The sequence below is a fragment of the Burkholderia sp. S171 genome, from assembly GCF_009766085.1.
Taxonomy (GTDB): domain Bacteria; phylum Pseudomonadota; class Gammaproteobacteria; order Burkholderiales; family Burkholderiaceae; genus Caballeronia.
The window spans coordinates 56,695-113,770 of record NZ_LMUF01000011.1 but is presented as its reverse complement, the minus strand read 5'-3'; the positions used below and the strand labels follow the sequence as shown (position 1 = coordinate 113,770).

Below are 57,076 nucleotides of genomic sequence, written 5' to 3'. Positions count from 1 at the left end.
GGCGCTTTCTTTGATTCTCTTTTACGTGGAGCGCGCAAGCCAGCTTTGGCAGCCGGCCGGCCGAAGCCTTATGCGCGGCTGCGATACTCGTTGGTACGCGTATCGATTTCGATCTTGTCGCCGATGCTGCAGAACAGCGGCACTTGCAGTTCGAAACCCGTGGCGAGCTTGGCGGTCTTCAAAACCTTGCCTGACGACGTGTCGCCCTTCACGGCCGGTTCTGTATAGATGATCTCGCGGACCAGCGAGGTCGGCAGTTCTACCGAGATGGCTTTCTCGTTGTAGAACACCACTTCGCACGGCATGCCGTCTGCGAGGTAGTGCAGGGCGTCGCCCATCATGTCGGCTTCGACTTCGAACTGGTTGTAGTCGGCGTCCATGAATACGTACATGGGGTCGGCGAAGTACGAGTACGTCACTTCCTTGCGGTCGAGCTGGACGACGTCGAACTTGTCGTCGGCCTTGTACACCGATTCCATGTTGCCGGTGGACAGCAGGTTGCGGAACTTCATCTTCACGACCGCGGAATTGCGGCCGGATTTGTTGTATTCGGCCTTCAGCACGACCATGGCATCGCTGCCGATCATCACGACGTTGCCGACGCGGAGTTCTTGTGCGGTCTTCATATTAAAAAACTGTCCTGTACGAAAATGGGAGCCTGATCGCTGCAGTGTCGACGGCCGGCTCATGGCGGAAATTCGATTGATCTCCAACCCGGGCGATGGCCCGCTTATGGCCGCTTCACTGGCTAGTCCACGTGCTTATTCCACTGTGGAATTCGTTCGGAACTGATGGCGTTCCGGACTGCAAGCCGTTGGATAACCGCTTATTTTAACTGAGTTTTCGCGAATTCCGCCAGATTTCCAGCCAGATCGCCAACGCTTGCCAGTTCCGTTGCCCAATCCGCGGCGCGCCGTTCCAGCAGCGCGCGGTTTTGCCAGAAATCGTCCCAGTCCGGCGTGCCCGCGCCGTTCCACGCATGCCAGAAGCGTTCGAGCGAGGTTCGCGCCTGGTCCGGCAAGCCCTTCGCGTAGTGTGCGAGGGCGGCGTCGAGTTTCGGCAGATGGGCGTCGTCGCCTTGCGGGTAGATGTGCCAGACAAACGGCGTTTGCGCCCATTGCGCCCGCACGAACGAATCCTCGCCGCGCACGAAATTCAGGTCGGCGGCCCAGAGCAGGGCATCGAAAAGCGGCTGTTCGACAAAACCCAGCGCGTAAGCCGAAAGCGATCCGCTTGTCGCCTTCGCCCCCGCCTGAAAGTCCGGCAGTCCGAAAAATCGGGCCACCGCCCCGGAAATGCGTCCTTCCGGCACGAGCAACGCAACTGGCGTCGCGGAATCGCGCCATTGTTCAAGCAGCGTATCGATGGCGGGATTTTCGTACGCGAACAGGGAAATGACGGTCGTCCCGGACGGCGGCGGCGCGATGCCGACGCGCGCGCGCCACCAGGCATCGCGATCAAACGCCTCGCGCTCGGCATCCAGTGCGCGCTCTTTCAGGACGCCACCGGTGCCGGGGCCCAGGCCGGGAAAAAAGAACGTCTTGTCGAGCGCGTAGCGCGGATGCGGTGACGGTCTCAGATGAAAATCCGCGACCCAGTCCTCCCCGCTCAGGTATTCGAGATTCACCCACACGGGCTTGTTCTCGCGGCGTGCCATTGCGCCTACGTACACCGCCGGCAATTCGCAGCCGAACGCCTCGATCACGACATCGGCGATCCGCAGCGTGTCGCCGGCATGCGACGGCGCGTGCCAGTGCTCGATCATCACGCCCGCCGCGCTTTGGCGCTCAAGTGCGGGATCGACGGCGGGGCAGAGCGCATGAAAGGCCTTGAGGTCATCGACGAAAAGCCGCACTTGCCAGTCGTGTTCGCTGGCCAGTTGGCGCGCGAGCCGCCAGCAGACGCCGATGTCGCCGAAATTGTCGATGACCGCGCAGAAAATATCGCACGCGATGTTGGTGGCCGGAGCGCCGGTGTCGACGCTGGCGTGGCCGGAGGCAGCCGGCAATGGTTCGGATGAAGACGGCATGGGCAATAGAGCGGCGATGAACCGCTAATGAATGGCGAAGAATGGTGGGCGGCGGTTTGAACTAAACTGGCGCTTTTAAGGATAGCGATTCGCGCGTCGCGCTGGGTTACGGTTGCGTTACGGTTGAGTCAGGAGCTTGCCTGGCTCAGAGTCCTTGCCGGCGTATTGCTCGGGTAACTCGGGCACCTTGCTTCATCCATGCTCCGCTCGAATCCAATAAAATCAATTTGCTGATCCCAAGAGACGCGCTCCCCGCCATCATCCCTGCATGACAGACTCCGACGTTTTCGACCCCAAAAAAAGCCTGGCTCAGTTGCCGCACCTGCCGGGCGTGTACCGCTACTACGACGAACAGGGCAACGTGCTGTACGTCGGTAAGGCGCGCGACCTGAGAAAACGCGTGTCGAGCTATTTTACGAAGACATTGCTTTCTCCGCGCATCGCGATGATGGTCACGCGCATCCGCAAAATTGAAACCACCGTCACGCGGTCCGAAGCTGAAGCGCTGTTGCTTGAGAATAATCTGATCAAGGCGCTCGCGCCGCGCTACAACATCCTGTTTCGCGACGACAAGTCGTATCCGTATCTGAAGCTTACCGGCCATAAGTTTCCGCGCATGGCGTATTACCGTGGCGGTGTTGACAAGAAGAATCAGTACTTCGGGCCGTTCCCGAGCGCGTGGGCGGTGCGCGAAAGTATCCAGATCCTGCAGCGCGTATTCCAGTTGCGCACCTGCGAAGATTCCGTCTTCACCAATCGTACGCGACCTTGTTTGCTGCATCAGATCGGGCGTTGTACCGGGCCGTGCGTCGGGCTGATCAACGACGAAGATTACGCCCGCGATGTGTCGAACGCATCGCGCTTCCTGCTCGGACGCCAGGGCGAAGTGATGAAGGAACTCGAGCAGAAGATGCACGCGTTCGCCGCCGATCTCAAGTTCGAACAGGCCGCGGCCGTGCGTAACCAGATGAGCTCGCTGTCCACGGTGCTGCATCAGCAGGCCATTGAGGTAGGCGGAGATAACGACGTCGATATCCTCGCGGTCGCAGCGCTGGGCGGCAAGGTCTGCGTGAATCTCGCGATGGTGCGCGGCGGCCGGCATCTCGGCGATAAGGCCTATTTCCCGACGCACGTAGAAGCGGCGTTGGCCATAGAAGATGCGATGCCGGAAGAGCTTGCCGGCGATGACTTCGTGGAGGGCGTGGCGAATATCGTCATCGAACAAGTCGATGCGCAAGCTGATGCAATCACGTTGCCGGCCGGCACGCTCGCGGCGCGCGAGCAGGCGTTCGAGGCCCACGCCACGACAGATGAAATGCAGGAGGAGATTGCCGAAACCGGCGACGCGCCGCTGCATGACGCGACGGAATCGGAACGTCAGGGAGCGCTCGAAGCTGAAGTGCTGGAGGCGTTTATCGCCCAGCATTACATCGGCAATCGCGTGCCGCCGGTGCTGGTGGTGAGCCACGCTCCGACGAACCGCGAACTCGTCGATCTGCTGATCGAACAGGCGGGGCACAAGGTCGTGGTGCTGCGTCAGCCGCAGGGACAGAAGCGCGCGTGGCTGTCGATGGCTGAATCGAATGCAAAGCTTGCGCTTGCACGCTTGCTGTCTGAACAGGGTTCGCAGCAGGCTCGCACGCGATCTCTCGCCGACACGCTGAGCTTTGAAATGGCCGATCTCGCGCAGTTGCGGATCGAATGTTTCGACATCAGCCACACGATGGGCGAAGCGACGCAGGCATCGTGCGTGGTGTATCACCATCACAAGATGCAGTCGGCCGAATATCGGCGCTACAACATCACCGGCATCACGCCCGGTGACGATTACGCCGCCATGCGCCAGGTTCTCACGCGCCGCTACGAGAAGATGCTGGCGCAGGCCGCGGCGCGAGCTGTTGATGAACCGCAGCAGGAAGCGGTGGAAGAGGTGGCGTCGGACGCCGAAACGCAAGTGGAAGCAGAGTTAGAACCGGCCAGTCCCGCCGAAGCCGATGTCGCTGAACCGGTGCCATCGGGCGGCCGCTTGCCGAATATCGTGTTGATCGATGGTGGCAAGGGCCAGGTCGAGATCGCGCGGCAAGTGTTCGCCGAACTGGGCCTCGATGACAGCATGCTGGTCGGCGTGGCGAAGGGGGAAGGGCGCAAGGTGGGCCTCGAAACCCTGATTTTCGCCGATGGCCGCGCCCCGCTCGAACTGGGCAAGGAGAGCGCGGCGCTGATGCTGGTCGCGCAGATTCGCGACGAAGCGCACCGCTTTGCGATTACCGGCATGCGCGCGAAACGGGCGAAGACGCGGCAGACATCACGGCTTGAGGAACTGGAGGGAATCGGCGCGAAACGGCGTCAGAAGCTACTGTCGCGTTTCGGCGGTTTGCGCGGGGTGCAGGCGGCGAGCGTGGAGGATCTGGCGAGCGTCGAAGGCATTTCGCAGGCGCTCGCCGAGCAGATCTACCGGCAGTTGCATTGAGCGCAACGTCCGGCCGTCCGGCCCGTCGTCTTGTGACATGTAGGGCGACGCGGCACAATGGCACCTCTCTATAAGAGTCACGCCCATGCCGTTTAATTTTCCGATTTTCCTGACGTGGCTGCGAATTGTGCTGATTCCGCTCGTCGTGGGCGTCTTCTATTTGCCGGACGTGATGATGAGCCCGGACCATCGCAACCTGCTTGCCATGGTCATCTTCGTGCTGGCCGCGCTGACCGACTGGTTCGACGGCTACCTCGCGCGCAAGCTCAATCAGACATCGGCATTCGGCGCGTTTCTCGATCCCGTTGCAGACAAGCTCATGGTCACCGCCGCGCTGCTCGTGCTCGTGCAGTTGATGCGGCTGAACGCGGTGATTGCGCTGGTTATCGTGGGTCGTGAGATCACGATTTCGGCGTTGCGGGAATGGATGGCGCAGATCGGGGCATCGAAGAGCGTGGCGGTGAATTCGCTCGGCAAATTCAAGACGGTCTGCCAGATGGTCGCGATCCCCATGCTGCTGTTCTACGGGCCGCTCAAGATTGCAGGCACGCCGCTCGTTATCGATACGCGTGTGTGGGGACTCTGGCTGATCTATGTTGCTGCATTCCTCACGGTCTGGTCCATGCTCTATTACATGAAGCTCGCATGGCCACAGATTCGCGAGCGCGGGGGCATGCTGTGATTCAGCGTGTTGTGATTCGACATGCTGTGATTCAGGTTGGAGAGCGTTTAAAAGTGATGGGGTACATACAAAGCGCTTGACACTAAAGTTGGCCTTCTCCATAATCTCGTTTCTGTCGGGTGAACGCAAAAAACCGCGAAGCCAGATGAAGGTAAAAAGCAGTAAATTGGCAGAAGAAGTCAGCAAGATGCGGGAGTAGCTCAGTTGGTAGAGCGCAACCTTGCCAAGGTTGAGGTCGCGAGTTCGAGCCTCGTCTCCCGCTCCAAATCAAGAAGGTCGTTGGCAATGGTAAGCCGGCGGCTGGCAGTAACTGCAGGACCATGCGGGAGTAGCTCAGTTGGTAGAGCGCAACCTTGCCAAGGTTGAGGTCGCGAGTTCGAGCCTCGTCTCCCGCTCCAAAAAAAGGGGAAGCCAAGCTTCCCTTTTTGTTTGGTGGACCCTTTCAATGGGTCGGTTTTGCCAGATACGGAATGCTTCACGTAGTCCCCGCTTCTGGCGCGATAGCAAAGCGGTTATGCAGCGGCCTGCAAAGCCGTTTAGGCCGGTTCGACTCCGGCTCGCGCCTCCAGAGATTGAAAGACAAAGCCCTGATTATTCAGGGCTTTTTCTTTGTCTGCCGCGAGCGCGCGGACACCTGGCGGATCGATCTACACGCCAGATAAACGATGTCGCGCCAACCTTGCCGCAGCCAGATCCCATGCAGCGCACCCAACGCTCTTGAAGACGATCGGTTGATCCGGCAAACCAACCCACGAGCCTTCGATAACAGCAGCCAACGAGCCGACCGTGTTCCAATCGACGTTGGCCTGAATGAGATCGCCGGCTTCGTGTTTCGCGCCCAGCGGATCGTCCACGAAGATCGCGCTTTGGTGCACGATCGACGCGGCGATTTCAGCTGCATCCGGCGTGAACGCGCCAACGCCCACGACCAGTCGCCCAAGGCGTGCCGCATCGCGATAGACCGGGGTCTTGCTCGTGGTAAGCGTGACAACGACGTCGATATCTTCGGGAATCACGTCGCCCTCGAGCGGCATCAACGGTGAGCCCAGTCCTGCATGCGCCGCCGCGAACCTGGCCGCCGATTGCATCGACGATCCTTTCACGTAAAGAACCGCGTCAGGGAAGAGCGCCGCAAAAGCTTCGGCATGGTTGCTCGCTTGCTTGCCCGTACCGATCAGCAGAATCGATTTCGCGCTTCGGGCAAGGCTGCGGATGCCCAGCGCTGATATCGCGGCGGTGCGCCTTCCCGTCACCGTCGGGCCATCGAGCGAGAAAAGCAGTTGTCCGTTGGTCGAGTCGTATGCCGTGACCTGCCCGTGAATTGTCGGCATGCCTTGCGCCCGATTGCCGGGGCAGACGTTCACAAGCTTGTGGATGGCGATATCCGCCGCAGTCGCCGGCATCGACAGCATCACGCCGCCCGCCTGCAGCGGCACGACCAGCCGCTCCGGACTTTCTATGTTGCCCGCCGCGTATTCCACGACGGCGGCGCTCAAGGTATCGACTAGTTCGGGATACGGAAGCAGCGCCGCAGTCTGTTGTTCGTCGTAGGAGTGGGTCATGTTCATCGCACCAGGAAACCGTAGGTCAGTGGATCGCGGTCGTCGATGATCCAGTTGGCGAAGCCGCAAATGTACGCGTTGCCCTCGACTTCCGGGATGACGGCATCGAATGCTCCGAGCTTGGTTTCGCTGAGCACGCGCCCCTTGAATACCGTGCCAATCACCGACTCGTTGATCAGCGTTTCATCTTTGCCCAGCAAACCGCGCAAGTACAGTTGCGCGACCCGGCCGGCCGTACCCGAACCGGTCGGAGACCGATCCACTTCACGGTCCGCGAAGACGCAGCAGTTCGCCTGCGTGGAGCCCGCGTGCCGCGCTTGATTGGCGATGATCGTGCCGTATATGTGATTCAGCTCCGGAATCTCGGGATGCTCCACCTTGACCGCTGCATTGGCGGCGGCCTTGACCTCGGCGCCGAACTGAATCAGTTTGTCGATGGCCGATTCGCGAATGGGCAGGTCGAAGGGCGCGCCATCGGTGTAGAAATAGAACGCGCCGCCGAACGCGATGTCGCCGGTGACGCTCCCGAACGACGGTGTCTCCACCGTAACGTCACGTTGCCAGATGAACGAGGGCACGTTCACAAAGCGCACGTTGCCCGCGTGATCCCCGTCCCATTGCACGAACGCTTCGATGAAACCACAAGGGGCGTCTATTCCCACGCGTGTTTCCGGCGAAGTCCGTTCGATCCAGCCCAGTTCCACCGCGGCTGTCGCGAGACCGATCACGCCATGGCCGCAATGATCGCTGTAGCCCTCGTTGTGCACGAAGATCACGCCAAAATCGGCGCCTTCGCTGACAGGCTCCGTGAGGTAACCGCCGTACATGTCGGCGTGCCCGCGCGGTTCGAACATGAGCGCGCGGCGAATGTGGTCAGCGTGCTCCTTCAGCCAGGCGCGACGCGCGACGATAGTCTTGCCCGGCATCTTCGGCAGGCCGCTCGTGACGATGCGAAACGCCTCGCCGCCGGTATGAACCTCGACCGTGCTGATTGATTTCGTGATTTTCATCTCAAATGCTCATGTTGTTTCCAAATGGATCACTGACCGTATGCGACTGGCAAGCCGTTCTTGATGGCATACACGGTCGTGGGCGCGCCCTTCAGATCGCCTTTCGCGTCGAAGGAATACGTTCCTGCGATGCCCTTGTAGTCCGTCTTCGCCAGTTGCGCGATCAGCTTTGCTTTGTCCGTGGTCGTGCCGGCCTTCACCATTGCATCGGCGAGCAGCATCATGCCGTCGTAGTAACTGACAGCGTAGACCTGCGTGTCCGTGTGATACGTGTCCTTATAGCGCTTGAGGAAGTCGCGGCCTGCAGCCGTTTTCTCGAGCGCCGTGCCGCCTTGCGCGCAATATACGATCGATGCATCTTCCCCTGCCACCTTGCCCATGTCGGCAGAGCAGATGCCGTCACCGCCGAGCAGCTTCGCTCGGAGACCACGCTGGCGCATCTGCTTGGCCATCGGCGCGCCCTGCGCGGCATAACCGCCGAAGAAGATCACGTCGGGATTCTTGGCCTTGATCGTGGTCAGGATGCCGAGGAAATCGGTTGCGCTGGAGTTGGTGTACTGGTTATCGACAATCTTGATGCCGTGCGCCTTCGCCACGCTCGCAAACTGTTCCGCGACGCCTTGGCCATAAGCCGTGCGGTCGTCGATGATCGCCGCGGTCTTCGCCTTCAGCGTCTTTGCAGCGAACTCGGCCATGGTGCCGCCGAGCTGCTCGTCGCTTGCGCCAATGCGAAAGATGTTATTGAAGCCTTGCGTAGTCAACGCGGGATTCGATGCGACCGGGAGCATCGGGATGCCGGCCGAATGGTAGATTTGCGACGCCGGAATGGCGACGCCCGAGTTGTACGGTCCCAGAACGGCAACCACGCCGCTATCAGCGAGCTTTTGGGCGATCTGAACACCAATCTTGGGGTCGGCCTGGTCATCTTCCGAGTCCAGTTTGAACGTCACCTTTTTCCCTGCGACTACGACGCCTTTCTTGTTCAGATCATCCACGGCCAGCCGCGCGCCGTTCTCGTTATCCTTCCCGTTCACCGCCTGTGGGCCGGTCAATGGCGCCGAATGACCAATCGTCACGACTTCTTGCGCGTGGACGCCGGCATGGGCAAAAACTGCCGTGGCGACCAGGAAACCTGCGACAGCTTTTTTCATCGGGTAATCTCCAGGGTGGACTATACTGGTCCTAAATGTAGACCAAAATTGGTGCAGATAGCAACCATTTCAAAATGCTGGACTGGTTTTGGTCTTTCCGGTGACCACGTTTTGGTGAGATTCAACGATGGCAGCAATTCACGCAGAGCTCGACGGCTCATTCCGCCCGCGGCAAATCTACGAACAAGTATCGGAAAGAATCCGCGATGAGATTGCTGCGGGCCGGTTCTTGCCGGACTCACGGCTGCCGTCGGAGCGGGATCTCGCGGCATTGTTCGGTGTCGGACGCCCGGCCGTTCGCGAGGCAATCGGCGCGCTGCAGAACGAAGGGCTGGTCGTCACGAAGCGCAATTCGGGGACATTCGTCTGCGGTGACGTTATCGATCGCTTGTCGCATCGGACGGCGGATACCGGAACGGCCGACTTCAGTCCCAGCTCGACGCTCGACGTACGAATGGTGCTTGAACCGGCTGTCGCCCGGCGTGCGGCTGCGCGTGCGCAACGCGACCATCTGGCCGAGCAATATCTCAATCAGATGGAAAACATCTACGACATCGACGACCCTGCACAGCGCGCGTTATGGAATAGCAGCGACCGCTTGTTTCATCGGCAACTGGCAGTGATGACGGGCGATGCGCTGATGGTCAAGATCGCTGACGAAGTAGCCAGTTCGATGGACCAGCCGTTGTGGAAGCGTCTGAAAGACGAGGGTATTTACGACGCGGGCCGGATTCGTCTCTACGTGGCGGAGCACCGGTTGATCTACGAGGCAGTGGTTCAGGGCGATGGAGATGCCGCGGCGTTCTACGTTGAACAGCATATCAAGCGTGTGGAACGCGATATCGCGCCAAAGTAGAAGGTGGCTCGAACCTAAAGACCCGAGGACCCAAAGATCATCAAGCTTGACGCTGCGGTCGAGCGCCGGGACAGCGGCTCAGCGCCGGCGAACCGTCTCAACGAGTGTTCTCCACCGGCTGTTGGCTCGCTTGCGCGCAGCCCACCGGTGATTTGGCAACGCCACAGCAAGCCAAGGTTCGCTATGCCCGACGAAGCGTCGAATATGAAAACGCTGCGGCGCCTCAAAAAGATCAAGATACGCGCGTCGATAATGCTCAACCATCGCCGCTTCCTGATAGTAGGTCTCCATCCACTGCCGCGAGGCCGCGCCCAGCTCCGTGCGTAGCGCCCGATCCCATAGCAGCTCCCGAAGCGGACCTTCGGCCTCCTCCAGCCGTACATCGATCCATGGCAGTTCAAGCGCGCCCGTCATTGCCCGAAGCTGCGACTGAACGCGATTGTCCAGGTGACCCAACGTGGGTTTCCCTTGCGACAACGCCTCCAGCCCGCTCAAGTGATAATTTCCGGTCACGCATTCGTCGATAGCAATCGCTGCTTGCTGCTTGGCCCGCAAACACGCGTCATGCGGTGTATCGACGATCAATTGAAGCTTGCACAAGCCTTTGCGCTCCAGTTTGCGCAGCAGCTTGAGGGTCTGCGGAACGCCTTTCGTCTCCCAGCGTGTTTTCCACGCCGACGACCGGCCGCTCGGCGAAAACGTGACGAGCGGTATGCCGTCCACATCGGCATTGCTTTCCGGACCGGGCAGGTAGCGAGGATCGTTCAGCGGAATCACATTGGGAACCACGCGGGCGAACGGGTAATAGCGCTCGGGACCTTGCGCAATAACGAGTTGCGGCACGTCCTCGTACACAATCCGCTGGAGTACTGCGGCGTCGCCCTTGGCCCAGAGATCCGGGGCTGAATGGTATTGCTTGATGATTTTTTTATCGCCGAATTGCTGATGAAAATTCGGGCCGAATGTGTCGTCGAACGAGAAGAACTGATGGACGTGAATGACGTCGGCATTAGCAATGACGTCGAGCGCCTGCTGCTGCTGAGTTTTCCAGTCGATATCGACAGCAAAGGTTCGGCTGCGATACGCGCTGCTATTGAAGACGATATGCCGCGCGTGGATATCAGTGAGCCGGTTAAGCGCCGACACTATGTTACCGGGGCTGCCCGCCACCGGTGTATTGGAAATATGAACGACCTTCATTGCGCGATACCGCGCGAGGCACGCTCATATGTCTTCAGCCACGGACTATTCCTGTTCAAGAGAGGCATGAGCCAGCGAGTGCCAGTCGTCCTTTTCGATAATCTCACTCCCAAGCGCGCTCTGCGCCGACAGGTTCACCACGCGTATGCCGCGACGGCTTAACAGCGGGGCAGCATGGCGAAACGACGGTTCTATGAACGAATTAAAATCTCCGTCCAGCGCGCTTGGCTGCATGTTCTCTTTGGTTTCGTAGAAGCGCGGTGTTTGTGCCGCGTTCCGCAAATCGAGTCCGTGCATAAAGATTGTCTTGAACCCGAGCGACGCGAGCACCTGCAAGCCCGTGTAGGCGACGGTACGGCCATCGAATATGCCGCGCCTGATATTGAAGCTAAAACCCAACGCGGGTGTTTCATCGAACAGGACGAGATCCGTGCTTGCATGCGCAGAAAGGAGTTCGTGTTTGAGTAATGCGCGTTTGCGAGCGGGGTACTGAATATCTTCAATCAGAAATACCCGGCAACGGAACTGGGATAACGGGAAATATTGCGCGATGTACCATAATACTAATGGAGTTGCGAATAATGTCAGCTTTTGCTGAACGACTCGCGCTACCAAGTCAGGGCGTTTTCGGACAAACCCGGCGTCCACGATGCAATAATATTCGAACCGAATGGGATGTTTATCTTGTAAAGCGATTGCGCCATTTACTCCCATGACGTTATGGAGATCAAGCGCACCATAATCAATGTCATTGACCGAGGGACCCGTGGCAATCAAATGGCAATCACCTGACTGCGATGCAAGCAGGTCATCGGGATTCTCCAGCGGCAATTCATGGCCTGCAATCGACATCCGTTTCAGAAAGCCGCACGAATCCCGCTCAATGGACACGCCATGCCACAAACGCTCGTTATGTCGAAACGCACTGGAGTGGGACCACCGATAAACAAGCTTGAAAAACGTACTGGACAGCCGCTGTGCCGGCTTCGGCCATGCATATTCGTGAACGACGGACATCTCATTTGCAACAGTTTGCGATGGCCTTATCTGGTCTACCGAAATCATAGAGCGCAACACTCCAGAAATGCGACGGGAAATGAAGCGCCCGACTGGGTGACGACCAGTCTAATTAAACGTCATCCTCCCTGCGTTACAGTCAGTCCCACAACAGTTACACCTTGTTACCAGTTGATTAAGGTTCGTTTAACTTAATTAGAGATTGGTTCTCACCATTTATTCATGGCGGCGGGCCAATAAGGGGCGTGAAGGGTCTGCAGGACCCGAGATTATCAATCTGGGTGTAAGCGAATCGTCGGTAAGAATTGGTGGTAGTTAGGCGCTGCTAAAATGCTTGCTTTGCCAGTATGGTGCCTATATGTGCGTCGTGAATCGGCGCGGAGACACTATGGCGAGTGCGAGTGGTACGGCCGGATACGGCACGCGAGCGGCAGATTTGGCTCGATTGAGTGAGCGGATTGAGTGAAGCGGATACCACCGGCTCTTCCAGCAGCCGACGCAATAGCGCCTGCCCAGCGCTCGCCTCGCGCGGCATAATTACAAGTTCAGACATGCCAGCATCCTCATTTCCCACGATGCGCGGCATAGAAAAATCCCACCGATAAAGATCCCATGACCGAGCCATTTTCCGAATTCGACTGGTGCTGGAAGCCATTCGACGACCTTAGCGCACTCGACGTCTACACCATGCTGGCCGCGCGCAGCGAAGTGTTCGTGGTGGAGCAGCAATGTGTGTACGGAGATGTCGATGGGCAGGATGCCGGTGCCTGGCATTTGCTCGTGTATCGGCGTTCAGCCGACGCACCGCCGGCGCTCGCCGGTTATCTGCGAGTCTTGCTGCCGAACTCAGCCGACGGGACGACGGAAACGGAAGAATCCGATATCCGCATCGGCCGCGTGCTGACCACAGCCGGCTTTCGCGGCATCGGCTTAGGCCAGGTGATGCTCGAACGCATGCTGGGTTTAATCGACGAACAATGGCCCGGCCAGCCGATACGCCTGCACGCACAAGCACGACTACAACGTTTTTATGCGAGCTTTGGCTTCGAGCCAATCTCCGATATTCATGTCGAAGACGACATCCCGCACATCTGGATGCGCCGCTTGTAAAAGCGGCCGCGCTGTTAAACCGTCAGCAGTTCGGCCCGCGCCCGCTGCTGCACCAGCCGTTGCCGTGTCGATAACCTGAGCCAGTGCCGCATCGCGATCAATGCGCCGATCACGCTCATCATCGAACCGGGAATCCACAGCAACAAACCGCCGATCTGCTGATCACGCATTGGGCTGATCCAGGTGAAGGCGCGTCCGCAAATGGAATAGATTGGATAAAGCTCGTGCGGCGTGAAGAAAATGTACGCGCCGAGCATGATCTGCGGCGGGATGGCGGCAATCACGATCAGGATGCGCCGCCCGGGCGCGAGTCGCGCGGGAGGAGCCGGGCGCGAATCGAGCACAAGCCACCAGAACAGCAGGCCGTCGATCACCATGCTCCAGTTCATGACGCGGTACAACCGCCAATCGAGCATCGCCTTGAAGTGGATCGGCGAAAGCAGCCAGAAATAGATCAGCCCGACAAACAGCGTCACCGCGACGACCGGATGAAAAATCACCTTGAACACAATGCGCGCGGGGGCCGTATTAAGCGCAGGCTTGAGCCAGCGTTGCCGCCAGGTGAACGGAATGCCGGCCCGCATCGCCGCGCCCGGATACGAGAGCGCAATGAAAAACGGCCCAAGGTGATGCAGCACCAGATGCTGCAGCCGATGCATGAAGAATTCATGCTCGAAGAAGTAGTCGAGCCGGGTATGCAGCGCGACGTAGAGCGCAGTCAGGCCGAACCAGAACGACAGGTGCCGCGCGAGCGACACGTGTGCTTTTTTCGCGCCGCGGGCGAACAACACGGCCGCGATCAGCACAGCGATCACGACGGTGGGCGAAGGCTCCCACGGATCGAGCCAGTAGAGAATCGAGGACATGTTGACGGTAATGCTAAGCCCGGTAGTGAATGAGTGACCTCAGGAATCGGTCGAGTCGATCACGCGGCGCAGGTCGTGCGTGATCGTATCGATGGAATCGCTCTCGGTGGCAAGCAGGCGCGCGTGGCCGTGGTTATCGAAGATATAGACGGCCGAACTATGCGTGACGTCGTACGCGCCGGAAGGATCGCGTTTCTCCATTTGATAAGCCACCCTGTACCGCTTGGCAATGCTTTCGATCGCGCCGTCCGTGCCGGTCAGTCCAACCGCGTGCTGCGCGTCGAACGCGCGCACGTAGTCGTGGAGTGCGGCCGCGGTATCGCGGGCGGGATCGACGGTAATAAAGACAATGCGCGTGTTTTTAGCATCGGGTCCAAGTTGCTGCATGACTTGCATCAGCCGTGCCATGGTCTCCGGACACACGTCCGGGCAGTGGGTGTAGCCAAAGTACACCAGCGTGGTCTGGCCCAGGAACGACTGACCGGTGACGGGCTTGCCGGTATCGTCGGTGAGCTTGAAATCCAGGTCGGGCAGATGGCCGCTGACATCGGTCAGTTTCCAGGGTGTTGTATCAGGGCGGGAGCACGCAGCGAGGCCGGCGCTCAGGATCAGGGCGGTGAGCAGTGCGGCGAACCCGCCCTTGGGTTGAAAACTGAACCAGGAAGACATTTTGCAACTCGGATGAGGGTAGGGTGCATCAAGGCAGCAACGCGGACGGATTAGCAAGGAACTGTCCGGGAAGCCATCCGGGTGCCGACTCTATCTCAGAATAGAACCTTACGCCGGGCGTACAGCCGCGCCGGAATGGGGCTGGGGCGTTATGCCGCAGGGCCACCAGGTAGGGTTGAAAGTTAGTCGAACCAGGTTTGAAAGCTGCTTGAGACGTGCCTGATATGTTCTTGATACGTGGACGTGGCATCGGGCGTTGGCTTGCCGCGCGAGCGTGCAACGAAGCGTCCAACGCCGCTTTCCCAGACGGGTTACAAAGCGGGGTTACAAAGCGCGGTAACATGCGCACACTTTTCCGGTCCTTCTCCGGCTGAAAGGCAGATATAGATGCAAAACCTCCCAGACAATTTTCCGCTCGCCACCACCGCTTTTTTCTTCGATTTCGACGGCACGCTTGTTGAGCTAGCGCCCACGCCGGACGGCGTGAGCGTGCAGCCAGTCGTCCCGGCCATCCTCAACGCATTGCGTCGCGCGACCAACGGTGCGGTCGCGATTGTGTCGGGGCGCGGGATTGACAGCATCGACGCGTTTCTTTCCATGCCCGATCTCCCCGTGGCAGGTTTGCACGGCGCTGAGCGGCGCGATTCGAACGCGGATGTCCATCGCGTTGGTTTCAACGACGAGCGCCTGCTGCGCATGGAACACGTGCTCGAAGGCGTGGTGAAGGCCAATCCCGGCACGCTGCTGGAGATCAAGGGCGCGGCGCTGGCGCTGCATTATCGGAATGCGCCTGAGCGCGGCGCGGCGGCGCGCGAAGCGACCGAGAAGCTGGTCGCCCAGTACGCCGATGCCTACGTGCTGCAACCCGGCAAGATGGTCTATGAAATCAAGCCGAAGGACGTCGATAAAGGCCGCGCGGTGGTCGCTTTCCTGAATGAGCCGCCGTTCGCGGGCCGCCGGCCGGTGTTTATCGGCGATGACCTGACGGACGAGAAAGGCTTCGCGGTGGTAAACGAGCGCAACGGGGTGTCGATCAAGGTCGGCGCGGGCGACACGCTCGCCCATTCGCGGGTGGAATCGGTGGGCGCGCTGCTCGACTGGCTGCAGCGGATTGCGGGAACTGAAAGTGTAGAGGGTTCTAAAGGAACGCGTTCGTGAGCAGGCTGATCATTGTTTCGAACCGGGTCGCGCCGATCTCCGAAGGCGGCCCGGCGGCGGGCGGTCTGGCGGTCGGTGTCTACGACGCGCTCAAGGAAACCGGCGGCATGTGGTTCGGCTGGAGCGGCGACGTGGTCGCGGAGCCACCCGAGGGCATCACGCTGGAGGAGCGCGGCCGGGTGACGTTCGCGACCATCGGTCTGGCGCAACGCGACTACGACCAGTACTACCGCGGCTTTTCGAACGCCACGTTGTGGCCGGCGTTTCACTATCGGCCGGATCTGATCCAGTTCGACCGCGATGAATTCGATGGTTATTGCCGCGTGAACCGCTGGCTCGCGAAGCAACTGGCGCCGCTGCTGAAAGCCGACGACGTCATCTGGGTTCACGACTATCACCTGATTCCGTTCGCCCAGGCATTGCGTGATGAGGGCGTGACGAACCGCATCGGCTTTTTCCTGCACATTCCGTTTCCGGCGACGCAGGTTCTGCTTAGCGTGCCGCGCCATCGCGTGCTGGTCGAGGCGCTGTGCTCCTTCGACCTGCTCGGTTTCCAGACGGCGCCTGACTTGCGCGCGTTTTGCGATTACATCGAGACGGAGGCGAATGGCTCGGTCGTACGCATCGCTGGCGAACCGAATGCGGTGAGCGCGTTTGGCAAGACGCTGCGGGCGGCGGCTTATCCGATCGGCGTTTATCCCGATGAAATTGCCTTGCTCGCCAAAGACGGTGAAAGCGGGCGCGAAGTGCAGACCGTCAAGACGACGCTGCGCGACCGCAAGCTGATCATGAGCGTCGACCGGCTCGATTATTCGAAGGGCCTGGTCGAGCGCTTTCGTGCGTTCGAAAAGCTGCTGGAACATCAGCCGGCGCAGCGCAACAACGTGTCGTTCGTGCAGATCGCGCCGCCTACACGCGCCGATATGGATACGTACAAGGACATCCGGCTGCAACTCGAAGCGGAATCCGGGCGTATCAACGGACGGTACGCGGAGCTCGACTGGACGCCGATCCGCTATATCCATCGGCAATATGAGCGGCCCGTGCTCGCCGCGTTGTTTCGCGCGTCGCATGTGGGGTTCGTCACGCCGTTGCGCGACGGCATGAACCTGGTCGCCAAGGAGTACGTGGCGGCGCAGGATCCTGACGATCCCGGCGTGCTGGTCCTGTCGCAATTCGCGGGCGCGGCGCAGGAATTGAACGGTGCGCTGATTGTGAATCCGCTCGATATCGCCGGCATGGCGGACGCGCTGGCCACGGCCCTCGCGATGCCATTGAAAGAGCGGCAGGTCCGGTACACGGACATGTTCGCCCAGCTTCGCGAGAACAACGTCTCCGTCTGGCGAGACAATTTCATGCGCGATCTGCAGGCGTAAAAAAGCCGCTTCGGTCTGATGGATCCGAAGCGGCTTTTTTTATCGCTTTGCGGTGAGTCGCGCGAGTCGGGCCTCAATCAGGCTCAGGTCGATTCAGCCTTCGCCGCCAGTTGTTGCGAGGGCATGGTCGCGGGCGGCAACTTGCCGTGCTGCTTGGACAGCAGTTCCCGATACAACCCCGGCCGGTTGCGCAACTGATCCGGCGAACCGTCGTCGATCACCTTGCCGGCGCTCATCACGATAATCCGGTCGAAGCCTTGCAGCGTCGACAACCGGTGCGCAATCGCAATCACCGTGCGGCCGACCATCAGCCGGTCGAGCGCCTGCTGGATCGCTTCTTCCGACGAACTATCGAGCGCCGACGTGGCTTCATCGAGCAGCAGGATGGGCGCGTTTTTCAGGATCGCGCGCGCGATGGCAATGCGCTGACGCTGTCCGCCCGACAACTTCACGCCGCGGTCGCCCACGATTGTGTCGAACCCTTCCGGCATGGCGTCGATAAAGTCCGAGCATCGCGCCTCGCGGGCGGCGGCGAGCACTTCTTCTCGCGACGCGTCCGGGCGGCCATACGCAATGTTCTCGTACACCGTCCGGTGGAACAGCGAAATATCCTGCGGGACGAGCGCAATCGACATCCGCAGGCTGTCCTGCGTGATCAGCGAGATATCCTGCCCGTCGACCTTGATGGAGCCGCCCTGCGGTTCGTAGAAGCGTTGCAACAGCGCAAGCACGGTGGATTTCCCGGCGCCCGACTTGCCGATCAGCCCGACGCGCTGACCCGGCTCGATGTGCAGGTTGAATTTATCGAGAATTGGCCGGCGGCGCGGATACGCGAACGTGACTTCCTCGAAGTCAACTCGCCCGCCTTGCGGCACGAGCTCCGTTGCGTCGGACCGATCGGGCATGCCGTGTGGTTCCAGCAGCGTCTGCACGGCTTCCGCCAGACGCGCGACGTGCTGCGTGACATCCACGAGCGCAACAGCCAGATCGCGGGTGCCGTGAAGAATCGTGAAACCGAGTGAGCTGACCAGCACGATATCGCCGGAGGTTGCTCTCCCTTTCGACCACAACCACAACGCCCAGCCAAGCAATCCGGCCGAGAGAATGGCGGTCACGACGGCATGGAACAGCCGCAGCTTCTCGAGATACAGCAAGCTTTGCTGACGCGCGACCATTTCGGCCTTGACCGTCGAGCCGAAGCGCTTTTGCTCGCGAAACGTCATACCGAATGCACGTACAAGCGCCATGTTGCCGATCACATCGACCAGTTCGCCGTCAACCGATGCCGCTTTTGTGGCAAACGTATGATGCCGCGCGGAGCCGCGTCCGGCGAGGCGGTACAGCACCAGCGCGAGAATGGCCGAGGCAAGCATCAGGCAGCCGGCCATCAGCGGATTCACCGCGACGATCATCACAATTGCGCCGACCACCGCGATGCACGGCGGCAACACGTTCCACGCCATGGTGTTCTCGGCGGTGTAAATCGCATTCGATGTCGCCGTGATCCGGCTTGCGAGCATGCCGGGCTGCTTCTCCGAGAAGTACGTGGGCGAATGGCCGCTGAGGTAGGAAAACAGGTCGCGCCGCAAGTCGCCCGTCACCACGACGAATGCGTGCGCGCCGACCCAGCCGCCGACTCGCCACAGCATGTTGTCGGCAGCAATCAGGCCGACGAGGATCATGAAGGCAGCCCAAAGCGGGCCAGGATGGCCGCGGCCTTGGCCGAGTACGTCGATCAGGTGTTTGATCGCGTACTGCGAGGCGAGCGCGCAGCCGACAGCAGACAGCACACTGACCAGCACGATGGTGTGCGCGACCGGATGCCGGCGGATGTAACGGAACAGGAAGGCCAACGGGCGATTTGCATAGCTCGCTAGCTTCGCGTTGTGCACGTTACGCTGAGAGACGGTGAGTTGGTCCAATGGTCGGTTTCGGTCGAGTAGAGCGGTTGAGCGCGATGCTTCGCCGTGGGTCGCCCAAGCGCGGCGCGTCTGGCCAGCAAGGCAATGGCTTACCAAATAGCGTGCAGCATCGATTGCTGAATTGTAGCGAGTGTAGCGAGCCAAATCGTCTCGCATAATGCTTTCCGTGGTGCATTTCCATCAGCCAGAACTGATTTTCAGCAAAAGTGCGTCGTCTGAACAGGGCAATCGATGCCCATTGGAGACGCGTCTTGCACCTTCCACGTTCCGCCCGATGCCGTTCACAGTGCCTCGATATGAACGAGCTTGAACTGTTAGCTACGCCTTTGACAAGGGAAAGCACGTCGCGGTCCCGCTACCGGGATAGCGCCGCTAATGGCAAATCCAGCGTCAATCGATAGCCATAGCGTGGCCGGATTTGGAAGATGTCGCAGCCCGTTGGCATCTGGAGCGTGGCTGCGACCGGTTCGAGTCCATGGGTTTGAGTCAACTCGATCAGCGTAGAACAGCCTTGATAAACAAGGGCTTGCAAAGTGTATCGACGGTGTAACAACCTAAATAAGTTGAAATGTAAGCTTGGAAACCTTGTAAAAACGGCGATACTTCACTCCGGGTTTCCCCTTAGGCGTTTTGACAGGTTAATGTAGGTTCCGGTCAACGGCTCCGCAGGTTGTGCGTTTATTGCTGGGTGCGTTGCATTTACGAGATGGAATTGATCTTGCTCAGCCTGATCACGCTCTGAATCAAACGCCCAACACCCATAGCAGCAGCAACACCCAAGCAAACAGCGAAGCATCGCGATTTTTTTCTCGTGCTATCGGCCATTCAGCTGGAGACACCAGCACCGTGCCGAATCCGGGTAGGGCGATTCGCTTGATTTAACGACCGATGCCAAGCGCATCAATTTTGCCTGACATTATTAGGAGTTTCAGACATGCGAATCGCTCAAATCGCGCCTCTTCACGAAGCCGTCCCCCCCAAGTTCTATGGCGGCACGGAGCGCGTGGTGTCCTATCTGACTGAAGCGCTGGTTGAGGCCGGTCATGACGTCACTTTGTTCGCGAGCGGTGATTCGCAAACGTCGGCGAAGCTCGAAGCCTTCTGGCCGCAGGCGCTGCGCCTCGACCCGACCATCCGCGACACGATGGCGCCCCACATGCTGTTGCTGGAAGAAGTGCGCCGCCGCGCTGACGAATTCGACGTGCTGCATTTTCACATCGACTACTACCCGTTCTCGCTGTTCTCGCGCCAGCCAGTGCCGTTCCTGACGACCATGCACGGCCGTCTTGACCTGCCGGAACTGCAGCCGATCTTCAGCACGTTCAACGAAGCGCCGGTCGTGTCGATCTCCGACAACCAGCGTCAGCCGTTGCCGCAAGCCAACTGGCTCTCAACCGTTTATCACGGCCTGCCGGAAAACCTGCTCAAGCCGATTCCGAATGTTCAACCGGGCTACCTCGCGTTCCTCGGCCGCATTTCGCCGGAAAAGCGTGTCGACCGGGCAATCCGTATTGCCGGCGCAGCGGGCATGAAGATCAAGATCGCGGCAAAAATCGATAACGCCGATCGCGCTTACTACGAAGAGCAGATCAAGCCGTTGTTCGCGCTGCCGCATGTTGAGTACATTGGCGAGATCAGTGAGTCGCAGAAGACCGAATTCCTCGGCAACGCGCACGCGTTGCTGTTCCCGATCGACTGGCCGGAGCCGTTTGGCTTGGTAATGATCGAAGCCATGGCTTGCGGCACGCCTGTGATCGCGTTCAACCGCGGTTCGGTGCCGGAAGTGATCGAAAACGGCGTGTCGGGTTTTGTCGTGGAAGACGAACTGAGCGCGATCGCTGCAGTGAAACGCCTCGACACGCTGCCGCGCGCCAAGGTGCGTCAGGCGTTCGAAACGCGTTTTTCGTCGAAGGTCATGGCCGCGCGTTATGTTCAAACGTACGAAGAACTGCTGCGCGCCAAGCGCCGTACCGTTCTGCGCGAAGTCAACGCGAGCTGATTTTTACGTTCGATAGTGATCTTGCGGACGCCGCCTGATTGCTAACTTGCCGCTGGCTTGCTGATTGAGCGAAAACAACGCCCCGTGCGCCGTCAGGCGCGCGGGGCGTTGTTGTTTTGACACACTGTGGGGGCAAGCTTCACGCGTTATCGTCGGGTGAGCATACCGGGCCGATGCCGTTTTCGACATTCTCCCTATAATGTGCGGGCCTCGTGAAATGCAATGCAGCATTGGCGCGAACGTGTGGATGGGCGCGGAAGTCTCTTTAAAATCGCATTGCGCGACGGGAGGAACTTACCGCGCTTACCGGGCTAAAAGGACAGTTGTGAACAGGAGCGAAGTTTTGGCGAGAACGAAGCTGAGTAGCGCGAGCCCGGCACCCGGTGCTGGCACTGTGTTCGCGCTGCGGGCGATCGGACTCGTGCTGGCCGCGCGCTGGTTGTTCTCGATGTCGCAGATGGGCTACCTCTCTTCCATGCGTGCGATGACTTCGTCGCCGTGGGCCTGCGTCACCATCGTGCTTTTGTTCCTTTTGTTGTTCCTTCCCGGCGCCCGGGCGCGCGCGGAACGGCCGCTGCATCCGCTGCCGCAATGGTTGCGGCAAGCCTTGCGGCTGCTCGCGCTGCTGAGTTTCCTGTTCGCGATGTGGTCGGTGGGGTTCTTTACGTGGACTGCCGGCTGGAAAAACGCCGTGCACGCACTGGCCGAAACCAACGGCTGGCTGCTCGTTGCGCCCGCGCTTTATGCCGTGGTGCTGTGGATTTGCCGGCCGCGGGCGCTGTGGCGCACGAATATCGCGGCACGCCGGTTTGCTATCGGCCGCTATGCCATTTCCATCGATACCACCACACGCACCGCCGTCGTCTGGGCCGAAAGCCGCAAACTTGGTCAGTACGATGCGCGGGAGTTATCGGTGAAATGGCCTGACGGGATGGGTGAAGTCGCGGTTTCCGATGGTTCTTCCGCTGCGGTGGAGGGCGTCGTTGGCGCTGTCGCCGTCGTGCCGAAGAAGCGTGGTCTGTTTGGCCGGGATGCGCGCGTGAAGATGGAATTGCTGTGGGATTCACCCGCAGCCGCCGGACATAATCGCAAAACTGTCTTTCGCGCCGCGCTGGCAAGTGAGAGCGACCGCAAGACGGCGCGCGCGCTCGACGCGTCGTTGCGTCAGAGTTCAAGCATCGGGGCTTGAATCCGGGCGAGCGCTAAGCTCGGGTCAGGGTTTTGGGTCAGCGTCGGGCGGTCATTAAGAGGTGTATGGCATGACACAACGCGTTCTTTTGATGAGCAGCTCGCGCAAGGACCAGCTCGGTTATCTGGAACATGCCAGCGAGCAGATTCACATGGTGTTGAAGCATGAGCCGCGGAAGGTGTTGTTTGTACCGTTCGCGGCAGTCACGTTCAGCTTCGATAACTACGAAGATCAGGTCAAGCCGGCGTTTGACCGCCTTGGTTATTCGCTCGAATCGATTCATCGCAGCGATAACCCGCTTGCGGCGATAGAACAGGCGGAGGCTATCGCGATCGGAGGCGGCAACACGTTCGCGCTGCTCAAGCGACTCTACGATGCCGGCATTATCGATGCGATTTGCGCGAAGGTGATGGCGGGTACGCCCTACATGGGATGGAGCGCTGGAAGCAATGTAGCGAGTCCGACTATCCGTACCACTAACGACATGCCCGTTGTCCAGCCGCCGACGCTGCGCGCGCTCGGACTTATACCGTTCCAGGTCAACCCCCACTTCATTGGCGGTAAGCCGGTTGGGTATAACGGCGAAAGCCGTGAGGAGCGCCTTGCGGAGTTTCTCGCGATTAATGCACCGGAGCAGGTGTTGGCGTTGCCTGAGGGGTCGGCTTTGTATTCCGATGGTACACATGGCACGGTGCTCGGCGAGCGTCATGCGGTGCACTTTCTCGGCGACGGGCAAGTGGAGACGCTGCGCGAAAACGAGACTTTTCCGCTTGCGCGCATCAAAGGTCCAACTGATATGAGCGATTGGCCTGCGTTTAGGGGTTGATCGCAGCGGTGCTTGCGCATGTGCGGTGGGAAGGTTTCTTCGCCGAGCCGCCGTTCACGGAGGCTTGTCGTTTGACGTCATGTCGAACGAAGCTGTTGGCGAAGTTGTGACACAAACCTTTAGGGTGTTCAAATAACCCGACAGGCAGTCCGTAGAACGCTTGGCGGCGCTGCCGTCAAGGCGGCTCCTGCCGATCTACGGAAAGAGGATCGCGCCGTAGTTGCGCGCGCCGTGCAGTATATGAATCACGTCGATCCGCTCGGCGGGCTGGCCCACGACGCGATAGAAAATCTGGTAGCTGCCGTGAACCCGGTGCCGCACGCCAAGATCCTCGTAGCGCGGCACGAGTGGGAAGGCGAGCGCCATGTCGACAAGGCTCAAGCACTTGTCTCGCAGTTCCCGCACGAAGCTCACGGCGCGGCGCGGATTGTCTCGGGCGACGTAATCGCCGATGGCCTCAACCTCGGCCTCCGCGGCGGGCAAAATGCGAACTTTCATGGCTTGTCGTTCACCATCGCCCGATACTTTGCTTCGAGCCGGTCGAACACTTCCTCGGCGGGCTTGCCCCGCTCCGCGTCGGAATCGGCGATGCCGCGTCCGATCACAGCATCCAGCGCGGCAAGCTGTGTCTCGCGGTCCTGAATGAGCCTCACGCCTTCGCGTAAGACTTCGCTTTTCGAGCCGTAGCGGCCCGTCTCGACCAGCTTGGCGATGTACCCCTCAAGTTGCTGCCCAAGGTCTGCGCTAATCATGGCTGTGCCCTCAAAATGTCGATTTCGATGGTATGCCACTTATCAACTATTATCAAATGGACCGCGCGAGGGCGGTTCTTCCACGGTTATCTGGTCGCAGTTCAAATCGGATTAACTTGGCGGCGCTCGTCGTTTCACCCGGTGCCGTGATGACGTATGAGCGTATGGCTATGACTCGCTTTCGCGGTGGGAAATTAGCAGATGGTAGTCACTGTGTCTGGGGTGATTTCCGCTCTCGCCTCTTCTTCGCCCTAGAGGCAAAAATTCGGAATCTCTGGCACAAAGAAAAAGGCCCTCAAGCATTTGCCTGAGGGCCTTTTTCAACGCGATGCAAACTCAACCGCGAAATCCTGGTGGGTGGTACAGGGATTGAACCTGTGACCCCTGCCGTGTGAAGGCAGTGCTCTACCGCTGAGCTAACCACCCGAAGAGCTTTGGATTATGTCAGAGCTTCTGGATTTCGTAAAGCGAATCTTTGAGCGCTTCAATAATCGTATTGCCTGGATCAGGATCCCGCCGCTACCTCGACCGCGATCACCGTCTCGATTCGCCACACGCTCGTCCCCTTGACCGCCTTGTCGAGATCATCGAGGACGGCGAGATGCGCGCTCAGTTCTTCCTCCGACGCCACCAGCACCGGCAACTGCAAATCGTCGAGAGAGATACGCGGCGCATGGCCTTCACCCATCGCCTGCGTCTCTCCGAGCATATCGATCACCAAGCTTTCCTGGCCGCGCGTCATCGCCAGGTAAACTTCTGCCAGCAATTCGGAGTCGAGCAGGGCGCCATGCAGCGTCCGATGCGCGTTGCTAATACCGAACCGGTCGCACAACGCATCGAGTGAATTGCGCTTGCCGGGGAACATCTGCTTCGCCTGCACCAGCGTGTCGATCACGCCGCCGCACACTTCCTTCACGCCAGACATGCCGATCAGACCGAACTCCACGTCCATGAAACCGACGTCGAACGGCGCGTTGTGAATGATCAACTCTGCGCCCGCGACGAAGTCGCGCAACTCGGCGGCGATATCGGCGAACTTGGGTTTATCGCTGAGGAATTCCGTCGTCAGGCCGTGCACCGCCAGCGCGCCCGGATCGCTGTCGCGTCCGGGATTCACGTAGAAGTGCAGGTTATTGCCGGTGAGCCGTCGATTCACAAGCTCGACGCAGCCGATTTCAATAATACGGTCGCCCGTGCGGGCGTTGAGGCCGGTGGTTTCGGTATCGAGTACGAGTTGGCGCATAGAGATAAGAATTAACCTTCGGCGAGTGAAGTGACGCCGCGATTCGCGAGCGCGTCGGCGCGTTCGTTTTCCGGATGGCCCGAATGACCTTTCACCCAGCGCCATTCAATCTGATGCTGGACCACCAGCGCATCGAGCCGCTTCCAGAGATCCGCGTTCTTGACGGGTGTTTTCGCCGCCGTCATCCAGTTCTTCTTTTTCCAGCCGTGGATCCATTCGCTAATGCCCTTCTGGACATATTGCGAGTCCGTATGAATAACCACGCGACACGGCCGCTTGAGCGCTTCGAGCGCTGAAATCACGCCCATGAGCTCCATGCGGTTATTGGTCGTCGGCGTTTCGCCGCCGAACAATTCCTTTTCCTGATCGCCGAAACGCAGAAGTGCACCCCAGCCGCCGGGGCCGGGATTGCCTTTGCAGGCACCGTCGGTATAAATGTCGATTACTTTGTCTGTGGTATCTAAGGTCATCAATGCTCGTTGCGTGTATGCGGCGTGGCGACCGGGGCGAGGCCCGGTGCGAGGGCTGGTTTTTTCAGCTTGCGCGGCCCGATCAAGCGCATGCCGCGCACGCGCTTGATCGCTGTGATCATGTAGGCGGCGCCAAAAATGGGCCACCAGCGGTCGCCGGCGGCTTCCATGAACTGATATCGCGCCAGCCACTGTTCGGTCAAGAGAGGCGGACGATAGCAGCCGAAGCGTCCGCGTTCAAGGTCGAATCCGAGCAGCTTGATCCAGTCCTTGATCCGCGTGAACGCGATCATTTCGTGTGCGGACGGGACGAACGGCTTGCCCGCAACCTTGCCGAGCGATTGCCGCGCCCCCCACAGGCTCAGGGAATTAAATCCCAGGATGATCAACTGTCCTTCAGGCACCAGCACGCGTTCAGCTTCCCTGAGCAACCGATGCGGGTCGCTCGTGAATTCCAGCGTATGCGGCATGACCAGCAGATCGACGCTCTGCGCTTCGAACGGCAAGTCGAGCAGGTCGCACCACACGGCGCTGCGTCCCTCGGGCGCGTGCAGACCGCGGCTCGCCGACGGCAGCGATGTCACGCCCGGCCGCGCGTCAGGCGAAACCGGCGGGGGCAGCGTGAAGGGCGCACTGGCGGCGCTGGCGGTATCGAGCACGAGGCCTCGATACGGCATGCGATTCTCGCGCAACGCGTCGAGCCCGGGCAGGCCGAGTTGCAGCGCGTGATAGCCGAAGATATCCGACACCACGCGGTCGAGCTGTGCCTGCTCCCACTCCAGCACATAGCGGCCGGGCGCGGAGAGTGTCCAGGCGGGCCAGTCTATAATTGTTCGCTCTGACATGTTCGGGTGAGTCGCCTTATGAAAACGCTTGAGTACGTGCCGGTTCCGGCGTTCGAAGACAACTACATCTGGCTGGTGTCGGACGGTCACAATGCCGTCGTGGTCGATCCTGGCGACGCCGCGCCCGTCGAAGCCTATTTGACGAAACGCGGTTGGCGGCTAACCGCTATTTTACTCACGCACCACCACCACGACCACGTCGGCGGCGTCGCAAAACTGCTCGTTAGCCAATCAGCCGACGGGGAAATTCCGGTGATCGGCCCGGCTGGCGAGGCTATCGACCATCTAACGCGGCGCGTGAAGCAGGGCGATCACGTCAGTATCGCGAGTCCGGCGCTGGAATGCTCGGTTATCGACGTGCCTGGCCATACCGCGGGACATATAGCGTACTTCCAGCCAGGTGACCCGGAAGGCACGCCGCATCTTTTTTGCGGCGACACCTTGTTCGCAAGCGGTTGCGGCCGTTTGTTCGAAGGCACGCCGCAACAAATGCTCAATTCACTCGATGCGCTTGCCGCGCTCCCCGACGCCACGCTGGTTCATTGCGCCCACGAATATACGCTGTCGAATATCCGTTTTGCCCGCGCGGCCGAGCCGGATAACCTGGCGCTGGCGCAATGGCAGAAGGAGGCAGAGGGCTTGCGCGAGCGCAAGCAGCCGACCATTCCGACCACGCTCCTTCACGAACGGAACGCAAACCCGTTCCTCCGTGTCAGCGAAAAAAGCGTGCAGACGACGCTTGCCGCGCAGTTCGAGCGCCCGGTGCGAGACCGGCTCGACGCCTTCACACTGTTGCGCGGCTGGAAGGATAAATTTCGCTAACCCGTGCCGGCCTGCGGTTATCTTCATCTGAAACGTTGAAAACCATTGCAGGCCCCGGATTTTGCAGTGTTTTTTGGCATTTATATTGACGTGATGAGTGCGGTTCCGTACTATCGGGTCCAAATTTCCAAGCACATTTTTTGGAATCCGAGACGTTCATGCGATTGATTTTAAGTGCGCTCCTCGTCCTGACTTTGGCTGCATGTGCCAGCCAGGGCCCGACAGCGACCAATTCCCTTTCTTCCCTCCCTTCAGCGCAAAATCAGCAGACCGTAGCAGACGCCATCCGCAGAACTGCCGCCGCCAAGGAAACGATCAACGTCGACAAGACGTCGCTCGATTCACTGAGCGGACCTGACAGCGATTTGTGGGGCCGTATCCGCCGTGGTTTCCAGATTCCTGATCTGCAAAGCGACCTGGTCGACATGCAGGTCAACTGGTACGCGCAACGGCCGGATTACGTCGAGCGCATGACTGGCCGCTCGCAAAAATACCTGTATCACATCGTCGAGGAACTCGAGCAGCGGCACATGCCGACCGAACTCGCGTTGCTGCCGTTTATCGAATCGGCCTATAACCCGCAAGCGTTATCGGTCGCGAAGGCCGCCGGCATGTGGCAGTTCGTGCCGGGCACGGGCCGCGACTACAACCTCAAACAGAACATGTTTCAGGATGAGCGGCGCGACGTGCTGGCGTCGACCAGCGCGGCGCTCGACTATCTTTCGCGCCTCCACGATATGTTCGGCGACTGGGACTTAGCGCTCGCCGCGTACAACTGGGGCGAGGGCAATGTGCAGAAGGCGATCGCCAAAAACGAGGCGATGGGCTTGCCGACGGACTATCAAAGCCTGCGGATGCCAAACGAGACGCGCAACTACGTGCCGAAGCTGCAGGCGGTGAAGAACATCGTCGCCAATCCGCAAATGTACGGGCTGACGCTTCCGGACATTCCGAATCACCCGTATTTCGTGACGGTCACCACGTCGCGCGACATGGACGTGACGATGGCCGCCAAGCTCGCGGGCATGACGGTGGAGGAGTTCCGCTCGCTTAATCCGTCGTTTGCGAAGCCGGTGATTCTCGGCGCAACGAGTCCGCAGATTTTGCTTCCCTTCGATAACGCCAGCGCTTTCCAGAAGAATCTGAAATCGTATTCGGGGCAGTTGTCGTCGTGGACGACTTATACGGTGAGTGAACGGGCAACGCCCGCGGTCATCGCGCAGAAAATTGGTGTGGACGCGGACACGCTGATGTCGGTGAACCGCATTCCGGCGGGTATGCGGTTGAAAGCGGGCTCGACCATCGTAGTGCCGCGTAGCGACGACGACGACGAGGACATCAGCGCCGACGTCGCCGAAAGCGCCATGCTGGCGGTTGAACCGGACGTTCCCGATACCCGCAAGATGTTGATCCGCGTTCGCCGCGCGCAATCCATGTCGACTTTCGCCGATCGCTACAACGTGTCGATCTCGCAGGTTAAAAGCTGGAATCGTACGCACCGCGATTCCGTCATGCCCGGTCAGTTGATCGTGCTGCACGTGCCGGTCGGGCAGGCTGTGCCGGCTGAACCCGGTCCGGTGCGCGTGGAAACGGTGGCTGCGTCGAGCCGGAACAGGGGCGGCGTGACGAAGATCGGCACGCACGTGCCGGAATCGAAGAGCACGACGCGTGGCGGCAAGGCCAGCGCTCCGGCCAAGGTGACGCGCGTAACTGAAAAATTCAACGCACCGTCCAAAGCGGTCAAACCCGAGGCGGTAACGAAAACCTCGAAATCAACCAAGTCGACAGATAAAAAGAAGAAGCAATAACCTGTCTGCGCGGTCAAGAATCCACGCCGTCACCAAGGTGACGGCGTTTTAGTTTGTGCGTGCGAGTTAAACTGCCGCTTCATATAAAAACCCCTGCGCTGCACATGACGTATTCCGTTCGGCTTCGCGTCTTTTTCCTGTTTTCCGCCGGATATTTCGTCTCGTACGTATTCCGCGGGGTGAATCTCGGCTTCGCGCCTTACATCACGCACGACCTGGGTTTGTCGGGCGCGGATCTCGGGTTGCTCACGTCGCTGTATTTTCTCGGCTTCGCGGCGGCACAAATTCCTGTGGGCATGTTGCTCGACCGCTTTGGCCCGCGCCGCGTCACGGCCGGCATGCTGTTGTTCGCGGCGCTTGGGATCGGCGTGTTCGGCGAAGCCCACGGCATCGGCTCCATGATGCTGGGGCGGCTGCTGATCGGCGTGGGCGTATCCGTCTGCATGAGCGCGGCGTTCAAGGCGCTCGCGCAAATCCTGCCTGTGGCACAGCTTCCGATGGTCAACGGCCTCGTGATGGCGGTGGGCGGCCTCGGCGGCGTAGTGGTCGGCTCACCGCTTGCCCTGCTGCTCGGGGTGACCGACTGGCGCAACGTCTGTTTCGGTCTTGTTGCGATGACCCTCGCCGTCGCGGCAGCCATCTTCCTGTTTGCGCCGGAACATCGAGACGGCGTGCATCGAAAAGCCGACATGCTCACGCAGTTCAAGGGCACGTGGCACATTCTGGGCAGCGGCGCCTTCTGGAAGATCGCATCGTTTTCGGTGGTCACGCAGGGCGTTTTCTACGCGATGCAGTCGCTATGGATCAGGCCCTATCTCCTCGATGTCATGGGCCTCAGCGCTCAATATGCCGCGGTGCTGGTATCGGTGCTCGGCATCGCGATGATGATCGGCTGCGTCGGTTTCGGCGTGGCGGCGCGTGGTCTGCAAAAGCGCGGTGTCACCGTGTATGCGTTCTGCGGCTTTGGCATGGGGCTGTTCGTGCTTGTGCAGGTTCTGATGCTCGTGCGCGCCCCCATTGCGCCGGCGTTGCTGATTGCGTGTTACGGCGTGTTCGGCGGAACCGGCATCCTGAGTTACGCCGTGATGGCCGAGTATTTCCCGACGCACATGATTGGCCGCGCGCATAGCACGCTCACGCTGGTGCTGTTCATCCTGATCTTCGGCTTGCAAGTGGGCATAGGCACCATGCTGTCGCGCTGGCCGGCCCAAGGCGGTCACTATCCTGCGGCGGCGCACTTGAGCGTGTGGGGCGTGCTGATCGCTCTGCAGATCGCGAGCGCCATCTGGTATGTGCTGCCGAGCAGTGTTCTCGAAAAGCGCGGCGGCGTGGCGTCATGATCGTCGCATGCCCGCTGGTTAAGGCCCGCAGCGTATAAGCTGGAACGCGTCTTGCGTACGTCGCGTCTCAAATTTGGAGGGAAGGGCGTTTTCCGGCTATAATTCGAAGGTTTGAGCAAATCAACCTACACCCTAGCGCCTACCTCCCACTCACCGTTCATCCGCCGCGCCTTGCAACACGCGCGCATCCCGCCAAACGCCTGATTCGCGCATCCAGTCATTGGAGCCCGATCAGCGGAACCCGGCGGGTCCTGCGCCCGACGCAATCGAACGCGATGCGGGTCTGCGCGCGCCACTTCAAGGCCGCGCGCGACCCCACGGTCGGATGACAGGTCGGCAAACAGGGTGTTCCAAAGGAGCCTCCCGTGTTGCCGTCATTCTCTCCCGCAATCCTCGCACTCGCCGACGGCACGGTCTTTCGTGGTCACTCGATCGGCGCGTCCGGTCACACGATCGGCGAAGTGGTGTTCAACACTGCTATCACCGGTTATCAGGAAATCCTGACGGACCCGAGCTACGCCCAGCAAATCGTCACCCTGACGTATCCGCACATCGGCAATGTCGGTGTGAACGCTGAAGACGTCGAATCCACCAAAGTCCATGCCGCCGGGCTGATCATTCGAGATCTGCCGGTGCTCGCTTCGAATTTTCGCTCCCAGCAATCTCTCGCTGACTATCTGAAAGCAGAAAACGTCGTCGCTATTTCGAACATCGATACACGCAAGCTCACGCGAATCCTGCGCGACAAGGGCGCGCAAAACGGCTGCATTCTCGCCGGTGACGACGAAGCGAAAGCGCTTGAACTTGCGCGCTCGTTCCCGGGTTTGTCGGGGATGGATCTTGCCAAGGTCGTATCGACGAAAGAAAAGTACGAATGGACGCAGTCCGAATGGAAGCTGGAAAGCGGCTACGGCGAGCAGAAGGCGCCGAAGTACCGCGTGGTCGCGTTCGACTACGGCGTGAAGTACAACATCTTGCGCATGCTCGCCGAGCGCGGTTGCCACGTCACCGTGTTGCCGGCTGAATCCACTGCCGCCGACGCCCTCGCGCTGAACCCCGATGGCATCTTCCTCTCGAACGGCCCCGGCGACCCGGAACCGTGCGACTACGCCATTCGCGCGACGCGTGAATTCATCGAACGCGGCATTCCTACGTTCGGGATTTGCCTCGGTCACCAGATCATGGGGCTGGCCGTAGGCGCCAAGACCATGAAGATGAAAACGGGTCATCACGGCGCGAATCATCCGGTGAAGGACCTTGAGAATGGCCGCGTGGTGATCACGTCGCAGAATCACGGTTTCGCTGTCGATGCCGCCACGCTGCCCGCCAACGCAAAGGTCACGCATACGTCGCTGTTCGACGGCACGCTGCAAGGCTTCGCGCTCACCGACAAACCCGCGTTCTGCTTCCAGGGCCACCCTGAAGCGTCGCCGGGACCGAACGATATTGCGTACTTGTTCGATCGATTCGTCGGGTTGATGGAAGCGCAAAAAGTAGCGGCTTAAACAGATACGCCAGACGCGCAAAGTCAGAACACGCAACACAATCATTGAGAGCAGTTATGCCGAAGCGGACAGACATCAAGAGCATCCTCATCATCGGCGCGGGACCGATCATCATCGGTCAGGCGTGCGAGTTCGATTATTCGGGCGCGCAGGCGTGCAAGGCGCTGCGCGAGGAAGGTTACAAGGTCATTCTCGTCAACAGCAATCCCGCGACGATCATGACCGACCCGAACACGGCCGACGTCACGTACATCGAGCCGATCACGTGGGAAGTCGTCGAGCGCATCATCGATAAAGAGCGCCCCGACGCCATCCTGCCGACCATGGGCGGACAAACCGCGCTGAACTGCGCGCTGGATTTGTTCCATCACGGCGTGCTGGAAAAGTACAAGGTCGAGTTGATCGGCGCGTCGCCGGAAGCCATCGATAAAGCCGAAGACCGCCAGAAATTCAAGGAAGCGATGACGAAGATTGGCCTCGGTTCGGCCAAGTCGGGCATCGCACATTCCATGGAAGAAGCGCTGCAAGTGCAGGCGGAGATCGCCGCGCTGACGGGCAGCGGCGGGTATCCGACCGTGATTCGTCCGTCGTTCACGCTGGGCGGATCGGGCGGCGGGATTGCCTATAACAAGGAAGAATTCGAAGAAATTTGCCGTCGCGGGCTGGATTTGTCGCCGACGCGCGAATTGCTGATCGAAGAGTCGCTGCTGGGCTGGAAAGAGTTCGAGATGGAAGTGGTCCGGGATACCAAGGACAACTGCATTATCGTGTGCTCGATCGAAAACCTGGACCCGATGGGCGTGCATACCGGCGACTCCATCACCGTCGCGCCAGCGCAAACGCTGACTGACAAGGAATACCAGATCCTGCGTAACGCATCGCTCGCGGTGCTGCGTGAGATTGGCGTGGATACGGGCGGCTCGAACGTGCAGTTCGCGATCAACCCGAAAGACGGCCGCATGGTTGTCATCGAGATGAATCCGCGTGTGTCGCGTTCGTCGGCGCTGGCATCGAAGGCAACGGGTTTCCCGATTGCGAAGGTCGCGGCGAAGCTGGCGGTAGGCTACACGCTCGACGAGCTGAAGAACGAGATCACCGGTGGTCAGACGCCGGCATCGTTCGAACCGACCATCGACTATGTGGTTACGAAGATTCCGCGTTTTGCATTCGAAAAATTCCGCGAAGCTGATGCGCGTTTGACGACGCAGATGAAGTCGGTCGGCGAAGTGATGGCCATTGGCCGCACGTTCCAGGAATCTTTCCAGAAGGCGCTGCGCGGTCTGGAAGTAGGCGTCGACGGACTCGATGAAAAGACCACCAGCCGCGACGAAGTAATTCGTGAGATTGGTGAGCCGGGTCCGGACCGTATCTGGTTCCTGGGCGACGCGTTCCGTCTTGGTCTGACAGCCGAAGAAATCTTTGAAGAAACGGCGATCGATCCGTGGTTCCTCGCGCAGATCGAGCAGATCATCCAGAAGGAAAAGGCGCTTGGCGGTCGTACCGTTGAAAGCCTGACCAAAGATGAAATGCTGTACCTGAAGCAGAGTGGGTTCTCGGATCGTCGCTTGGCGAAGTTGCTCGGCTCCGATCAAACGGCTGTGCGCAAACATCGCCATTCGTTGAAAGTGCGTCCGGTCTACAAGCGCGTGGACACGTGTGCGGCTGAATTCGCGACGAAAACCGCCTACATGTACTCGACCTATGAGGAAGAGTGCGAAGCGAATCCGACCGACAAAAAGAAGATCATGGTGTTGGGCGGTGGCCCGAACCGGATCGGGCAGGGTATTGAATTCGATTATTGCTGCGTGCATGCCGCGCTCGCGATGCGCGAAGACGGCTATGAAACCATCATGGTCAACTGCAATCCCGAGACCGTTTCCACCGACTACGATACGTCCGACCGTCTGTATTTTGAATCGCTAACGCTGGAAGACGTGCTCGAAATCGTTGACCTGGAAAAGCCGGTTGGCGTGATCGTGCAGTACGGTGGTCAGACGCCGTTGAAGCTTGCGCTGGATCTCGAAGCCAACGGCGTGCCGATTGTCGGCACGTCGCCGGACATGATCGATGCCGCTGAAGACCGCGAGCGTTTCCAGAAGCTGCTGCAGGAACTGAACCTGCGTCAACCGCCGAACCGCACGGCACGTGCCGAAGACGAAGCGCTGCGTTTGGCCGAGGAAATTGGTTATCCGCTGGTCGTGCGTCCGTCGTACGTGCTGGGTGGCCGCGCGATGGAAATTGTCCACGAGCCGCGCGATCTCGAACGCTACATGCGCGAAGCCGTGAAGGTGTCGCACGATTCGCCGGTGCTGCTGGACCGCTTCTTGAACGACGCAATCGAATGCGACGTTGACTGCATTTCGGATGGCGAAGCGGTGTTTATCGGCGGCGTGATGGAGCACATCGAACAAGCGGGCGTGCATTCCGGCGACTCCGCATGTTCGTTGCCGCCGTACTCGCTGTCGCAGGAAACCATCGACGAATTGAAGCGTCAGACCGGCGCGATGGCGCGTGCGCTGAACGTGATCGGCTTGATGAACGTGCAGTTCGCGATCCAGCAAGCGGTGCAGGCAGACGGGTCGAAGAAAGACGTGATCTACGTGCTCGAAGTCAATCCGCGTGCTTCGCGGACGGTGCCGTATGTATCGAAGGCGACGGGTTTGCCTTTGGCGAAGATCGCCGCTCGCGCAATGGTCGGCCAGAAGCTGGCAGATCAAGGCATCACGAAGGAAGTGATTCCGCCGTATTTCAGCGTCAAGGAAGCGGTGTTCCCGTTCGTGAAATTCCCGGCTGTCGATCCGGTCCTCGGACCTGAAATGCGTTCGACGGGCGAAGTGATGGGCGTGGGCCGCACCTTCGGCGAAGCGCTGTTCAAGTCGCAGCTCGCGGCGGGATCGCGCTTGCCGGAAAGCGGCACGGTTCTCCTGACCGTGATGGACGCGGACAAGCAGAAGGCCGTGGAAGTCGCGACCATGCTGCACGAACTGGGCTACCCGATCGTGGCGACCAAGGGCACGGCATCGGCTATTCAGGCAGCGGGCGTTCCGGTCAAGGTTGTGAACAAGGTGAAGGATGGCCGGCCGCACATCGTGGACATGATCAAGAACGGCGAGATTGCGCTGGTCTTCACCACCGTTGACGAAACCCGTGCGGCCATCGCCGATTCCCGCTCGATCCGGATGAGCGCGCAAGCCAACAAGGTCACGTATTACACGACCATGTCGGGTGCCCGCGCAGCAGTCGAAGGGCTGCGATATCTGAAGGACCTGGAAGTCTATGATTTACAAGGACTCCACGCTCGCCTAAACTAAGGCTTCTGATTCGAGTCTCAGCAGTATCAGCAGTCTCCAAACGAAGTCTAAGTTTCAAGGGCCGCGGTTAAGCGGCGTCTCCCTTTTTTACCGGGAGATGCACTTAACCGCGGTAATTTTTTTACGTCTGCATCTTTGCGTAATGAGTTGTTTATGAGCACAGTTCCTTTGACTAAACGCGGCGCGGCAATGCTCCGCGACGAATTGCAACGCCTCAAATCGGTAGAGCGCCCGGCTGTCGTGAATTCGATTTCCGAAGCGCGCGCGCAGGGCGATCTGTCGGAAAACTCCGAATACGATGCGGCCAAGGAGAAGCAGGGCTTTATCGAAGGCCGAATTGCGGAGATCGAGTCGAAGCTGGCCGGGGCGCAAGTCATTGACCCGACGACCGTAGAAGCTGACGGCCGCGTGATCTTCGGCGCGACGGTCGAGCTGGAAGAGACGGCCACGGGCCACACGGTAACCTACCAGATCGTCGGCGACGACGAAGCGGATATCGACCACGGGCTGGTGTCCATCAGCTCGCCCATCGCCCGCGCGCTAATCGGCAAGACCGAAGGCGACGTGGCCTCGGTGCAGGCGCCGAGCGGTGCGCGCGAGTACGAAATCATCGCGGTCAAGTACGTCTGATGGCCCATCGATTCTTTCGAATCATCGCCATGATCTGGGTTGGCAGCGTACTGACGCTCGGGTACGTGGCAGCGCCGGTGCTGTTCAGCATGCTTGACCGGACATCGGCGGGATCGGTTGCGGCGCAGTTGTTTCGCATCGAGGGATTCCTCGGCGTGATCTGCGCACTGCTGCTGCTGGTTTTGGCTAACCGCCTCGTTCGAACGGGTTTTGCCGAGTACAAGCGGACCCGCTGGGTCATCGCGGGCATGCTGCTATGTGTGCTGATCGGCTATTTCACGCTGCAACCGTTCATGAACGCGCTGCGGGTGGCGGCTCAGGAAGGTGGGATGGAACTCGCGCAATCGCCGTATGCAAGCCGCTTCGGTTTGCTGCACGGGGTGTCGAGCGCGTTCTACCTAGTGGAGAGTGTGCTGGGACTGGTGTTGTTCTGGCGCTTGCCGCCGGGACGGTTCCCAACGCAATCGGTCATTCCGAAGGGAAAGACGGCTAGCGTGGCGGCACGCCGCGCGCGCGGTTAAATAAAAGCCGGCTAGGCCCGAGCGTATCGGGCGTGGCCGGCTTTTTGTCTTCCGGGCGAACCCGGAAAAGCTTATTTTGACGATTGATGGTGACGCTTGGCGCTGGGCAAACGCTTCTTTGCGCGTTTGACGTTGCCGCCGGCCGTCACCCGTTCGTTGCCGCGAACCAACAGCTTTTGCTTTTTCGGCTTGCGGACCACGGGTGCGTCACGCGTGATCTTGACGACCTTGACCACGCGCGGTGCGCGTCCCTTCGACGAGGGTTCGGCAGCGGCTTCGCCAGCGCTCGGAGGCGCTATGCGATTGGCGCCGCGCACACCGGCAGCGCGCGAAGGCTTAGCGGCAGCTTCGTCGCTTTCCGGCCGCCACACGACCAGCAGCTTGCCGATTTGCTGGATCGGCGCGGCGTTCAAGCGGTCGCAGATTTCGGCGTAAGCTGCGACGCGGGCTTCGCGGTCGTCACCGAACACGCGGATCTTGATGAGCTGGTGCGCAGCAAGGTGCACCTCGATCTCGGCCAGCACGGCCTCGGTCAGCCCTTCGCCGCCAACGAGTACAACGGGCTTGAGCGCGTGAGCCAGGGAGCGCAGGTCGGCGCGTTGGGCGGGAGAAAGTTTGAGAGCTGGCATGAGAAGTAACGGACTCGACTAAAATGAGAGGCGCCGTAGCGTAAAAGCGGCTAAACGGTCGCGATTGCAAAACAAAGACGGGCAGGGCGGGACGCCTTGCTCAAGAAAATGACGGACGGCGCGAGGCGGTGCGGCGAGCAACGGACTTGATTTTAACGAATCTTTAATCGCCGGAGCTCGGACGCCGCCCCTTGCCAGATAAGCCTGAAGCACATTATCAGCCTCGGGCCTCCGGCAAACGTCGCTGGCAAACACAGGGCGCAACGGCGCCGGTATCGGCTGTTCACATCGACGAAGGCTGCCTCATAAATGAGCAGCAGCCCGAATTAGACGCGTATTATCCGCTAAAAGCACAGCTTCACGCAGCAAGAGTTCATTCTTAATGGCAAAAAACCGCTTCAATTACTCGTGGCTGCACGACCACATCAACGACCCTTACGTGAAGCTCGCGCAGCGCGAGGGCTATCGGGCGCGCGCGGCATACAAGCTGAAGGAGATCGACGAGCAGGATAAGTTGATCAAACCGGGCCAGATCATTGTCGACCTGGGTTCGACCCCGGGGAGCTGGAGCCAGTACGCGCGCAACCAATTGGCTAAAGGGTCCAAGCGTGGTGAAACGCGCGAAGGCGGCATTGATGGCAAGATCATCGCGCTCGACCTGCTGCCCATGGAGCCGATTGCCGACGTGATTTTCATCCAGGGCGACTTCCGCGAAGACTCGGTTCTGGACCAATTGAAGGAAATCGTCGGAGACCATCAAGTTGATCTTGTAATTTCCGACATGGCCCCCAACCTCTCAGGAGTTGCCAGCGCGGATGCCGCGCGAATGGAACATCTGTGCGATCTGGCGCTGGACTTCTCGCAGAATCATCTGAAGCCGGAAGGCGCTTTATTGGTCAAATGTTTTCATGGCAGCGGCTATAGTCAGATAGTGGAGAAGTTCAAGCATCAATTCAAAATCGTCGCGCCGCGCAAGCCGAAGGCGTCGCGCGATAAATCGTCCGAAACGTTTATTTTGGGCAGGCAACTCAAGCGTCGGGATTGAGAGTTGCGGGTGGAAACGCCGCCGGGGACCGGTTGTCTCGGCAGGCGATTTGCCGGATATGTCCAAACAATCGGGTCCTGACCGCTATCTTCGCGCTAGTTAAAGGCTATAGCAGGGGTTTGCGGTCTGGATTAGAATGCTTTGGTGGTGCCGCAAGGCGAATGTAGGCGCCCGTCTATGAGTGAAGGAGTGGTGCTTTGAACAACAATATGTTCTCTAAGGCAGCGGTGTGGCTGGTTATCGCACTGGTGCTGTTCACGGTGTTCAAGCAGTTCGACAAGCCCCGCGTCCAGGAAGGTGTTTCGTATTCGCAATTCATGGACGACGCGAAGTCCGGTAAGGTCAAGACAGTTACCGTTCAGGGTCGTAATCTCACCGTTACTCCCGCAGACGGTCAGAAATATCAAATAGTGTCGCCCGGCGATATCTGGATGGTCGGCGACTTGATGAAGTACGGCGTCCAGGTTAGCGGCAAGGCTGACGACGAACCGAACGCGCTTGTTTCCGCGCTGTACTACCTCGGACCGACGATCCTGATCATCGGTTTCTGGTTCTTCATGATGCGGCAGATGCAGGGCGGCGGGAAAGGCGGGGCATTTTCGTTTGGCAAGTCGCGAGCGCGGCTGATCGACGAGAATAACAACGCGATCAATTTTACCGATGTCGCAGGCTGTGACGAAGCGAAGGAGGAGGTCTCCGAGCTGGTCGACTTCCTGCGTGATCCGCAGAAATTCCAGAAGCTGGGCGGGCGTATTCCTCGCGGCGTGTTGCTGGTCGGGCCTCCGGGTACGGGTAAGACGTTGCTGGCGCGCGCTATTGCTGGCGAAGCGAAAGTGCCGTTCTTTAGCATCTCGGGCTCGGACTTCGTTGAAATGTTCGTGGGTGTGGGTGCGGCTCGGGTGCGCGACATGTTCGAGCAGGCCAAGAAGCACGCGCCGTGTATCGTGTTTATCGACGAAATCGATGCTGTGGGCCGTCATCGCGGTGCCGGCATGGGCGGCGGTAACGACGAACGCGAACAGACGTTGAACCAGATGCTCGTGGAAATGGACGGCTTCGAAGCGAACTCCGGCGTGATCGTGATCGCTGCGACCAACCGCTCCGACGTGCTCGACAAAGCGCTGCTGCGTCCGGGCCGTTTCGACCGCCAGGTGTATGTTGGCCTGCCGGACATCCGCGGTCGCGAACACATCATGAAGGTTCACCTGCGCAAGGTGCCTATTTCGAACGACGTCGACGCTTCGGTGATCGCGCGTGGTACGCCGGGCTTCTCGGGCGCCGATCTGGCGAACCTGGTGAACGAAGCTGCGTTGTTCGCGGCGCGTCGCGGCAAGCGGATCGTCGAGATGGCGGACTTCGAAGACGCGAAAGACAAGATCTTCATGGGTCCGGAACGCAAGTCTGCCGTGATGCGCGAAGAAGAGCGTCGCAATACGGCTTATCACGAGTCGGGTCACGCAGTGGTAGCCAAGTTGCTGCCTCACGCAGATCCGGTGCACAAGGTCTCCATCATGCCGCGTGGCTGGGCGCTGGGTATCACGTGGCAGTTGCCGGAACATGATCGCGTGAATCTGTATCGCGACAAGATGCTTGAGGAAATCGCCATCCTGTTCGGCGGCCGTGCAGCGGAAGAAGTGTTCCTGAACTCCATGTCAACGGGTGCTTCGAACGACTTCGAGCGTGCGACGAAGATGGCACGCGACATGGTGACGCGTTACGGTATGTCGGATGTGCTTGGCACGATGGTGTATGTCGATACCGAGCAGGACGGCATGTTTGGGAAGATGGCGTCAAAGACGGTATCCGAAGCCACGCAGCAAAAGGTCGATGCTGAAATTCGCCGGATTCTCGACGATCAATATGGCCTCGCTCGCAAGCTGCTGGAAGACAACCGTGACAAGGTCGAAGCCATGACGAAGGCGTTGCTGGAGTGGGAAACCATCGACGCAGAGCAGATCGGCGACATCATGGGCGGTCGTCCGCCGCGTCCGCCGAAGAATCTGCCGCCGCCGTCGAGTGATCCGTCGTCGGGTGGCGGAAACGCCGGCGCGGAAGTCAAACCGGGTAACGCCACGGCTCCTGCTTCAGCCTGACGCGATCCTGAGGCAAATTAGAAGGGGCTGGTGTGTTTTCACACCAGCCCTTTTCCGTTGGGCCTCGCTTTTTGAGGCCGCGCATGCAGGTTCATCAATTTGAGCTAGTAATCGTTTGAGCTCCGCCGTATGCATTCCGAGTGGCGGATCGATCGGCGCCCATCAATCTAAAACGTAGCTCCCTCATTGCGTCGCTGGACCACTATGCTGTCTTCATCTTTGCCGGACAACTTTCACGCCGTGGCTCAACAGCTTCAATGCGGCCGGTTCACGCTGACCTTCGAGCGCCCGCTGATCATGGGCATTCTCAACGTCACGCCGGATTCGTTTTCAGATGGCGGCCGTTTTGTCGCACGCGACGCGGCGCTCGCACAGGCCGCCGACATGATTCGCGACGGTGCCGACATGATCGATATCGGCGGTGAGTCGACCCGCCCGGGCGCGCCGCCTGTCGCGCTGGACGAAGAACTCGAACGCGTGATCCCGGTAATCGAAGCGTTGCGGTCGGCGAATGTGCCGCTTTCCATCGACACCTACAAACCCGCGGTCATGCGCGCTGCGCTGAACGCTGGTGCGGATATGGTCAACGACATCTGGGGCTTGCGTCGTGAAGGCGCGCTCGACGCAGTCAGGGACAGCACGTGCGGGCTCTGCGTCATGCATATGCTTGGCGAGCCGCAAACCATGCAGATGCATGAGCCTGTGTACCGCGATGTCGTGGCGGAGGTGCGGGAATTTTTCGAGGAACGGCTGCGTACGCTGACGGCGGAAGGAATCAGTACGGAGCGGATCTGCCTCGATCCCGGATTTGGGTTCGGCAAGTCCGTGATCGATCATAATTACGCTTTGCTGGCGCATCTCGCCGAGACACGGCCCGCGAATTCGCGAGTCCCGTTACTGGCTGGAATGTCGCGCAAGTCGATGCTTGGCGCGGTGACCGGGCGAACGCAACCGGTCGAGCGCGTGGCGGCAAGCGTAGCGGCGGCGGTGTGCGCGGCCGAGCGAGGCGCGGCCATTGTGCGCGTGCACGACGTCGCGGCGACTGTCGATGCATTGAAAGTATGGCAGGCGGTGCGTGCTGCCATTAACACGCCTGAACGCGCGGCTGATCGCACTGAGCGTACCACTCAACGAGCCGCGTTTTGACTGCGTAGGCATTGCAACAGCTGCGTCGAGAGTATTGGAATTCACAGTTCGCGCTTACTTTTTGCGCAAGGATAAGAACGAAACAATGGCACGTCGATATTTTGGAACAGATGGTATTCGCGGCAAGGTCGGCGAGGCTCCGATCACGCCTGATTTCGTGTTGCGGCTAGGATACGCAGCCGGGAAAGTCTTGGCGGGAGCGGATCGATGGGCGCAGCGCGGCAGCCGCCCGACGGTGCTGATCGGCAAGGACACGCGGGTGTCGGGGTACATGCTGGAAGCGGCGCTGGAGTCGGGTTTTTCGGCGGCGGGCGTTGACGTCATGCTGGCCGGCCCGATACCCACGCCGGGCGTTGCCTACCTGACACGGGCTCTGCGTCTGGCGGCGGGCGTGGTGATCAGCGCATCGCATAACCCGTACTACGACAACGGCATCAAGTTTTTCTCCGCCGATGGCAACAAGCTCCCGGACGAAGTCGAGTTGCAGATTGAAGCGCAACTTGACGAACCCATGTCCTGCGCGCCGTCCGAACTGCTGGGCAAGGCTCGCCGGCTGGACGATGCCCGTGGCCGCTACATCGAATTCTGCAAGAGTACGTTCCCGGCCAGCTTCGACCTGCATGGTCTCAAGCTGGTGGTCGACTGCGCTCATGGCGCGGCGTACGACGTCGCGCCGCAGGTGTTCCACGAGCTTGGCGCGGAAGTGGTGACGATCGGCGTCTCGCCGAACGGCTTCAATATCAACGACGGCGTAGGCGCCACTGCGCCCGACGCATTGGTGCGGGCGGTGAAAGAGCATCGTGCGGATATCGGCATTGCACTCGATGGCGATGCGGATCGCCTGCAGGTCGTCGATGCCTCCGGCCGGCTCTACAACGGCGATGAGTTGTTGTACGTGCTAGTCAAGGATCGCATTGCGACGGATGGGCGTGTGGATGGCGCGGTCGGTACGCTGATGACGAACATGGCCGTAGAGGTTGCGCTGAAGCAGGCCGGCGTGCAGTTCGTGCGCGCGGCCGTGGGCGACCGCTATGTGCTCGAGAAGCTGCGCGAGAACAACTGGAATCTGGGCGCGGAAGGGTCGGGGCATATCCTGTCGCTCGACCGGCACTCCACGGGCGACGGCATTGTGTCGGCGCTGCTCGTGCTTGCGGCAATAAAGCGCGGTGGCAAGCCGCTTGCCGACCTGCTCGACGGTGTGACGTTGTTCCCGCAGAAGCTGATCAACGTGCGGATGAGTCCGGACGCTGACTGGAAGAGCAGCGACGCCATCAAGCGGGCGATTGCCGAAGCCGAGCGCGCGTTGGCATCGCATGGACGGGTGCTTATCCGCGCGTCGGGAACGGAGCCTGTGTTGCGCGTGATGGTGGAAGCCGCGTCGGAAGCGGATGCGGTTGGATACGCCGAAAGTATTGCGAAGGTGGTGAAGGACGCGACGACCTGAGCGTAGAGACGGGCTCGCAAGCAAAAACGCCACGGCGCAAGCCGTGGCGTTTTTTGCTTGTTGCCCGGCCACCGCGAATCTCGAGTCTCGGATCGGATCAAAAAAGAACGATCAATCCCAATAATTACATGACCGAGACCGCGGGCTTACACGGCTTGCTGAGCAATAGAATAATTGAAAGAAACATGGGCCGAGTGCCTCAACACCGCTCCCATCACGCCTCGGCAGCCAAATCATCACACCATAAACTTTCGTTACCGTAAGCCTGCTGTCACGCTGGCTTCATCATTCGTCATCGGACTGTCACATTGAAACCCTATCCTTCGCGGTGTCGAGCCACTTGCTCACAACCCTGGAGATCACATGAAATTGATGCACACCGCGCTCGCAGGCATCGTCGGCGCAATGTTCGCGATGTCGGCTCAAGCTGCGGACATCACCGGCGCCGGCAGTACCTTCGCTGCACCGATTTACACGAAATGGGCCGATACGTACCAGAAGTCGGGCGGCGGCAAGGTTAACTACCAAGGTATCGGTTCGTCGGGCGGCATCAAGCAAATCATCGCGAAGACGGTGGATTTCGCTGGCTCGGACGCACCGCTGAAGGACGACGAACTGGCCAAGCAGGGGCTTTTCCAGTTTCCGACAGTGGTTGGCGGCGTAGTTCCGGCGATCAACGTGCCGGGTATCAAGGCGGGCGAGATGACGCTGTCGGGTGAAGTTCTCGGCGACATCTACCTGGGCAAGATCAAGAAGTGGAATGACCCGGCTATCGTCGCGCTGAATCCGAAGCTCAAGCTGCCGGATGACGACATTGCTGTCGTGCGCCGCGCCGACGGATCGGGCACGAGCTTCATCTGGACGAACTATCTGTCCAAGGTGAACGCCGAGTGGAAAGCCAAGGTGGGTGAAGGTTCGACGGTCAACTGGCCGACGGGCACGGGCGGCAAGGGCAACGACGGCGTCGCCGCGTTCGTTCAGCGTCTGCCGGGTGCTATTGGCTACGTGGAATGGGCGTACGCCAAGCAAAACAAGATGACCTACGTCGACCTGAAGAACGCGTCGGGCGCCGTGGTCGAGCCGAAGACGGAAACGTTCAAGGCAGCGGCAGCGGGCGCGGACTGGTCGAAGTCGTTCTACCAGATCCTGACGAACGAGCCGGGCAAGGACGCATGGCCAATCGTGGGTGCAACCTTCGTGCTGCTGCACACGACGCAGGACAAGGAAGCGCAAGGCGCGGAAACGCTGAAGTTCTTCGGCTGGGCGTTCAAGAACGGCACGCAAGCAGCGAATGACCTGGACTACATTTCGTTGCCTGATTCGGTGATCGCCGAAATCGAAACGCAGTGGAAATCGAAGGTGAAGGACGCATCGGGCAAGGCAGTCGCGCAGTAAGCCGCTTTTCCAGGCGGTAAGCAACAGGCATCTGGCTTTTTTGTCCGTATTGCCGCGCGGCATCCGCCGCGCGGTCCTTCCGAAGGTTCCCATGTCGGACATTAACTTCTCATCGACTCCACCCGCCAGCCGCGCTCAACGCGCTCCGGGCCGACTCGGTGATATCGTTTTCGGTGGGCTGACGCGGCTCGCCGCCGTCGTTACGCTGCTTCTGCTAGGCGGCATTATTGTGTCGCTGGTGATCGCTTCGCTACCCACGCTTCAAAAATTTGGCCTCAGTTTCCTGTGGCGTTCCGACTGGGATCCACAGACCGATAGTTTCGGCGCGCTCGTGCCTATTTACGGCACCATCGCCACGTCCATCATTGCGCTGATCATCGCTGTGCCGGTGAGCTTCGGCATTGCGCTGTTCCTGACCGAGCTTGCGCCCGCGTGGCTGCGCCGGCCGCTCGGCGTGGCAATCGAACTGCTCGCAGCAATCCCGTCGATTGTCTATGGCATGTGGGGCTTGCTGGTGTTCTCGCCCATTTTCGCGACGTATTTCGAAAAACCGCTGGGCAAGCTGCTCGGCGATGTCTGGTTTATCGGCCGCTTTTTCCAGGGGCCGCCCATCGGTATCGGCATCCTGTGCGCCGGTGTGATCCTGGCGATCATGATCATTCCGTACATCGCGGCCGTGATGCGCGACGTGTTCGAAGTCACGCCGGTCTTGCTGAAGGAATCGGCGTATGGCATTGGCTGCACGACCTGGGAAGTGATGTGGAAAATCGTGCTGCCCTTTACGCGAACCGGTGTGATCGGTGGCGTGATGCTCGGCCTCGGCCGCGCGCTCGGTGAAACGATGGCGGTGACGTTCGTGATCGGCAATACCAATCTGCTCGATAACGTCTCGCTGTTTTCTCCCGGCAACAGCATTACCTCGGCGCTCGCCAACGAATTCGCTGAAGCGAGTCCGGGCTTGCATACATCGGCGTTGATGGAACTCGGTTTGATCCTGTTCCTGATTACGTTCATCGTGCTTTCGCTGTCCAAACTCATGCTGCTTCGCCTCGAAAAAGGGGAGGGCGGCAAGTGAACCGATCCACTACTCCATTCCCCGGCTCCGGCAATCCGGAACGGGAAGAAGCCACGCGCATCAAGTTGCAACGGCGTCGCCGCGGCAAGAATGTGGTCGCGCTGGTGTTGTCGCTGGCGGCCATGGCGTTCGGCCTGTTGTGGCTCGTGTGGATTCTGTTCACCACGGTCAAACTGGGTATCGGCGGTTTGTCGATCGATCTGTTCACGCAGAACACGCCCCCGCCTAATACCGACGGCGGTGGTTTGCTGAACGCGATTGTCGGCAGCCTGATGCTCGTGCTGCTGGCCACGTTTATCGGCACGCCGCTTGGGATTCTCGCGGGTGTGTATCTCGCCGAATATGGCGACAAGCGATGGCTCGCCAGCGTGACGCGGTTCATCAACGACATTCTGTTGTCGGCGCCGTCGATCGTGATCGGCTTGTTCGTGTATGCGCTGGTGGTTGCGCAAATGGGGCGCTTCAGCGGCTGGGCCGGCGTGATCGCGCTCGCCTTGCTGCAGATCCCTATCGTCATTCGAACGACCGAGAACATGCTGCGACTGGTGCCGAACGCGTTGCGTGAAGCCGCGTTCGCACTCGGCACGCCGAAGTGGAAGATGATTTGTTCGATCACGCTGAAGGCATCGGTCAGCGGCATTGTGACGGGCGTCTTGCTTGCTGTTGCACGCATTACCGGCGAAACCGCGCCGCTGCTCTTCACTGCGCTGTCCAACCAGTTCTTCTCGTGGGACATGAATCAACCGGTGGCGAACCTGCCCGTCACGATCTACAAGTTCGCGATGAGCCCGTTCCCCCAATGGCAAGCGCTCGCGTGGGCCGGCGTGTTCCTGATCACGCTAGGCGTGCTCGGTCTGAACATCCTGGCACGCTCGATCTTCTCGAAAAAATAAGGCGGAATTCATTCCATGAACACAGTCGCAAGCGATGTGAGCGCCCGGAACGCTAATCCGGCCGCCAACGGTGACCAGTCCAGCACGAGCCCGGTTGAGCGCAGTGCCATGCCCGGCGGCTTCAAGCCGGCCCATCACGCGCCGCCGGTTGGATCGATGAAACCGAAGATCGAGGTGAACAACCTCAACTTCTTCTACAACAAGTTTCATGCGCTGAAGAACATTAACCTGCGGATTCCTGAACATAAGGTGACGGCGTTCATCGGTCCGTCGGGATGCGGCAAATCCACCTTGCTGCGCACGTTTAACAAGATGTACGCGCTGTATCCGGAGCAGCGCGCGGAAGGCGAGATCCTGATGGACGGCAACAACCTGCTCGATACCAGCCGCGATATCTCGCTGCTGCGTGCACGGGTTGGCATGGTGTTCCAGAAGCCGACGCCGTTTCCGATGTCGATTTACGACAACATCGCGTTCGGCGTAAAGATGTTCGAGCAGCTCTCGCGCTCGGAAATGGACGACCGCGTGGAATGGGCGCTGACGAAAGCGGCGCTCTGGAACGAGGTGAAGGACAAGCTGCAGCAAAGCGGCTATGGCCTCTCAGGTGGACAACAGCAACGCCTGTGCATTGCACGCGGCATCGCTATTCGCCCGGAAGTGCTGCTGCTCGACGAACCGTGTTCCGCGCTCGATCCTATTTCGACGGGCCGTATTGAAGAATTGATCGCCGAACTCAAGGATGATTACACGGTGGTGATCGTCACGCACAACATGCAGCAGGCGGCGCGTTGTTCGGACTACACTGCATATATGTATCTTGGCGAATTGATTGAATTCGGCGATACGGAAAAGATCTTCATCAAGCCGTCCCGCAAGGAAACGGAAGACTACATAACCGGCCGGTTTGGTTGAGAGCATAACGGGCTAAAAAAGGACTTCAGGGAGCACATATGTCCGATAAACATTTGTCGAGCCAGTTCGACGCCGATCTGAATGCGGTGTCATCGAAGGTGCTGGAAATGGGCGGTCTGGTCGAGTCGCAGATCATCCAGGCCATGCAGGCGCTCAATACGTTCGACATGGAAATTGTCGAAGCGGTGGTGCTCGCCGAACAGCGCCTGAACACCATGGAAGTCGAGATCGACGAGGAATGCAGCAACATCATCGCGCGCCGTCAGCCGGCAGCGCGTGACCTGCGTTTGTTGATGGCAATCTCGAAGACGATTACGAATCTCGAGCGCGCCGGCGATGAAGCCGAGAAGATCGCCAAGCGTGTCAGGCGCATCAATGAAGACGGCATGGGGCGTAACGTCAATATCGCGGAAATCAAGTTGTCCGGAGAAATGGCGGTCTCCATCTTGCGCCGCGCGCTAGATGCGTTCGCGCGCCTGGATACGGTTGCGGCCGCTCAGATCGTTCGTGACGATAAAGCCATCGACGAAGAATTCCGCGCGTTCGTGCGCAAGCTGGTCACGTACATGATGGAAGATCCGCGCATGATTTCGGCGGGCCTCGACTATCTGTTCATCGCTAAAGCGGTCGAACGGATTGGCGATCATGCGAAGAACATTGCGGAGTTCATTATTTACATTGTGAAGGGAACGGATGTCCGCCATGTGTCGCGCGATCAACTCGAGCGCGAAGCACTGAGCTGATTCTGTTGTGATCCCAATGTTGGTTGTTTAACTTACGCGAAGAAGGTTACAGAGGTGCCGATGCCCAGCAGCATTCTCGTTATAGAAGACGAACCCGCGATTTCCGAATTGATTTCGGTGAATCTGCAACACGCGGGCCATTGCCCCATTCGTGCTTATAACGCGGAACAGGCGCAAAACCTGATCAGCGATGTCTTGCCCGACCTGGTACTTCTCGACTGGATGCTGCCGGGTAAATCCGGCATCGCCTTTGCGCGGGAATTACGGGGCAACGAACGCACGAAACATATTCCGATCATCATGCTCACTGCCCGCGGCGACGAGCAGGACAAGGTGCTCGGACTTGAAATTGGTGCGGACGATTATGTGACGAAGCCGTTTTCGCCGAAAGAATTGATGGCGCGGATCAAGGCGGTATTGCGCCGTCGCGCGCCGCAATTGACGGAAGACGTGGTCGCCATCAATGGCTTGCGTCTCGATCCGGCTACCCATAGGGTGGCGGCGCCTTCGAATGGTCATGGCAGCGACGATATCAAGCTCGATCTCGGGCCGACCGAGTTCCGCTTGCTGCACTTCTTCATGACGCATCCTGAGCGCGTGCATAGCCGCACGCAATTGCTCGATCAGGTGTGGGGCGATCATGTATTCGTGGAAGAGCGGACGGTGGACGTGCATATCAAGCGTCTGCGGGCAGCGTTAAAGCCGGCTGGATGCGATGCTATGATTGAAACCGTTCGCGGCAGTGGTTACCGGTTGGCCAAGAGTGCTTGATGGAGTAAATGAGAAGAGTGAATGAAGCCCGCGGCCAATCGTGGTCGCGTGGCAATAATCTCGATCCGCTAATTCATGAATATCATCTGGACGCGTTCTCTCGTGTCCCTCGCGTTGCTCGCGGTATTGAGCGGAATTGTCGGCGCGCTGTTCGGAGTGCGCGCCGCGCTCGGTTTCGCGCTCTTCATGCTGGTTCTGCAAACCCTCTTCACCACTTTTCATACGCAGCGCCTGTGGCGTTTGCTCGATGCGCCCGTGTACGGCGAAGTGCCGAGCGCGCCGGGCGTGTGGGGCGAGATTTATTATCGGCTGCATAAGCTTGCGAAACGCTGGCACGCGCAGGTGCGTCAGGTCGAGCAGCAGCATTCGCGGTTTATCCAGGGCATTCAGGCGTCGCCAAATGGCGTGGCCATGCTGGATGACACCGACCAGATCGAGTGGTGCAACGCCATCGCGGAAACCCATTTCGGGCTCGACGCCAAACGCGATCTGCGCCAGCACATCACGCACCTCGTGCGGCAGCCGGACTTCGTTCGTTATCTCGCTTCGCAGCATTATGAGTCGGTGCTGGTGATGCGCGGAATGGGGTTGAACCGGCAGCATGTGTTGTCCGTGCAAATATTCCCCTACGGCGAAAACCGGAAACTGATTCTGACTCAGGACATAACGGAACTGGAAAGAACGGATTCCATGCGCCGCGATTTTGTCGCGAACGTGTCGCACGAGTTGAAGACGCCGTTGACCGTACTGTCGGGCTTTCTAGAAACCATGCGCGAGTTGCCGCTCAGTGAATCCGACCGGGTGCGTTATCTGGAGATGATGGAGCAGCAGTCGACGCGCATGCAGAATATTGTGCGCGATCTGCTCGTGCTCGCGAATCTGGAGGGTGATGTCAAACCACCCAGCGACGACGTTCTCGATATGCGCGCGGTGCTGCGCCACCTTGAAGAAGACGCCGATAATCTTTCGAACGGCCGGCATCGAATTACGTTCGATGTTGATGAAGCGCTGACGGTTTCAGGTTCAGAAACGGAGATTGTCAGTGCGCTCGCGAATCTGGTCACGAATGCGATTCGATATACGCCGGATGGTGGAACCATTGATGTCTCGTGGCAGCGCATTCGTGATCGCGCCGTGTTCTCAGTGCGCGATAGCGGGCTCGGTATTCCCGCTGAACATATTCCACGTCTGACTGAGCGGTTTTATCGTGTCGATAGAAGCCGCTCGCGCGATACCGGCGGCACGGGCCTTGGGCTCGCGATCGTGAAGCATGTATTGCAACGCCATCTGGCGGACCTCGAAGTCAAGAGCGAGGAAGGGCGGGGAAGTACCTTCTCGGTCAAGTTTTCGGCCGCCCGTACGGCGTTGAGAAAGTCGATCGCGGCTTGATGTATCTGGAAGCAGGGAAGTTTCAAGCCGCGGCAGTATCAAGACATCAGACCATCAAGGGCAGAACTTCGCGAGCAGGCCCAGTTGTGCATTGCGCATCGACTTACCCGGACGCCGCCGCTGATAATGCCCGTCGCTTTGCATGAGCCACGCTGACTGGTTGTCGCCGAGAAACACTGACAGTCCTTCGGCAATCACGCGCCGTTTCAGACGCCGGTCATTCACTGGAAACGCCACTTCCACGCGCCGGAAGAAGTTGCGGTCCATCCAGTCCGCGCTCGACAAATACACTTTCTCTTCACCCCCCGCGTAAAAATAAAAGATGCGGTGATGTTCGAGAAAACGTCCGACGATGGAGCGCACCGTAATGTTCTCGGACAAATCTTCCACGCCGGGTTTCAACGCGCAGACGCCACGCACGATCAGGTCGATTTTCACGCCGGCCTGCGACGCTTCATATAACGCGATGATCACGGTCGGCTCAAGCAGCGCATTCATCTTCGCGACAATCCGCGCTTTCTTTCCCGCTCGCGCGTTGTCAGCTTCAGCACGAATGGCTTCCATCAGGTTCGGATGCAGCGTAAACGGCGCTTGCCAGAGCTGATGCAGGCGTAGCTCGCCGCCAATGCCGGTGAGTTGCTGAAACACGTGATGCACGTCTTCGCAGACTTCCTGATCCGAGGTCATCACGCCGAAATCGGTATAAAGACGCGCGGTACGCGGGTGATAGTTACCCGTACCCAGGTGCACATAACGCCTGAGCATCATCTTGCCGTTCATCGACACGCGCCGCACGATCAGCATCATTTTCGCGTGGCATTTGTGGCCGACCACGCCGTACACCACGTGCGCGCCCACGGCTTCGAGTTGCGACGCCCAGTTCATATTCGTTTCTTCGTCGAAGCGTGCGAGCAGCTCTACGACCACGGTCACTTCCTTGCCGTTGCGCGCGGCTTGCATCAGCGCATCCATCAGCGGCGAGTCGATGCCCGTCCGGTAGATGGTCTGCTTGATCGCGACCACCTGCGGGTCCTTGGCGGCTTGCAGCAGCAATTCAAGCACCGGCTGAAAACTCTCGTACGGATGGTGCAGAAGGATGTCGCCCTGATCGATGGCATCGAACAGATTCGACGAAGCAGCAATAGCCTTCGGTACGGCCGGAATATGCGGCACGAACTTCAGGTCCGGCCGGTCGACCATCTCGGGCAACTGCATCAGCCGCACAAGATTGACCGGCCCGTCCACGCGATAACAATCGCGGTCGTTCAGTTCGCTCTCGTCAAGCAGGCGGCGGATCATGTGCGGCGGCGTCTCCGCCGACACTTCCAGACGCACCGCATTGCCCAGATGCCGCGCGGGCAGTTCGCCCTGCAGTGCCACGCGCAGGTTCGTGATTTCGTCTTCGTCGACGAACAATTCGCTGTTGCGCGTGATGCGGAACTGGTTGCAACTGCGCACGACCAGATGCGGAAACAACGCGTCGACAAACCGCTGCATCAGTGAGCTCAGCAGCACGAACCCGTGCGGATACCCCGACAGCGCCTCGGGCATGCGCACGAGCCGCGGCAGTGCGCGCGGCGCTTGTACGATGCCCATCATCGCCTGGCGGCCGAACGCGTCCTTGCCCTCCAGCTCGACTACGAAGTTCAGGCTCTTGTTCAGCACACGCGGAAACGGATGCGCGGGGTCAAGTCCGATCGGCGTCAGTACCGGCAGCAACTCGTTCTGAAAGTAATCGCGCGCCCAGTCGGTCTGCGCTTCGGTCCAGGATTCGACGCCGTGAAAGTAAATCCCTTCGCTTTCCAGCGCAGGAAATACGGTGTTCTGGAGCATGACGTATTGCTGATGGACCAGGCGATGCGCGCGCTCGACCACGAGGTCGTACACATGCTGCAGCGACATGCCGTCGGGCGAGAGCGAGCCAGGGTTATCTCGCATTTGTTCCTGCATGCCGGCCATGCGGACTTCAAAAAATTCGTCCAGGTTGCTGCTGGTGATACAGATAAAGCGGAGCCGTTCGAGCAGCGGGACGGCGGTATCGGCGGCCTGCGACAATACTCGTTCGTTAAAACCCAGAATGCCCAGTTCGCGATTAAGAAGGGGATAGCGTAAGGACATCGATAGTATTGGCAGTCAAAAAAACAGAATGTGCAAGGATCGCTCGGAATGCGTCACAGTATGATGACGTTTTTGTGAAAACGTGGTGTCATAAATCTAACGCACGTCTCGGGTAAGGTCGACCGTGGCGAAGTTTGTCCTGCGTTGCGTCCTGTGCGACCTGTTTTTGTCTAACAATCGAAACTGATTCATTGGCGCAGTTTGCTGCATGGGATTATTTGCCAGACCAGCACAGTCCTCCGCTTGGACTTAAAATTGGCGCGCTGCCGCGGCTCGGCGTGTTCAAATGCTGCCCGCACCGTTTGAAGTTGCACGACTCGCGGGCACAACCCTACGGAACCTGGAAAATCGATGGTCAACCCCCCTCATCTTTTGGCAGCCGTAGATCTCGGATCGAACAGCTTCAGGCTGATCGTCGGACGCGTCGAGGAGACGCCCTCCGGCAGCCCGATCTATCAGGTCGACGCACTGCGTGAGTCCGTGCGGCTTGCGGCGGGCCTGTCGCGGGACAAATTCCTCGACCGGGCCTCGCAACTGCGCGGCTGGGACGCGCTGAAGCGTTTCGGCGAACGGCTGCGGGACTTCCATCCCGACCACGTGCGCGCGGTCGCGACGAATACGCTGCGGGTGGCTAAAAACGCTGACGAATTCCTGGCCGAAGCGCAGAACGCGCTCGGATTTCCCATTGAAGTGATTGCCGGGCGGGAAGAAGCGCGGCTCATTTATGCGGGTGCTGCGCATTCGGTGCCGGCGAGCGCGGGCAAGCGGCTGGTCGTGGATATCGGCGGTGGATCGACAGAGTTTATTATCGGCTCGCACTACACGCCCATTCATATGGAAAGCCTGTATATAGGCTGCGTGAGTCACAGCCGGCAGTTTTTCGCAGCCGGTAATGTCGATGAATATTCAATGCGGCAAGCCGAACTCGCCGCCAAGCGCGAAATCGAGATTATCTCGAGCGAATACAAGCAGACGGGCTGGGATCAGGCCATTGGATCGTCGGGTACGGCGCGGGCGCTGGCCGAGTTGATCGAAGCGAACGGTTTCAACGATCCCGGCATCACCCACGGCATTTCACGCGGCGGGCTGGAGCGGCTGAAGAGGGCGCTGATCAAGGCCGAGAATGTGAACCGGCTGAAGTTGATCGCGTTGAAGGCTGACCGGATCCCCGTGCTCGCGGGCGGCTTGTCGATCATGCTCGGCGTGTTCGAGGAGCTGGGGATTGAATACGTCGATACCACCGACGGCGCGTTGCGGCTCGGCGTGCTCTACGACCTGCTGGGGCGCACGCAGCATCAGGACATGCGCACGGTGACGGTGGAGGGGTTCAAGCGGCGCTATGCGGTGGATAGCGAGCAATCGGGCCGTATTGCCGAGCTGGCAATCAATTTTTATGAACAGCTTGAAGCTGGCGATGTCGATGCAGAACGGCGGATCGAAAATCGGATGTTCCTCGGATGGGCGGCGGCGTTGCACGAGATCGGCCTCTCCATCTCGCATAGCGCTTATCACAAGCATTCTGCGTATATCGCGAGTCATGCGGATATGCCCGGATTCTCGCGAACCGATCAGGCCCGATTAGCCGGCCTGGTGCTGGGGCATGTCGGAAAGTTGGGCAAGCTTTCGCATGCTCGCGATGTCGACTGGACCTTGTTGTTTTGCCTGCGGCTTGCGGCGCTGCTTTGCCGGCGGCGGGCCGATGTCGGATTTCCCGCCATTGAGGTCTCGCTAGCCAACGGCGGCTTCGATGTGCGTTTGCCCAACGATTGGGTCGCGCTCAATCCGCTTACCGACTACAGCCTCGTTCAGGAAGCGGCTGAGTGGGAAAAGATTGGCAAGCCGTATCGGGTGGTTTATACGGGCGTTTGAAAGTCCCGGTGGGGGGCGGGGGCTCCTTGCGGGACATCTCCACTCTCTGGATGTGTCTAAGTAGTTCGGACTTCGAACCTATTCTTGCGCTTGAATAGAATGTAGACCGCGCGCCGTGATGTCGGCATCGCGCCACCGGTGTTGGTCTGATCGTTATCGCTGGCGCGCTTTGTCTCTTCCACTTTTTTGTTGTTCGTTGACGTGATCAGTCGGCCATGAAGTGACGTGCGTAACGGTCCCCAATCTCCGATATCCGCAGCAGGGTCAAAAAGTCTGCCGTATTGAAATCCGGGTCCCACGCGGGCGCGCCGCAAATTTTTGCACCCAGGCGCAAATAGCCCTTCAGCAGAGGTGGCGGCGCTACCTTGGCGCCCGTCCGCAGTTCCTGCACCGGAAGCGGCGTATGCGCAAACGCCCTGTATTCCGGCGATGTCAGCGCTTCCTTCGCCAACCCCTCGTACAGGTCGGCGGCGTAGTGACCACCGTCCGCCATCGCGACGCTCGCGCAACCGAGCATGGTCTCGTAGCCGTTCTGCTTCATGTACGCGGCCAGGCCGCCCCACAGCGACATGATTACGCCACCGCTGCGATAGTCCGCATGCACGCACGAGCGGCCGAGTTCCACCAGCTTTGGGCGCAGATGCGCGAGGCGGGAGACATCGAATTCACTTTCGGCATACAAGCGTCCCGCCCGCGCCGCCTGATGCGGAGGCAGCACGCGATACGTTCCCACCACTTTCAACGTGTTCAGGTCGCGGACGAGCAAGTGATCGCAAAAGGCATCGAATGCGTCCACGTCCAGGCCCGCCGGACCCTTCAGTTGTGCTCCCATTTCGTCGGCGAACACGCGGTATCGAAGGCGCTGTGCTTCGCGCAATTCAGCTTCGGAATGCGCCCACGATACCCGCAGCCGATGTTGCCCCGTCACCGTCTCCGCCGCACTCGGCAAACGCCGGCGAGATTCGCGGAGTTCGCGAAGTTCGGTCACGTTCGAGCCACCAGACCCGCTCAGTCCATTCGATGTGCTCAATAAAGCGAGCGTCGTCGATTTCTGCATTGGCAATCCCCAAGTGGATTTGGCTGACGTCTTACGGTTAGCCGCCAATGTAAGTATTCCGAATGACGCTCGCATGGCGTGACTATGACGATTCAATGAAGCGTCACCGCGACGCCACGGTTTTGCCGCCTTGGGGGCGTTTGGGCTATTGCTGCAGTCTCGTGCTACAGCAGGTCAGGACTGGTCACTGCACGCAGGACGACTTGATCGTCGCCCGCGCGCGAGCGTTGCTGGAACCACCAGATACCGCCTTTCTTCAGGGTCCATTCGGCTTCGTGGCCGGTCATCAGCGAAGCCGCGACGTGCCCGAGTGTCGGTTGGTGTCCGACTACGACAACAGTTTCCGCGACGCCGCGCGGCCACTCCGCGGCATCCAGCACGGCTTGGGCGCTGGCGCCCGGCGCCAACTCCTTTACCACGCGATACCGGTCGCCAAACGCTTCCATCGTCTGGATCGTGCGGGTGGCCGGACTGACGAGAAACACCGCGTCGTCGTCCAGGCGGCTTTTCAGCCACTTCGCCGCGGCCTGAGCTTGTTTTACGCCGCGCGGCGTCAGTTGGCGCACGAGATCGCTCGCAGCCTGGTCTTCTGCTTCAGCGTGGCGCCAGAGAATGAGGTTCATCGAAGGTCTCCATTTTGGGGTTGAGGTTTTGAATTTGGACCGGCAAAGGCCGCGATCGTGCTGCGACTTCGGGCTCGACTTCACGATCCGGATAGTTTCGATTGCGCGGGCATCAGTAAAACGCTATCATCTCGTTCTTGTCGGAGCGTAGCGCAGCCTGGTAGCGCATCTGATTTGGGATCAGAGGGTCGAAGGTTCGAATCCTTTCGCTCCGACCACCAAAAACGCTGTAGAAACAAGGGGTTACGTCTAAAACACGTAGCCCCTTTTTCTTGCCTAAAGCTATTCGAAGCCCGCCGTGTACGGTTTATGTACGGATTCGCGGGCGTGCACGGCGGGTAGGGTGCAACTGCTTGCAACACGATACGTCTAAGCTTCTGTCGCCGCACTTGGTGGCGCTGGCGTCGCCCGGCTGATTGATAGGGCACCGAAAATAATGTACCCTCAAACCGAACGCCCACGAGCACCGCACTGAAATGATGCAACAAAACCACACACGAAAAAGTCGAAAGGATGGTCGTTAGCATGGCGATATTTGCGATTATCGGCCAAGGTGATAAAGGCTCGGAGAATTTGCCGGGCAAGATTGAATCAGCATTTGTTGGCAATTTCCTAAAGATTCGAGACAACGCATGGTTAGTCGCCTCGAAAGGGACCGTACAAGAAGTCTCCGACCTACTGGAAATAACCAAGGGCGAGAGCGGCGCTGCTGTCGTGTTGGGCGTAAGTACGTACTATGGTCGCGCGAACCCCAACATTTGGTCTTGGATCAAGGAAAAGTGGGAGGCAACGAGTGGCTGAACTTAACGAGACGCCGAAGGAATTTGCTGAGATTCCCCCTCCGCGCGACCTTTATGCGACCTCGGACATTCGGTTTGTCATGCTTGAGATAGGAAAACTGACGGCTAGCGTCGATCGGCTGATTTCTGACGTGAAATCTCACGGCGAAAAAATTGATCAAGTTCGGCATCAGGTTACCTTCGTCAAAGGTGCTCTGTATGCGTTAGCGCCAATAGTCGCTCTGATCAGCTACTTGCTTACGAAATGGGACGTGCTGACCATTTTGCTTAACGCAGTCCGCAAATAACACAAATAAACGCATTCGTTTCGATTGCCGCTGTTTTTGAGAAAGGACAGGAGGCGATTTTCCAAGTAGCGGAACGAAAGTACGGTGCGCACCCGGCGAACATTATCAAGTTGCGTACCGCCGAGTTTTGATTGCCTCACGCTGTGCAATCAATTGCGTGGGTCAATCGCGTTTCGCTGCCCTGCCGATGAGCGTCGTTCCATCGTACCGAACCAACCGGTAACGGATGCGGTTCTTTGGGTCTAGCTCGCAAATCACCGACCACCCGTCTAGCTCATACGTGGCGATGCTATCGGGGCGACTCCAGTACAGATCAATCCCTGAACCCATAACGTGTTTCGCAAACCCTGACTTATCCAACCACTCACGGTCTACCTGCTTTTCCCGTTCCTCCCACTTAAGCCGGTCTTTAAGGTCTTTGGCAATCTCGTATGCAAGGCCGAGCCAT

50 protein-coding genes and 5 tRNA genes (1 of these 55 cut by a window edge) are annotated in these 57,076 nt (G+C 59.4%); 34 read left to right on the top strand and 21 right to left on the bottom strand.

The genetic code is table 11. From position 1 onward, the window contains the following. Window positions 1-68: 68 nt before the first annotated feature. Together efp and earP are read right to left on the bottom strand one after the other, a co-directional pair. A complete protein-coding gene (efp, locus tag GSQ93_RS08145) occupies window positions 69-626 on the bottom strand; it encodes an elongation factor P (RefSeq protein WP_158935157.1) in 558 nt (185 codons plus the stop codon). A gap of 200 nt (window positions 627-826) precedes the next feature. Further along, on the bottom strand, window positions 827-2,029 hold the full coding sequence (earP, locus tag GSQ93_RS08140; protein WP_158935155.1) for an elongation factor P maturation arginine rhamnosyltransferase EarP: 1,203 nt from the start codon (window positions 2,027-2,029) through the stop codon (window positions 827-829). Window positions 2,030-2,297: 268 nt separating this feature from the next. Here earP and uvrC point away from each other — a divergent pair, with 268 nt between their 5' ends. The 5 genes from uvrC (at window position 2,298) to GSQ93_RS08115 (ending at window position 5,749) form a co-directional block, all read left to right on the top strand. After that, window positions 2,298-4,499 carry an excinuclease ABC subunit UvrC gene (uvrC, locus tag GSQ93_RS08135; protein ID WP_158935153.1) on the top strand — a complete coding sequence of 734 codons (2,202 nt, stop codon included), beginning with the start codon at window positions 2,298-2,300 and terminating at the stop codon, window positions 4,497-4,499. An 85-nt stretch (window positions 4,500-4,584) separates the two neighbouring features. Beyond that, window positions 4,585-5,181: a CDP-diacylglycerol--glycerol-3-phosphate 3-phosphatidyltransferase gene (gene pgsA, locus GSQ93_RS08130; RefSeq protein ID WP_031363425.1), complete on the top strand. Its 597-nt coding sequence runs from the start codon at window positions 4,585-4,587 to the stop codon at window positions 5,179-5,181. A 189-nt stretch (window positions 5,182-5,370) separates the two neighbouring features. After that, window positions 5,371-5,446: transfer RNA gene (locus tag GSQ93_RS08125), tRNA-Gly, on the top strand. A 57-nt stretch (window positions 5,447-5,503) separates the two neighbouring features. Continuing rightward, window positions 5,504-5,579, top strand: a tRNA-Gly gene (locus tag GSQ93_RS08120). A 96-nt stretch (window positions 5,580-5,675) separates the two neighbouring features. Beyond that, window positions 5,676-5,749: transfer RNA gene (locus tag GSQ93_RS08115), tRNA-Cys, on the top strand. A gap of 79 nt (window positions 5,750-5,828) precedes the next feature. On the opposite strand, the gene lhpI is transcribed toward GSQ93_RS08115, so the two are convergent. From lhpI to GSQ93_RS08100, 3 genes are read right to left on the bottom strand one after another with little or no spacing between them, the layout of a single operon-like run. After that, window positions 5,829-6,743 carry a bifunctional Delta(1)-pyrroline-2-carboxylate/Delta(1)-piperideine-2-carboxylate reductase gene (lhpI, locus tag GSQ93_RS08110; RefSeq protein WP_254073802.1) on the bottom strand — a complete coding sequence of 305 codons (915 nt, stop codon included), beginning with the start codon at window positions 6,741-6,743 and terminating at the stop codon, window positions 5,829-5,831. A 2-nt stretch (window positions 6,744-6,745) separates the two neighbouring features. Further along, on the bottom strand, window positions 6,746-7,753 hold the full coding sequence (lhpH, locus tag GSQ93_RS08105) for a trans-3-hydroxy-L-proline dehydratase (protein ID WP_158935149.1): 1,008 nt from the start codon (window positions 7,751-7,753) through the stop codon (window positions 6,746-6,748). Between the two features lie 29 nt (window positions 7,754-7,782). Beyond that, entirely contained in the window at window positions 7,783-8,904 is a 1,122-nt protein-coding gene (locus tag GSQ93_RS08100; RefSeq protein ID WP_158935147.1) for a branched-chain amino acid ABC transporter substrate-binding protein, read from the bottom strand. A gap of 127 nt (window positions 8,905-9,031) precedes the next feature. On the opposite strand from GSQ93_RS08100, the gene GSQ93_RS08095 reads away from it, so the two are divergent. Continuing rightward, on the top strand, window positions 9,032-9,760 hold the full coding sequence (locus GSQ93_RS08095; protein ID WP_158935145.1) for a FadR/GntR family transcriptional regulator: 729 nt from the start codon (window positions 9,032-9,034) through the stop codon (window positions 9,758-9,760). A 78-nt stretch (window positions 9,761-9,838) separates the two neighbouring features. Here GSQ93_RS08095 and GSQ93_RS08090 read toward each other — a convergent pair whose 3' ends face one another. Next, window positions 9,839-10,960, bottom strand: coding sequence for a hypothetical protein (locus tag GSQ93_RS08090; RefSeq protein WP_158935143.1), 1,122 nt, complete (start codon window positions 10,958-10,960; stop codon window positions 9,839-9,841). A gap of 45 nt (window positions 10,961-11,005) precedes the next feature. Next, window positions 11,006-12,025 (bottom strand): hypothetical protein, encoded by a 1,020-nt coding sequence (locus GSQ93_RS08085; protein ID WP_158935141.1) that lies wholly within the window; start codon window positions 12,023-12,025, stop codon window positions 11,006-11,008. 564 nt (window positions 12,026-12,589) lie between these two features. Here GSQ93_RS08085 and GSQ93_RS08080 point away from each other — a divergent pair. Continuing rightward, on the top strand, window positions 12,590-13,087 hold the full coding sequence (locus GSQ93_RS08080) for a GNAT family N-acetyltransferase (RefSeq protein ID WP_158935139.1): 498 nt from the start codon (window positions 12,590-12,592) through the stop codon (window positions 13,085-13,087). A gap of 14 nt (window positions 13,088-13,101) precedes the next feature. Here the strand turns inward: GSQ93_RS08080 and GSQ93_RS08075 are convergent, their stop codons facing one another. Beyond that, entirely contained in the window at window positions 13,102-13,953 is an 852-nt protein-coding gene (locus GSQ93_RS08075; RefSeq protein ID WP_158935137.1) for a cytochrome c oxidase assembly protein, read from the bottom strand. Window positions 13,954-13,992: 39 nt separating this feature from the next. Further along, window positions 13,993-14,622, bottom strand: a complete 630-nt coding sequence (locus GSQ93_RS08070; protein WP_158935135.1) for an SCO family protein — start codon at window positions 14,620-14,622, stop codon at window positions 13,993-13,995. A gap of 387 nt (window positions 14,623-15,009) precedes the next feature. On the opposite strand from GSQ93_RS08070, the gene otsB reads away from it, so the two are divergent. After that, complete coding sequence (otsB, locus tag GSQ93_RS08065; RefSeq protein ID WP_158935133.1) at window positions 15,010-15,780, top strand: trehalose-phosphatase; 771 nt, start codon at window positions 15,010-15,012, stop codon at window positions 15,778-15,780. Next, the gene (gene otsA, locus GSQ93_RS08060) at window positions 15,777-17,156 is read left to right on the top strand and encodes an alpha,alpha-trehalose-phosphate synthase (UDP-forming) (RefSeq protein WP_158935131.1); all 1,380 of its coding nucleotides are present in this window, start codon (window positions 15,777-15,779) and stop codon (window positions 17,154-17,156) included. The genes otsB and otsA overlap by 4 nt, the downstream gene beginning before the upstream one ends. A gap of 83 nt (window positions 17,157-17,239) precedes the next feature. Here otsA and GSQ93_RS08055 read toward each other — a convergent pair whose 3' ends face one another. Next, window positions 17,240-19,078, bottom strand: a complete 1,839-nt coding sequence (locus GSQ93_RS08055) for an ABC transporter ATP-binding protein (protein WP_158935129.1) — start codon at window positions 19,076-19,078, stop codon at window positions 17,240-17,242. A 934-nt stretch (window positions 19,079-20,012) separates the two neighbouring features. Here GSQ93_RS08055 and GSQ93_RS08050 point away from each other — a divergent pair. The 3 genes from GSQ93_RS08050 to pepE all read left to right on the top strand — a co-directional run bounded on the left by GSQ93_RS08050 (window position 20,013) and on the right by pepE (window position 23,092). Continuing rightward, window positions 20,013-21,077, top strand: coding sequence for a glycosyltransferase family 4 protein (locus tag GSQ93_RS08050; RefSeq protein ID WP_158935128.1), 1,065 nt, complete (start codon window positions 20,013-20,015; stop codon window positions 21,075-21,077). 343 nt (window positions 21,078-21,420) lie between these two features. Next, window positions 21,421-22,266 (top strand): hypothetical protein, encoded by an 846-nt coding sequence (locus GSQ93_RS08045; RefSeq protein ID WP_158935126.1) that lies wholly within the window; start codon window positions 21,421-21,423, stop codon window positions 22,264-22,266. 70 nt (window positions 22,267-22,336) lie between these two features. Continuing rightward, window positions 22,337-23,092 (top strand): dipeptidase PepE, encoded by a 756-nt coding sequence (gene pepE / locus GSQ93_RS08040; protein ID WP_158935124.1) that lies wholly within the window; start codon window positions 22,337-22,339, stop codon window positions 23,090-23,092. Between the two features lie 195 nt (window positions 23,093-23,287). On the opposite strand, the gene GSQ93_RS08035 is transcribed toward pepE, so the two are convergent. From GSQ93_RS08035 to GSQ93_RS08010, 6 genes are all read right to left on the bottom strand, one after another. After that, complete coding sequence (locus GSQ93_RS08035) at window positions 23,288-23,590, bottom strand: type II toxin-antitoxin system RelE/ParE family toxin (protein WP_158935112.1); 303 nt, start codon at window positions 23,588-23,590, stop codon at window positions 23,288-23,290. Continuing rightward, the gene (locus GSQ93_RS08030) at window positions 23,587-23,844 is read right to left on the bottom strand and encodes a type II toxin-antitoxin system ParD family antitoxin (RefSeq protein WP_158935110.1); all 258 of its coding nucleotides are present in this window, start codon (window positions 23,842-23,844) and stop codon (window positions 23,587-23,589) included. The genes GSQ93_RS08035 and GSQ93_RS08030 overlap by 4 nt, the downstream gene beginning before the upstream one ends. Window positions 23,845-24,195: 351 nt before the next feature. After that, window positions 24,196-24,270 (bottom strand) — tRNA-Val (locus tag GSQ93_RS08025). A gap of 79 nt (window positions 24,271-24,349) precedes the next feature. Continuing rightward, window positions 24,350-25,087, bottom strand: a complete 738-nt coding sequence (gene dnaQ, locus GSQ93_RS08020; RefSeq protein ID WP_158935108.1) for a DNA polymerase III subunit epsilon — start codon at window positions 25,085-25,087, stop codon at window positions 24,350-24,352. 11 nt (window positions 25,088-25,098) lie between these two features. Then, complete coding sequence (gene rnhA, locus GSQ93_RS08015; protein ID WP_089159174.1) at window positions 25,099-25,557, bottom strand: ribonuclease HI; 459 nt, start codon at window positions 25,555-25,557, stop codon at window positions 25,099-25,101. Continuing rightward, window positions 25,557-26,402, bottom strand: a complete 846-nt coding sequence (locus GSQ93_RS08010; protein WP_158935107.1) for a class I SAM-dependent methyltransferase — start codon at window positions 26,400-26,402, stop codon at window positions 25,557-25,559. Before GSQ93_RS08010 ends, rnhA begins: the two co-directional genes overlap by 1 nt. Window positions 26,403-26,420: 18 nt before the next feature. Here GSQ93_RS08010 and gloB point away from each other — a divergent pair, with 18 nt between their 5' ends. The 7 genes from gloB to GSQ93_RS07975 all read left to right on the top strand — a co-directional run bounded on the left by gloB (window position 26,421) and on the right by GSQ93_RS07975 (window position 36,339). Continuing rightward, on the top strand, window positions 26,421-27,224 hold the full coding sequence (gene gloB, locus GSQ93_RS08005) for a hydroxyacylglutathione hydrolase (protein WP_158935106.1): 804 nt from the start codon (window positions 26,421-26,423) through the stop codon (window positions 27,222-27,224). A 158-nt stretch (window positions 27,225-27,382) separates the two neighbouring features. Next, window positions 27,383-29,032, top strand: a complete 1,650-nt coding sequence (locus GSQ93_RS08000; RefSeq protein WP_158935104.1) for a transglycosylase SLT domain-containing protein — start codon at window positions 27,383-27,385, stop codon at window positions 29,030-29,032. Between the two features lie 104 nt (window positions 29,033-29,136). Then, the gene (locus GSQ93_RS07995; RefSeq protein ID WP_158935103.1) at window positions 29,137-30,372 is read left to right on the top strand and encodes a nitrate/nitrite transporter; all 1,236 of its coding nucleotides are present in this window, start codon (window positions 29,137-29,139) and stop codon (window positions 30,370-30,372) included. Window positions 30,373-30,737: 365 nt separating this feature from the next. Further along, window positions 30,738-31,877: a glutamine-hydrolyzing carbamoyl-phosphate synthase small subunit gene (carA, locus tag GSQ93_RS07990; RefSeq protein ID WP_158935102.1), complete on the top strand. Its 1,140-nt coding sequence runs from the start codon at window positions 30,738-30,740 to the stop codon at window positions 31,875-31,877. A gap of 56 nt (window positions 31,878-31,933) precedes the next feature. Then, window positions 31,934-35,188 carry a carbamoyl-phosphate synthase large subunit gene (gene carB / locus GSQ93_RS07985; protein WP_158935100.1) on the top strand — a complete coding sequence of 1,085 codons (3,255 nt, stop codon included), beginning with the start codon at window positions 31,934-31,936 and terminating at the stop codon, window positions 35,186-35,188. A 153-nt stretch (window positions 35,189-35,341) separates the two neighbouring features. Next, window positions 35,342-35,818 (top strand): transcription elongation factor GreA, encoded by a 477-nt coding sequence (gene greA, locus GSQ93_RS07980; protein WP_158935099.1) that lies wholly within the window; start codon window positions 35,342-35,344, stop codon window positions 35,816-35,818. After that, complete coding sequence (locus GSQ93_RS07975) at window positions 35,818-36,339, top strand: DUF4149 domain-containing protein (protein ID WP_158935098.1); 522 nt, start codon at window positions 35,818-35,820, stop codon at window positions 36,337-36,339. The genes greA and GSQ93_RS07975 overlap by 1 nt, the downstream gene beginning before the upstream one ends. 71 nt (window positions 36,340-36,410) lie before the next feature. On the opposite strand, the gene GSQ93_RS07970 is transcribed toward GSQ93_RS07975, so the two are convergent. Beyond that, complete coding sequence (locus GSQ93_RS07970) at window positions 36,411-36,968, bottom strand: YhbY family RNA-binding protein (RefSeq protein WP_158935097.1); 558 nt, start codon at window positions 36,966-36,968, stop codon at window positions 36,411-36,413. A 382-nt stretch (window positions 36,969-37,350) separates the two neighbouring features. Here GSQ93_RS07970 and GSQ93_RS07965 point away from each other — a divergent pair, with 382 nt between their 5' ends. The 11 genes from GSQ93_RS07965 (at window position 37,351) to phoR (ending at window position 49,874) form a co-directional block, all read left to right on the top strand. Then, the gene (locus tag GSQ93_RS07965; RefSeq protein ID WP_089159164.1) at window positions 37,351-38,013 is read left to right on the top strand and encodes an RlmE family RNA methyltransferase; all 663 of its coding nucleotides are present in this window, start codon (window positions 37,351-37,353) and stop codon (window positions 38,011-38,013) included. Window positions 38,014-38,210: 197 nt separating this feature from the next. Next, a complete protein-coding gene (gene ftsH / locus GSQ93_RS07960; protein ID WP_158935095.1) occupies window positions 38,211-40,106 on the top strand; it encodes an ATP-dependent zinc metalloprotease FtsH in 1,896 nt (631 codons plus the stop codon). Between the two features lie 204 nt (window positions 40,107-40,310). Next, window positions 40,311-41,252: a dihydropteroate synthase gene (gene folP / locus GSQ93_RS07955; protein WP_158935094.1), complete on the top strand. Its 942-nt coding sequence runs from the start codon at window positions 40,311-40,313 to the stop codon at window positions 41,250-41,252. 85 nt (window positions 41,253-41,337) lie between these two features. Next, window positions 41,338-42,696 (top strand): phosphoglucosamine mutase, encoded by a 1,359-nt coding sequence (glmM, locus tag GSQ93_RS07950; RefSeq protein ID WP_158935093.1) that lies wholly within the window; start codon window positions 41,338-41,340, stop codon window positions 42,694-42,696. Between the two features lie 363 nt (window positions 42,697-43,059). Beyond that, on the top strand, window positions 43,060-44,091 hold the full coding sequence (gene pstS / locus GSQ93_RS07945; protein ID WP_089159160.1) for a phosphate ABC transporter substrate-binding protein PstS: 1,032 nt from the start codon (window positions 43,060-43,062) through the stop codon (window positions 44,089-44,091). 91 nt (window positions 44,092-44,182) lie between these two features. Beyond that, window positions 44,183-45,166, top strand: coding sequence for a phosphate ABC transporter permease PstC (gene pstC / locus GSQ93_RS07940; protein ID WP_158935091.1), 984 nt, complete (start codon window positions 44,183-44,185; stop codon window positions 45,164-45,166). After that, window positions 45,163-46,059, top strand: coding sequence for a phosphate ABC transporter permease PstA (gene pstA, locus GSQ93_RS07935; RefSeq protein WP_158935090.1), 897 nt, complete (start codon window positions 45,163-45,165; stop codon window positions 46,057-46,059). Before pstC ends, pstA begins: the two co-directional genes overlap by 4 nt. A gap of 108 nt (window positions 46,060-46,167) precedes the next feature. After that, the gene (pstB, locus tag GSQ93_RS07930) at window positions 46,168-46,971 is read left to right on the top strand and encodes a phosphate ABC transporter ATP-binding protein PstB (RefSeq protein WP_174254594.1); all 804 of its coding nucleotides are present in this window, start codon (window positions 46,168-46,170) and stop codon (window positions 46,969-46,971) included. A 38-nt stretch (window positions 46,972-47,009) separates the two neighbouring features. Continuing rightward, window positions 47,010-47,714 carry a phosphate signaling complex protein PhoU gene (gene phoU / locus GSQ93_RS07925; protein WP_158935087.1) on the top strand — a complete coding sequence of 235 codons (705 nt, stop codon included), beginning with the start codon at window positions 47,010-47,012 and terminating at the stop codon, window positions 47,712-47,714. Window positions 47,715-47,774: 60 nt separating this feature from the next. Next, complete coding sequence (gene phoB, locus GSQ93_RS07920; RefSeq protein ID WP_158935086.1) at window positions 47,775-48,485, top strand: phosphate regulon transcriptional regulator PhoB; 711 nt, start codon at window positions 47,775-47,777, stop codon at window positions 48,483-48,485. 75 nt (window positions 48,486-48,560) lie between these two features. Beyond that, complete coding sequence (gene phoR, locus GSQ93_RS07915; protein ID WP_158935084.1) at window positions 48,561-49,874, top strand: phosphate regulon sensor histidine kinase PhoR; 1,314 nt, start codon at window positions 48,561-48,563, stop codon at window positions 49,872-49,874. 54 nt (window positions 49,875-49,928) lie between these two features. Here phoR and ppk1 read toward each other — a convergent pair whose 3' ends face one another. Continuing rightward, window positions 49,929-51,992 carry a polyphosphate kinase 1 gene (gene ppk1 / locus GSQ93_RS07910; protein WP_158935083.1) on the bottom strand — a complete coding sequence of 688 codons (2,064 nt, stop codon included), beginning with the start codon at window positions 51,990-51,992 and terminating at the stop codon, window positions 49,929-49,931. A gap of 351 nt (window positions 51,993-52,343) precedes the next feature. Here ppk1 and ppx point away from each other — a divergent pair, with 351 nt between their 5' ends. Next, on the top strand, window positions 52,344-53,861 hold the full coding sequence (gene ppx, locus GSQ93_RS07905) for an exopolyphosphatase (RefSeq protein WP_158935082.1): 1,518 nt from the start codon (window positions 52,344-52,346) through the stop codon (window positions 53,859-53,861). Between the two features lie 205 nt (window positions 53,862-54,066). On the opposite strand, the gene GSQ93_RS07900 is transcribed toward ppx, so the two are convergent. Beyond that, complete coding sequence (locus tag GSQ93_RS07900; RefSeq protein WP_158935081.1) at window positions 54,067-54,918, bottom strand: GNAT family N-acetyltransferase; 852 nt, start codon at window positions 54,916-54,918, stop codon at window positions 54,067-54,069. Between the two features lie 164 nt (window positions 54,919-55,082). Beyond that, window positions 55,083-55,541: a phosphohistidine phosphatase SixA gene (gene sixA, locus GSQ93_RS07895; protein ID WP_158935079.1), complete on the bottom strand. Its 459-nt coding sequence runs from the start codon at window positions 55,539-55,541 to the stop codon at window positions 55,083-55,085. A gap of 141 nt (window positions 55,542-55,682) precedes the next feature. Between sixA and GSQ93_RS07890 the strand changes: the two genes are divergently transcribed. The 3 genes from GSQ93_RS07890 to GSQ93_RS07880 all read left to right on the top strand — a co-directional run bounded on the left by GSQ93_RS07890 (window position 55,683) and on the right by GSQ93_RS07880 (window position 56,628). Beyond that, a tRNA-Pro gene (locus tag GSQ93_RS07890) sits at window positions 55,683-55,759 on the top strand. Window positions 55,760-56,066: 307 nt separating this feature from the next. Then, a complete protein-coding gene (locus tag GSQ93_RS07885; protein WP_158935078.1) occupies window positions 56,067-56,342 on the top strand; it encodes a hypothetical protein in 276 nt (91 codons plus the stop codon). Then, the gene (locus tag GSQ93_RS07880) at window positions 56,335-56,628 is read left to right on the top strand and encodes a hypothetical protein (protein ID WP_158935077.1); all 294 of its coding nucleotides are present in this window, start codon (window positions 56,335-56,337) and stop codon (window positions 56,626-56,628) included. The genes GSQ93_RS07885 and GSQ93_RS07880 overlap by 8 nt, the downstream gene beginning before the upstream one ends. A 162-nt stretch (window positions 56,629-56,790) precedes the next feature. Here the strand turns inward: GSQ93_RS07880 and GSQ93_RS07875 are convergent, their stop codons facing one another. After that, window positions 56,791-57,076, bottom strand: the 3' portion of a protein-coding gene (locus tag GSQ93_RS07875; RefSeq protein ID WP_158935076.1) for a hypothetical protein. It continues 8 nt past the right edge of the window; the window shows 286 of its 294 coding nt (coding positions 9-294); its start codon lies off the right edge, out of view — the gene reads right to left on this strand; the stop codon is at window positions 56,791-56,793.

What these genes read in the sequence shown, in the direction of transcription:
- efp (WP_158935157.1), bottom strand. Translation starts at nt 626, where the DNA reads ATGAAGACCGCACAAGAACTCCGCGTCGGCAACGTCGTGATGATCGGC.
- earP (WP_158935155.1), bottom strand. Translation starts at nt 2,029, where the DNA reads ATGCCGTCTTCATCCGAACCATTGCCGGCTGCCTCCGGCCACGCCAGC.
- uvrC (WP_158935153.1), top strand. Translation starts at nt 2,298, where the DNA reads ATGACAGACTCCGACGTTTTCGACCCCAAAAAAAGCCTGGCTCAGTTG.
- pgsA (WP_031363425.1), top strand. Translation starts at nt 4,585, where the DNA reads ATGCCGTTTAATTTTCCGATTTTCCTGACGTGGCTGCGAATTGTGCTG.
- lhpI (WP_254073802.1), bottom strand. Translation starts at nt 6,743, where the DNA reads ATGACCCACTCCTACGACGAACAACAGACTGCGGCGCTGCTTCCGTAT.
- lhpH (WP_158935149.1), bottom strand. Translation starts at nt 7,753, where the DNA reads ATGAAAATCACGAAATCAATCAGCACGGTCGAGGTTCATACCGGCGGC.
- GSQ93_RS08100 (WP_158935147.1), bottom strand. Translation starts at nt 8,904, where the DNA reads ATGAAAAAAGCTGTCGCAGGTTTCCTGGTCGCCACGGCAGTTTTTGCC.
- GSQ93_RS08095 (WP_158935145.1), top strand. Translation starts at nt 9,032, where the DNA reads ATGGCAGCAATTCACGCAGAGCTCGACGGCTCATTCCGCCCGCGGCAA.
- GSQ93_RS08090 (WP_158935143.1), bottom strand. Translation starts at nt 10,960, where the DNA reads ATGAAGGTCGTTCATATTTCCAATACACCGGTGGCGGGCAGCCCCGGT.
- GSQ93_RS08085 (WP_158935141.1), bottom strand. Translation starts at nt 12,025, where the DNA reads ATGATTTCGGTAGACCAGATAAGGCCATCGCAAACTGTTGCAAATGAG.
- GSQ93_RS08080 (WP_158935139.1), top strand. Translation starts at nt 12,590, where the DNA reads ATGACCGAGCCATTTTCCGAATTCGACTGGTGCTGGAAGCCATTCGAC.
- GSQ93_RS08075 (WP_158935137.1), bottom strand. Translation starts at nt 13,953, where the DNA reads ATGTCCTCGATTCTCTACTGGCTCGATCCGTGGGAGCCTTCGCCCACC.
- GSQ93_RS08070 (WP_158935135.1), bottom strand. Translation starts at nt 14,622, where the DNA reads ATGTCTTCCTGGTTCAGTTTTCAACCCAAGGGCGGGTTCGCCGCACTG.
- otsB (WP_158935133.1), top strand. Translation starts at nt 15,010, where the DNA reads ATGCAAAACCTCCCAGACAATTTTCCGCTCGCCACCACCGCTTTTTTC.
- GSQ93_RS08050 (WP_158935128.1), top strand. Translation starts at nt 20,013, where the DNA reads ATGCGAATCGCTCAAATCGCGCCTCTTCACGAAGCCGTCCCCCCCAAG.
- pepE (WP_158935124.1), top strand. Translation starts at nt 22,337, where the DNA reads ATGACACAACGCGTTCTTTTGATGAGCAGCTCGCGCAAGGACCAGCTC.
- GSQ93_RS08035 (WP_158935112.1), bottom strand. Translation starts at nt 23,590, where the DNA reads ATGAAAGTTCGCATTTTGCCCGCCGCGGAGGCCGAGGTTGAGGCCATC.
- GSQ93_RS08030 (WP_158935110.1), bottom strand. Translation starts at nt 23,844, where the DNA reads ATGATTAGCGCAGACCTTGGGCAGCAACTTGAGGGGTACATCGCCAAG.
- dnaQ (WP_158935108.1), bottom strand. Translation starts at nt 25,087, where the DNA reads ATGCGCCAACTCGTACTCGATACCGAAACCACCGGCCTCAACGCCCGC.
- rnhA (WP_089159174.1), bottom strand. Translation starts at nt 25,557, where the DNA reads ATGACCTTAGATACCACAGACAAAGTAATCGACATTTATACCGACGGT.
- GSQ93_RS08010 (WP_158935107.1), bottom strand. Translation starts at nt 26,402, where the DNA reads ATGTCAGAGCGAACAATTATAGACTGGCCCGCCTGGACACTCTCCGCG.
- gloB (WP_158935106.1), top strand. Translation starts at nt 26,421, where the DNA reads ATGAAAACGCTTGAGTACGTGCCGGTTCCGGCGTTCGAAGACAACTAC.
- GSQ93_RS08000 (WP_158935104.1), top strand. Translation starts at nt 27,383, where the DNA reads ATGCGATTGATTTTAAGTGCGCTCCTCGTCCTGACTTTGGCTGCATGT.
- GSQ93_RS07995 (WP_158935103.1), top strand. Translation starts at nt 29,137, where the DNA reads ATGACGTATTCCGTTCGGCTTCGCGTCTTTTTCCTGTTTTCCGCCGGA.
- carB (WP_158935100.1), top strand. Translation starts at nt 31,934, where the DNA reads ATGCCGAAGCGGACAGACATCAAGAGCATCCTCATCATCGGCGCGGGA.
- greA (WP_158935099.1), top strand. Translation starts at nt 35,342, where the DNA reads ATGAGCACAGTTCCTTTGACTAAACGCGGCGCGGCAATGCTCCGCGAC.
- GSQ93_RS07975 (WP_158935098.1), top strand. Translation starts at nt 35,818, where the DNA reads ATGGCCCATCGATTCTTTCGAATCATCGCCATGATCTGGGTTGGCAGC.
- GSQ93_RS07970 (WP_158935097.1), bottom strand. Translation starts at nt 36,968, where the DNA reads ATGCCAGCTCTCAAACTTTCTCCCGCCCAACGCGCCGACCTGCGCTCC.
- GSQ93_RS07965 (WP_089159164.1), top strand. Translation starts at nt 37,351, where the DNA reads ATGGCAAAAAACCGCTTCAATTACTCGTGGCTGCACGACCACATCAAC.
- folP (WP_158935094.1), top strand. Translation starts at nt 40,311, where the DNA reads ATGCTGTCTTCATCTTTGCCGGACAACTTTCACGCCGTGGCTCAACAG.
- glmM (WP_158935093.1), top strand. Translation starts at nt 41,338, where the DNA reads ATGGCACGTCGATATTTTGGAACAGATGGTATTCGCGGCAAGGTCGGC.
- pstS (WP_089159160.1), top strand. Translation starts at nt 43,060, where the DNA reads ATGAAATTGATGCACACCGCGCTCGCAGGCATCGTCGGCGCAATGTTC.
- pstC (WP_158935091.1), top strand. Translation starts at nt 44,183, where the DNA reads ATGTCGGACATTAACTTCTCATCGACTCCACCCGCCAGCCGCGCTCAA.
- pstB (WP_174254594.1), top strand. Translation starts at nt 46,168, where the DNA reads ATGCCCGGCGGCTTCAAGCCGGCCCATCACGCGCCGCCGGTTGGATCG.
- phoU (WP_158935087.1), top strand. Translation starts at nt 47,010, where the DNA reads ATGTCCGATAAACATTTGTCGAGCCAGTTCGACGCCGATCTGAATGCG.
- phoB (WP_158935086.1), top strand. Translation starts at nt 47,775, where the DNA reads ATGCCCAGCAGCATTCTCGTTATAGAAGACGAACCCGCGATTTCCGAA.
- phoR (WP_158935084.1), top strand. Translation starts at nt 48,561, where the DNA reads ATGAATATCATCTGGACGCGTTCTCTCGTGTCCCTCGCGTTGCTCGCG.
- ppk1 (WP_158935083.1), bottom strand. Translation starts at nt 51,992, where the DNA reads ATGTCCTTACGCTATCCCCTTCTTAATCGCGAACTGGGCATTCTGGGT.
- ppx (WP_158935082.1), top strand. Translation starts at nt 52,344, where the DNA reads ATGGTCAACCCCCCTCATCTTTTGGCAGCCGTAGATCTCGGATCGAAC.
- GSQ93_RS07900 (WP_158935081.1), bottom strand. Translation starts at nt 54,918, where the DNA reads ATGCAGAAATCGACGACGCTCGCTTTATTGAGCACATCGAATGGACTG.
- sixA (WP_158935079.1), bottom strand. Translation starts at nt 55,541, where the DNA reads ATGAACCTCATTCTCTGGCGCCACGCTGAAGCAGAAGACCAGGCTGCG.
- GSQ93_RS07885 (WP_158935078.1), top strand. Translation starts at nt 56,067, where the DNA reads ATGGCGATATTTGCGATTATCGGCCAAGGTGATAAAGGCTCGGAGAAT.